The 56,705-nt window shown below is 69.4% G+C and carries 51 protein-coding genes, 2 tRNA genes and 2 pseudogenes (1 of these 55 running past the window's edge); 13 read left to right on the forward strand and 42 right to left on the reverse strand.

Annotation, left to right across the window (positions count from 1 at the left end):
- From BFN33_RS42965 to BFN33_RS42980, 4 genes are all read right to left on the reverse strand, one after another.
- Window positions 1-362, reverse strand: a 362-nt coding sequence (locus BFN33_RS42965) for a hypothetical protein (RefSeq protein WP_141758057.1), incomplete at its 3' end; no start/stop codon positions are given.
- A gap of 263 nt (window positions 363-625) precedes the next feature.
- A complete protein-coding gene (locus BFN33_RS42970) occupies window positions 626-1,390 on the reverse strand; it encodes a TIGR03936 family radical SAM-associated protein (protein ID WP_069765662.1) in 765 nt (254 codons plus the stop codon).
- Window positions 1,391-1,438: 48 nt separating this feature from the next.
- Entirely contained in the window at window positions 1,439-2,629 is a 1,191-nt protein-coding gene (locus tag BFN33_RS42975; RefSeq protein ID WP_069765663.1) for a hypothetical protein, read from the reverse strand.
- 15 nt (window positions 2,630-2,644) lie between these two features.
- Window positions 2,645-3,172, reverse strand: coding sequence for a GNAT family N-acetyltransferase (locus tag BFN33_RS42980; protein ID WP_069765664.1), 528 nt, complete (start codon window positions 3,170-3,172; stop codon window positions 2,645-2,647).
- Between the two features lie 91 nt (window positions 3,173-3,263).
- Here BFN33_RS42980 and BFN33_RS42985 point away from each other — a divergent pair, with 91 nt between their 5' ends.
- Both BFN33_RS42985 and BFN33_RS52850 read left to right on the forward strand, forming a co-directional pair.
- A complete protein-coding gene (locus BFN33_RS42985; protein ID WP_069765754.1) occupies window positions 3,264-3,848 on the forward strand; it encodes a TerD family protein in 585 nt (194 codons plus the stop codon).
- A 135-nt stretch (window positions 3,849-3,983) separates the two neighbouring features.
- The gene (locus BFN33_RS52850) at window positions 3,984-4,223 is read left to right on the forward strand and encodes a hypothetical protein (RefSeq protein ID WP_141758058.1); all 240 of its coding nucleotides are present in this window, start codon (window positions 3,984-3,986) and stop codon (window positions 4,221-4,223) included.
- 191 nt (window positions 4,224-4,414) lie between these two features.
- On the opposite strand, the gene BFN33_RS42990 is transcribed toward BFN33_RS52850, so the two are convergent.
- Complete coding sequence (locus BFN33_RS42990; RefSeq protein WP_069765665.1) at window positions 4,415-5,329, reverse strand: LysR family transcriptional regulator; 915 nt, start codon at window positions 5,327-5,329, stop codon at window positions 4,415-4,417.
- A 409-nt stretch (window positions 5,330-5,738) separates the two neighbouring features.
- Here BFN33_RS42990 and BFN33_RS42995 point away from each other — a divergent pair, with 409 nt between their 5' ends.
- Together BFN33_RS42995 and BFN33_RS43000 are read left to right on the forward strand one after the other, a co-directional pair.
- The gene (locus BFN33_RS42995) at window positions 5,739-6,674 is read left to right on the forward strand and encodes an SDR family oxidoreductase (RefSeq protein ID WP_069765666.1); all 936 of its coding nucleotides are present in this window, start codon (window positions 5,739-5,741) and stop codon (window positions 6,672-6,674) included.
- A gap of 47 nt (window positions 6,675-6,721) precedes the next feature.
- Window positions 6,722-7,381: an NADPH-dependent F420 reductase gene (locus BFN33_RS43000; RefSeq protein ID WP_069765755.1), complete on the forward strand. Its 660-nt coding sequence runs from the start codon at window positions 6,722-6,724 to the stop codon at window positions 7,379-7,381.
- 85 nt (window positions 7,382-7,466) lie between these two features.
- On the opposite strand, the gene BFN33_RS43005 is transcribed toward BFN33_RS43000, so the two are convergent.
- The 11 genes from BFN33_RS43005 to BFN33_RS43055 form a co-directional block, all read right to left on the reverse strand.
- Window positions 7,467-9,446 (reverse strand): TIGR03960 family B12-binding radical SAM protein, encoded by a 1,980-nt coding sequence (locus BFN33_RS43005; RefSeq protein ID WP_069765667.1) that lies wholly within the window; start codon window positions 9,444-9,446, stop codon window positions 7,467-7,469.
- 89 nt (window positions 9,447-9,535) lie between these two features.
- Window positions 9,536-11,035 (reverse strand): CYTH and CHAD domain-containing protein, encoded by a 1,500-nt coding sequence (locus BFN33_RS43010; RefSeq protein ID WP_069765668.1) that lies wholly within the window; start codon window positions 11,033-11,035, stop codon window positions 9,536-9,538.
- 63 nt (window positions 11,036-11,098) lie between these two features.
- Entirely contained in the window at window positions 11,099-12,298 is a 1,200-nt protein-coding gene (gene rodA / locus BFN33_RS43015) for a rod shape-determining protein RodA (RefSeq protein WP_069765669.1), read from the reverse strand.
- Window positions 12,295-14,544, reverse strand: a complete 2,250-nt coding sequence (gene mrdA / locus BFN33_RS43020; protein ID WP_069765670.1) for a penicillin-binding protein 2 — start codon at window positions 14,542-14,544, stop codon at window positions 12,295-12,297. Before mrdA ends, rodA begins: the two co-directional genes overlap by 4 nt.
- A 135-nt stretch (window positions 14,545-14,679) precedes the next feature.
- Window positions 14,680-15,357: a rod shape-determining protein MreD gene (gene mreD / locus BFN33_RS43025; RefSeq protein WP_069765671.1), complete on the reverse strand. Its 678-nt coding sequence runs from the start codon at window positions 15,355-15,357 to the stop codon at window positions 14,680-14,682.
- An 11-nt stretch (window positions 15,358-15,368) separates the two neighbouring features.
- On the reverse strand, window positions 15,369-16,316 hold the full coding sequence (mreC, locus tag BFN33_RS43030) for a rod shape-determining protein MreC (protein WP_069765672.1): 948 nt from the start codon (window positions 16,314-16,316) through the stop codon (window positions 15,369-15,371).
- A gap of 115 nt (window positions 16,317-16,431) precedes the next feature.
- On the reverse strand, window positions 16,432-17,451 hold the full coding sequence (locus BFN33_RS43035; RefSeq protein WP_004931372.1) for a rod shape-determining protein: 1,020 nt from the start codon (window positions 17,449-17,451) through the stop codon (window positions 16,432-16,434).
- A 310-nt stretch (window positions 17,452-17,761) separates the two neighbouring features.
- Window positions 17,762-18,175: a nucleoside-diphosphate kinase gene (ndk, locus tag BFN33_RS43040; protein WP_059205347.1), complete on the reverse strand. Its 414-nt coding sequence runs from the start codon at window positions 18,173-18,175 to the stop codon at window positions 17,762-17,764.
- 64 nt (window positions 18,176-18,239) lie between these two features.
- A complete protein-coding gene (locus BFN33_RS43045; RefSeq protein ID WP_069765673.1) occupies window positions 18,240-18,596 on the reverse strand; it encodes a DUF4233 domain-containing protein in 357 nt (118 codons plus the stop codon).
- 9 nt (window positions 18,597-18,605) lie between these two features.
- On the reverse strand, window positions 18,606-20,090 hold the full coding sequence (locus BFN33_RS43050; protein ID WP_069765674.1) for a folylpolyglutamate synthase/dihydrofolate synthase family protein: 1,485 nt from the start codon (window positions 20,088-20,090) through the stop codon (window positions 18,606-18,608).
- 183 nt (window positions 20,091-20,273) lie between these two features.
- Window positions 20,274-22,898: a valine--tRNA ligase gene (locus BFN33_RS43055; protein ID WP_069765675.1), complete on the reverse strand. Its 2,625-nt coding sequence runs from the start codon at window positions 22,896-22,898 to the stop codon at window positions 20,274-20,276.
- A gap of 136 nt (window positions 22,899-23,034) precedes the next feature.
- Here BFN33_RS43055 and BFN33_RS43060 point away from each other — a divergent pair, with 136 nt between their 5' ends.
- Window positions 23,035-24,036, forward strand: a complete 1,002-nt coding sequence (locus tag BFN33_RS43060) for a hypothetical protein (RefSeq protein ID WP_069765676.1) — start codon at window positions 23,035-23,037, stop codon at window positions 24,034-24,036.
- Window positions 24,037-24,104: 68 nt separating this feature from the next.
- On the opposite strand, the gene clpX is transcribed toward BFN33_RS43060, so the two are convergent.
- From clpX to BFN33_RS43085, 5 genes are all read right to left on the reverse strand, one after another.
- Window positions 24,105-25,388: an ATP-dependent Clp protease ATP-binding subunit ClpX gene (gene clpX, locus BFN33_RS43065; protein WP_069765677.1), complete on the reverse strand. Its 1,284-nt coding sequence runs from the start codon at window positions 25,386-25,388 to the stop codon at window positions 24,105-24,107.
- Window positions 25,389-25,549: 161 nt separating this feature from the next.
- Entirely contained in the window at window positions 25,550-26,230 is a 681-nt protein-coding gene (locus tag BFN33_RS43070; protein ID WP_020136160.1) for an ATP-dependent Clp protease proteolytic subunit, read from the reverse strand.
- Between the two features lie 49 nt (window positions 26,231-26,279).
- A complete protein-coding gene (locus tag BFN33_RS43075) occupies window positions 26,280-26,888 on the reverse strand; it encodes an ATP-dependent Clp protease proteolytic subunit (RefSeq protein ID WP_059205342.1) in 609 nt (202 codons plus the stop codon).
- A gap of 290 nt (window positions 26,889-27,178) precedes the next feature.
- Window positions 27,179-28,576: a trigger factor gene (gene tig, locus BFN33_RS43080; RefSeq protein WP_069765678.1), complete on the reverse strand. Its 1,398-nt coding sequence runs from the start codon at window positions 28,574-28,576 to the stop codon at window positions 27,179-27,181.
- 195 nt (window positions 28,577-28,771) lie between these two features.
- Window positions 28,772-28,848 (reverse strand) — tRNA-Pro (locus BFN33_RS43085).
- A 780-nt stretch (window positions 28,849-29,628) separates the two neighbouring features.
- Here BFN33_RS43085 and BFN33_RS43090 point away from each other — a divergent pair.
- Window positions 29,629-29,702 (forward strand) — tRNA-Gly (locus BFN33_RS43090).
- Between the two features lie 66 nt (window positions 29,703-29,768).
- On the opposite strand, the gene BFN33_RS43095 is transcribed toward BFN33_RS43090, so the two are convergent.
- From BFN33_RS43095 to BFN33_RS43145, 12 genes are all read right to left on the reverse strand, one after another.
- Window positions 29,769-30,938 (reverse strand): site-specific integrase, encoded by a 1,170-nt coding sequence (locus BFN33_RS43095; RefSeq protein ID WP_069765679.1) that lies wholly within the window; start codon window positions 30,936-30,938, stop codon window positions 29,769-29,771.
- Window positions 30,938-31,162 (reverse strand): excisionase family DNA-binding protein, encoded by a 225-nt coding sequence (locus tag BFN33_RS43100; protein ID WP_069765680.1) that lies wholly within the window; start codon window positions 31,160-31,162, stop codon window positions 30,938-30,940. Before BFN33_RS43100 ends, BFN33_RS43095 begins: the two co-directional genes overlap by 1 nt.
- Entirely contained in the window at window positions 31,159-32,580 is a 1,422-nt protein-coding gene (gene repSA, locus BFN33_RS43105; protein WP_069765681.1) for a replication initiator protein RepSA, read from the reverse strand. Before repSA ends, BFN33_RS43100 begins: the two co-directional genes overlap by 4 nt.
- Before the next feature lie 4 nt (window positions 32,581-32,584).
- Window positions 32,585-32,773, reverse strand: coding sequence for a hypothetical protein (locus BFN33_RS43110; protein WP_069765682.1), 189 nt, complete (start codon window positions 32,771-32,773; stop codon window positions 32,585-32,587).
- Complete coding sequence (locus BFN33_RS43115) at window positions 32,766-33,008, reverse strand: hypothetical protein (RefSeq protein WP_141758059.1); 243 nt, start codon at window positions 33,006-33,008, stop codon at window positions 32,766-32,768. The genes BFN33_RS43110 and BFN33_RS43115 overlap by 8 nt, the downstream gene beginning before the upstream one ends.
- A gap of 5 nt (window positions 33,009-33,013) precedes the next feature.
- Entirely contained in the window at window positions 33,014-33,196 is a 183-nt protein-coding gene (locus BFN33_RS43120) for a hypothetical protein (protein WP_069765684.1), read from the reverse strand.
- A gap of 92 nt (window positions 33,197-33,288) precedes the next feature.
- On the reverse strand, window positions 33,289-33,657 hold the full coding sequence (locus BFN33_RS43125; RefSeq protein WP_256123027.1) for a hypothetical protein: 369 nt from the start codon (window positions 33,655-33,657) through the stop codon (window positions 33,289-33,291).
- A gap of 15 nt (window positions 33,658-33,672) precedes the next feature.
- Complete coding sequence (locus BFN33_RS43130; RefSeq protein WP_069765685.1) at window positions 33,673-33,858, reverse strand: mobile element transfer protein; 186 nt, start codon at window positions 33,856-33,858, stop codon at window positions 33,673-33,675.
- A 19-nt stretch (window positions 33,859-33,877) separates the two neighbouring features.
- Entirely contained in the window at window positions 33,878-34,525 is a 648-nt protein-coding gene (locus tag BFN33_RS43135; RefSeq protein ID WP_069765756.1) for a DUF2637 domain-containing protein, read from the reverse strand.
- A 77-nt stretch (window positions 34,526-34,602) separates the two neighbouring features.
- On the reverse strand, window positions 34,603-34,770 hold the full coding sequence (locus BFN33_RS53495) for a hypothetical protein (RefSeq protein ID WP_176742615.1): 168 nt from the start codon (window positions 34,768-34,770) through the stop codon (window positions 34,603-34,605).
- A gap of 83 nt (window positions 34,771-34,853) precedes the next feature.
- Window positions 34,854-36,200: an FtsK/SpoIIIE domain-containing protein gene (locus BFN33_RS43140; RefSeq protein ID WP_069765686.1), complete on the reverse strand. Its 1,347-nt coding sequence runs from the start codon at window positions 36,198-36,200 to the stop codon at window positions 34,854-34,856.
- A 2-nt stretch (window positions 36,201-36,202) separates the two neighbouring features.
- Window positions 36,203-36,532: a hypothetical protein gene (locus BFN33_RS43145; protein ID WP_069765687.1), complete on the reverse strand. Its 330-nt coding sequence runs from the start codon at window positions 36,530-36,532 to the stop codon at window positions 36,203-36,205.
- Between the two features lie 191 nt (window positions 36,533-36,723).
- On the opposite strand from BFN33_RS43145, the gene BFN33_RS43150 reads away from it, so the two are divergent.
- Window positions 36,724-37,044, forward strand: coding sequence for a putative quinol monooxygenase (locus tag BFN33_RS43150; protein ID WP_069765688.1), 321 nt, complete (start codon window positions 36,724-36,726; stop codon window positions 37,042-37,044).
- A complete protein-coding gene (locus BFN33_RS43155; RefSeq protein WP_069765689.1) occupies window positions 37,041-38,276 on the forward strand; it encodes a helix-turn-helix domain-containing protein in 1,236 nt (411 codons plus the stop codon). Before BFN33_RS43150 ends, BFN33_RS43155 begins: the two co-directional genes overlap by 4 nt.
- 987 nt (window positions 38,277-39,263) lie before the next feature.
- Here the strand turns inward: BFN33_RS43155 and BFN33_RS43160 are convergent.
- Complete coding sequence (locus tag BFN33_RS43160) at window positions 39,264-40,349, reverse strand: FUSC family protein (protein ID WP_088245508.1); 1,086 nt, start codon at window positions 40,347-40,349, stop codon at window positions 39,264-39,266.
- Between the two features lie 846 nt (window positions 40,350-41,195).
- Window positions 41,196-41,390 (reverse strand): hypothetical protein, encoded by a 195-nt coding sequence (locus BFN33_RS43165; RefSeq protein WP_020136157.1) that lies wholly within the window; start codon window positions 41,388-41,390, stop codon window positions 41,196-41,198.
- Between the two features lie 364 nt (window positions 41,391-41,754).
- Here BFN33_RS43165 and BFN33_RS43170 point away from each other — a divergent pair, with 364 nt between their 5' ends.
- Complete coding sequence (locus BFN33_RS43170; protein ID WP_069765691.1) at window positions 41,755-42,876, forward strand: acyltransferase family protein; 1,122 nt, start codon at window positions 41,755-41,757, stop codon at window positions 42,874-42,876.
- Here the strand turns inward: BFN33_RS43170 and BFN33_RS43175 are convergent.
- Together BFN33_RS43175 and BFN33_RS43180 are read right to left on the reverse strand one after the other, a co-directional pair.
- Window positions 42,873-43,331 carry an HD domain-containing protein gene (locus tag BFN33_RS43175; RefSeq protein WP_069765692.1) on the reverse strand — a complete coding sequence of 153 codons (459 nt, stop codon included), beginning with the start codon at window positions 43,329-43,331 and terminating at the stop codon, window positions 42,873-42,875. The two genes, BFN33_RS43170 and BFN33_RS43175, sit on opposite strands and share 4 nt — an antisense overlap.
- A gap of 50 nt (window positions 43,332-43,381) precedes the next feature.
- Window positions 43,382-44,563 carry a PP2C family protein-serine/threonine phosphatase gene (locus tag BFN33_RS43180; protein WP_069765693.1) on the reverse strand — a complete coding sequence of 394 codons (1,182 nt, stop codon included), beginning with the start codon at window positions 44,561-44,563 and terminating at the stop codon, window positions 43,382-43,384.
- Window positions 44,564-44,732: 169 nt separating this feature from the next.
- Here BFN33_RS43180 and BFN33_RS43185 point away from each other — a divergent pair, with 169 nt between their 5' ends.
- Window positions 44,733-45,962: a GNAT family N-acetyltransferase gene (locus tag BFN33_RS43185; protein WP_088245509.1), complete on the forward strand. Its 1,230-nt coding sequence runs from the start codon at window positions 44,733-44,735 to the stop codon at window positions 45,960-45,962.
- A gap of 7 nt (window positions 45,963-45,969) precedes the next feature.
- Here the strand turns inward: BFN33_RS43185 and BFN33_RS43190 are convergent, their stop codons facing one another.
- Complete coding sequence (locus BFN33_RS43190) at window positions 45,970-46,779, reverse strand: Fpg/Nei family DNA glycosylase (protein WP_069765695.1); 810 nt, start codon at window positions 46,777-46,779, stop codon at window positions 45,970-45,972.
- Window positions 46,780-46,942: 163 nt separating this feature from the next.
- Window positions 46,943-47,428, reverse strand: coding sequence for a ribose-5-phosphate isomerase (locus BFN33_RS43195; RefSeq protein ID WP_069765696.1), 486 nt, complete (start codon window positions 47,426-47,428; stop codon window positions 46,943-46,945).
- 204 nt (window positions 47,429-47,632) lie between these two features.
- On the opposite strand from BFN33_RS43195, the gene BFN33_RS43200 reads away from it, so the two are divergent.
- Window positions 47,633-49,060 (forward strand): amino acid permease, encoded by a 1,428-nt coding sequence (locus BFN33_RS43200; protein WP_069765697.1) that lies wholly within the window; start codon window positions 47,633-47,635, stop codon window positions 49,058-49,060.
- Here BFN33_RS43200 and BFN33_RS43205 read toward each other — a convergent pair.
- Both BFN33_RS43205 and BFN33_RS43210 read right to left on the reverse strand, forming a co-directional pair.
- Window positions 49,057-50,326, reverse strand: a pseudogene (locus BFN33_RS43205) (RNA-guided endonuclease InsQ/TnpB family protein). The gene BFN33_RS43200 and the pseudogene BFN33_RS43205 sit on opposite strands and share 4 nt — an antisense overlap.
- 2,579 nt (window positions 50,327-52,905) lie before the next feature.
- Window positions 52,906-53,718, reverse strand: a pseudogene (locus BFN33_RS43210) (serine/threonine-protein kinase); the annotation flags it as partial.
- Window positions 53,719-53,957: 239 nt separating this feature from the next.
- Between BFN33_RS43210 and BFN33_RS43215 the strand changes: the two are divergent.
- Window positions 53,958-54,686, forward strand: a complete 729-nt coding sequence (locus BFN33_RS43215; protein ID WP_069765698.1) for an LPXTG cell wall anchor domain-containing protein — start codon at window positions 53,958-53,960, stop codon at window positions 54,684-54,686.
- Between the two features lie 106 nt (window positions 54,687-54,792).
- Here the strand turns inward: BFN33_RS43215 and BFN33_RS43220 are convergent, their stop codons facing one another.
- The gene (locus BFN33_RS43220; protein WP_069765699.1) at window positions 54,793-55,368 is read right to left on the reverse strand and encodes a biotin transporter BioY; all 576 of its coding nucleotides are present in this window, start codon (window positions 55,366-55,368) and stop codon (window positions 54,793-54,795) included.
- A 421-nt stretch (window positions 55,369-55,789) separates the two neighbouring features.
- Here BFN33_RS43220 and BFN33_RS43225 point away from each other — a divergent pair, with 421 nt between their 5' ends.
- Window positions 55,790-56,705 carry the 5' portion of an ROK family transcriptional regulator gene (locus BFN33_RS43225; RefSeq protein ID WP_069765700.1) on the forward strand. It continues 308 nt past the right edge of the window, so only the first 916 of its 1,224 coding nucleotides appear in the window; its start codon is at window positions 55,790-55,792; its stop codon lies beyond the right edge, outside the window.

A 56,705-nucleotide genomic window follows, 5' to 3' on the forward strand; every position in this document is an offset into this window, starting at 1 on the left:
GTCTCGGCGGGAGCCTCGGCGGCCACCGGCACCACGGTCTCGGCAGCCTCGGCCGACGCGGTCGCACCGGCGGGCGCGGACGCCCGGCGCGTCGCACGCCGACGCGGACGCCCGGCGGGCGCGGCGGACTCGGCGCTCTCAGTGGTCTCGACGTTCTCGTCGAGCTTCTCCTCCTCGTCCGTGACGAGGTCCTCAGCCTCCGCGGCCGGTATGGCCGGAGCGACGACCTCCTCGCCGCCCGGGGCGGCGGCGACCGGCGGTCCCGCCGGCCTGGACGCGGCACGGCGCCGACGACGCGGCGGCAGGGTGTCGCTGGGAGTGTTCTGTTCGGAACCCTCGATGGGTTCGGTCGGTTCGAGCATGCGGGCATTTCTCCCGTCAGGCTCCCGGGCGCCGCACCTGGTCCGGCAGGGATGCCGGTGACGTCCGCGGCTCGCGCGATGCGCGGTGCCGCCGTCCGGGGCGCGGGCGCCGCACGGGAGCTCTCTGTGTCCTGTCTCGCCGGTTCCGTACGCCCTTGTTGGGTACGGCCTGGCGAAAGTCTTGTGGTCAGTGCACTGCCCGACCCAGGTGGCTCCCGAGTACGAGGGCTGCGCTACGACGCCCGTCCTTCGCGGGACCTTCCTTACGCCGGCGTCTTCGCGGCGGCAGTCGCTTCGGCCGTTGAACGGGCCTCGACTGCCTCGCGGTCGGGCGCGAGCGGGTCGGTCACCGTGCCGGTCTCTTCATCGAGCAGCCCCTGCGCCAGCCTGGTCACCGCTGCGGGGACCGGCGGCGCCAGGTCGGCCACGGCGCGGAGACCGGACAGGACGTCGTCGGGTCGAACGGCAGGCGTCACGTGCCGAACAACCAGCCGCAGTATCGCACAGGGCTGGTCGGTCGGCCTATCAGCAAGTTCACTGTGCGTTTCAAGTTGTACGACCGCGGGGCGGGCGTCGAAGGTCCGAAGGCCGTTCTTGGTGGTGCGCTGGACCTCGACTGCCTCGGCGGCGTTGAACGCGGCGACCGCGCGCCCGGCCTCTGCCGGGTCCACGCCGTCCAGCCTGAGCTCCCATACGGAAGCGGTGAGCCGGTCGGCGAGTCCCGAGGTCCGGGCCTCGACCGCGTCGACGACATCGAGCCCGGCGGGCATCGACTCGTCGAGGAGAAGCCGGAGCTTCTCCGGGTCGCGCGCCTGTGTGAGCGCGATCTCCAGGTACTCCGCCTCGCTGCCCGTGCCGGTGGGTGCGGCATTGGCGTACGACACCTTCGGATGCGGCGTGAACCCCGCCGAGTACGCCATGGGCACCTCGGCGCGGCGCAGCGCACGCTCGAAGGCGCGCTGGAAGTCACGGTGGCTGGTGAACCGGAGGCGGCCGCGCTTGGTGTAGCGCAGTCGGATGCGCTGCACCGCCGGTGCGGGCGGCGGGCCTTCGGGCTGTCGCTTGCCCAGTGTCGCTCAGTCCTTCGTGAGTGCGGTCGTACTGCTACCAAGAGTACGTGTGTCGGCGCCCGTCGGTTCCCGCAGGGCCACAGCCTCACGCTCACGGGTCTCGCCGACAGCGCGGACATCGCGCACAGCGCCCACCTCGCCCGCGTCGCCGAAGAGCATCCGCCGGAAGTCCGCCCGGGCCTGCCGTACGGATTCGCGGGCGGAGGCGAGCGCTGCCCGGGTGATCCGTCCCACACTGCGCGCGGCCTCGGCGACGGGACGCAGCACCACGTCCCGGATCACGTGCCCGACCGGGGTCAGCACCGTGCGGTACACCCAGCGCACCGGCTCGACGAAGATCCAGCGGAAGAGGGTCCCGAGGAACCGCCCGACCGCGAGGGAGATGTGCCCGGCGATCCGCCAGGCGTGCCCGAGCGCGTCCCACACCTCCCGGCCGGCGACGGCAAGGACCCTTCCCAGGGGCGCGAGGACCCAGCGCCACAGGGCGACCGCGGGCAGGACGAGCAGGATGCGGGCGATCCAGTACAGGGCGACACCGATGCCGGTGACAACGGTGCCCGCCAGCCACGCGAGCCCCCTGGCGCACCAGACGATCGCGCGCCCGATCGGCGTGAAGATCCAGGCGAGCACCGCGCCGACGCCCTTGAGGAGCCACACGATCCCGTGCCCGACCGGAGTGAACATGCGCGCATACAGCCACACCAGCCCGGCCGCGATCCCCCGCAGGACCCACGCGATGCCGCGCCCGATCAGTGTGAGTACCGCGCCGACGCCCTTGAGGAGCCACACGATCCCGTGCCCGACCGGAGTGAGCACGCGCGCGTACAGCCACACCAGCCCGGCCGCGATCCCCCGCGCCAGCCACGCGATGCCCTGCCCGACCGGCGTCAGCACATACCGGTACAGCCACACCAGGGGGATGACGACGAGCACCTTGGCGAGCCATCCGACCGCCTTGGCGAGGGGCACAACCACATAGCGCCACAGGGCCACGCACGGCCAGACGACCAGCGCCCGCCACAGCGGCCGCAGCACGCTGTCCCGCAGGAACCGCCCCACCACGACGAACGCGTCCCACACGATCCGCACGGGCACGACCAGCACGAGCACGACGATGCGTACGGGGATGCGAATCGCGACGGTCAGACATCCCTCGGGCGGGGGTGCCTGCGGCGCGGGCTGCTTCTCCAGGTCCATAACGACGTAGACGCCTCAGTTCCCCGTACGGATCCAGTACCGCAGCTTTACACCGCGCCGGTCCTCGAATTCTCCGCCATTGGCCTCGATCACCTTACGAGACGCGGTGTTGGTGGCGTCACAGGTGACCAGGGCCCGGTCGATGCCGAGTTGACGGCAGACGGGCAGAGCGGCCGCGAGCATGGCGGTCGCGTGTCCCCGTCGCCGGGCACCGGGGCGTACCACGTATCCGATGTGGCCGCCGAGCTCCAGCAGGTGCGGGGTGAGGCGATGCCGTATCGAGAGCCTGCCCAGGAACGTGTCGTCCTCGACGTACCAGAGGTTCGTCATGGGCACCCGGTCCGGCCTGCGCGGCCGTCGCGTCTCCGCACGCAGCATGTCCACATGGGCCGCGAATCCCGCAGGCTCCCGCCACGCCTTCTCGTTCATCCCGCGCTGCCCGCTCTCCAGCACGGCCGGGTCGAGGCTCGCGTCGGTGAACTCACGTATCGCGTCGAGGTAGGAGGCGTGGAACCGGACGTCGGGCAGGGTCAGCTGCGGCATCGCCCCATGATGGCGAGACCACGGGCCGCCGGACCACCTGGTTTCACGGGGCCGCTCCATGGCCCGGCGCGGGCCCGTGCACTATGTCCCCATGATTACGCTTACGAAGGAAGACGGCCCCGCCGACCTGGACGGCGTGACCCATCTGTCCATAGGGGCCTCCTGGGACCCCACCGCGGGCGCCAGCGGCGGGGTGATCGGCAAGCTCCGCCGCAAGTCCGGCACGGACCTCGACCTCATCGCCATCGCCATGCACGACGGCGACCCGGTGCGTCTGGCGGGCCTCGACTCGCTCGACCCGATAGGCAACGGCTCCCTGCTGCACAGCGGCGACAACCAGACCGGCCACGGGGACGGCGACGACGAGACGGTCACCGTCGAGTTCGCGAAGCTCCCGCCGCACATCACCTCGATCGTCTTCGTCGCCGCCGCCTACAAGAAGGGCAGTTCCTTCCAGAAGGCCCGCAACATCAGCTTCAAGGTCTACGACGCCAGCGGCGGCAGCTCCCAGCAGGTCGCCGACATCTGGCCGAGCATGCTCACCACGGACAACGGCTGCGCGGTCGCCAAGGCCGTCCGCGTCGGCAACGCCTGGAAGCTCGAAGTGATCAACACCACCGGCAAGATCAAGCAGGGCGACGAACTGGCCCTCATGCGCTTCGCCGTAAGCAAGTAGGGGGTACCCCGGCAGCGAGATGCTGAGGGGCGGCCACGGCACCGGCCGCACGGCGAATGCCTCGGACGGAGGGTCGCTCACCCACTCAGATGCGCTCGGCGAGCAACCGGTCGTGAGGGTGTGCATGGTGAGTTCATGAACACAACACCTCTCTCCAAGAAGGCCGTTTCCCGCTTTCCGCGAGTATTCGCGGTGACTGTCGCCGTAGGCATCGCCTGTGCGGCGGGGATGGCAACCGCCACCTCCGCCGTCGCCGCGACGCCCGCCACGCACGCCGTCACCAAGGCCGCCCCGGCCGGCGGCCACGGTGGTGGCGACGGCGAGCACTTCCAGTGCGGCAACGGCCTCCTGCCCATCCTCAGCTTCTGCAACTGACGTACAGGCGACGACACTTCCCCGCCGTCAGCCGCATCACCACACAACCGCACATGTGAATCCCGTCCAACGCAGGGCGGTCGGGAAGAGGGAGCGGAACCCTCTTCCCGATCGCCCTGCCGACCTGCCCAGAGGCACGCCATTGCTGTGACCGTGCCCCCTGTTGGCGCTGCTGTTGTCAGTCGAACTGCTCAACTGTGCTGTGAAACGGCATCGCTTGCCTGCTGCCACATTTCGTAGTTCCCGCATTCCGCCGTGATCTCGGCGGTCGTCTGGGCCGCGGTGATGAAGTCGTCGATCACCGGTGAGGCGTGTGATGCCGCTGTCGCGAGGCACACCTGGTCGGGTGTCAGGTCCGGGACGGGCACGTAGACGACGTCCGGATGTGAGTAGAACACGGATGCCGAGCGGGCCAGGAAAGAGATGCCCCGGCCGGCCGCGACATGCTCGAGGGTCTCGTCCACCCCGCGTACCAGGTACCCGGCGTTGGGGTGCGGGCGCCGGGTGGGCTGTGTGTTGGGGTCGGCGTGCCAGAGCAGGGGTTCGCCGGCCAGGTCGGCCTCGGTGAGCTCCTCCTTGCCGGCCAGCCGGTGGCCGGCGGGCAGCACCGCCACCCGCGGCTCGGTGTACAGCGGGAGGACACGCAGGCCCACCTCGTCGAGGGGCAGCCGCACATAGGCGACGTCGATACGGCCGTCGAGGAGCATCGCGGCCTGGTCGTCCCCCTCGACGCGCTGTACGTCCACGACCACGTCCGGGTGCCGGGCCTCGAAGGCCCGCGCCGCCGGGATCACCGGGATGCCGGCCCGGAAACCGACCATCAGCCGCCGGCCACCCCGGGCCGCTACGGACACCCGGCGGCGGGCCGCGTGCGCGGACGCGAGCAGCGGACCGGCATCGGCCAGCAGCTGGCGGCCCGCGTCGGTCAACGCCACGCCGTGACGGTCCCTGGTGAACAGCGAGGCACCGAGATCCTGCTCGAGCGCGCGGATCTGCCGGCTGAGCACCGGCTGCGCGATATGCAGCTCATCGGCGGCGCGGCCGAAGTGCAACCGGTCGGCCACGGCGACGAAGTAGCGCAGTTTACGCAGGTCCATATCCTCCATGGCATCTCCCAATCCGGTGATGCCTCCAGGGTATCACCACGCCCAAAAGAGGTCTTGGACACCCGTTCAGATGGATGGCAGCCTTAATAAGTACCTATTGGGGCCGAATCGAATTCGACAGAAGAATTCGACATCGGAACGAGAAAGCGGAACCCGAAAGCGGGAACATCAACGCCGTCGAGATCATCGACCGTGACCCGGCCAAGGCCAGGAACTGGCCGCCCCGCTCGGCGGCGCCACTGTCGGGGCCGAGGGCAGTTCCGGCACGCAGGAGGTCGCCAAGGCGGCCCCCGCCGACGCAGTTATCGGCTGAGCGCGACCACATCACCACTTCTCGCGCCACTTCACGTCAGTCGATCCACGGCACGAGAAGAAAAGCCTCTCCACCTACCCTTATAAGGAAAGCGAAATGCGCGTTTTCGTCGCCGGCGGGACCGGCCATTCCGGTTCGTACATCATCCCCGAGCTCATCGCCGCCGGGCACGAGGTCACCGGCCTGGCCCGGTCGGACACAGCCGCGGCGGCACTGTCCGCGCTCGGCGCGAAGGTGCGCCGCGGCGACCTCGAGGATCTGGACGGGCTCAAGGAGGCGGCCGCGGACTCCGACGGCGTCATCCACGTCGCGCACAGGCAGGACCTGCTTCCCACCGGCGGGCTCGACGCCGTGGCCGCCGCGGAGGTCCCGATCATGCTCGCGTACGGCGAGGCACTCGAGGGAACCGGAAAGCCGCTGGTCGCAGCGGGGAGCATAGGCTCGCCGGGGAACCTGGGCCGACCGGCCACCGAGGAGGACCCGGCTCTTCCCGGCGGCGATGAGTACAAGGGCACCCTGCGGGTTCGTAACGACGTGGAACGTGCCGTGGTCGGTCTCGCCGAGCGGGGAGTGCGGTCCTCGGTCGTGCGGATTGCCAACATCGCGCACAGCACGACCGATCGTGTCGGCTTCCTCCCCACGCTGATCGCGCTCGCGAAGGAGAAGGGTTTCGTCGGCTACCCCGGAGACGGCGCGAACCTGTGGAACGCCGTGCACATCCGTGATCTCGCCTCCGTGTTCCGCCTGGCGCTGGAGAAGGGGCCGGCCGGCAGGTACTGGCACGCGGTCGGGGACGGTGGCATTCCGCTCCGCGAGATCGCCGAGGCCATCGGCAGCCGTCTGGGCCTGCCCACGGTAAGCATTCCCGTGGACGTACTGATGGTGCCGGGACACTTCGGGTTCCTCGCGAACATCGTCACGCAGAGCTACCCGGCGTCCAACCTCGTCACCCGCCGGGACCTCGGCTGGGAACCCGCCCAGCCCGGCCTGCTCGCCGATTTGGACAACGGCCACTACTTCCCCGCCGGCTGATCCCAGCGACCCAAATCGCAGAGAGGGACGCCGAGAATATGACGACTGTGGGATTCATCGGAAGCGGACAGATCGGCAGTACCGTCGCGCGGCTCGCCATCGAGGCCGGGCACCAGGTCGTGCTCAGCAATTCGCGCGGTCGTGAGACGCTCGCGGACACGGTCGCGGAACTGGGGCCGCGGACGTCCGCGGCGTCGAGCGGGGAGGCCGCGGCAGCCGGTGACATCGTCGTGGTCACGGTGCCCGTCAAGGCGTTCCCCGACCTGCCCGCCGCGTCACTGGCCGGGAAGACGGTCATCGACACCTGCAACTACGGCCCCGAGCGTGACGGGAACATCCCCGAACTCGACAGCAAGTCGCTCACCTCGAGCGAACTGCTGCTCCGGTACCTCCCGGACGCCATGGTCGTAAAAGCGTTCAACAACATCTTCTACAAGCACCTGCTGTCACTCGCCCGCCCGGCGCGGGCGACCGACCGCTCCTACCTGCCGATCGCCGGGGACTCCGCGCCCGCGAAGGCGGCGGTGACCGCGTTCGTCGAATCCATCGGATTCAGCGTCGTGGACGCGGGACCGCTGGCCGACAGCTGGCGGCAGTCGACGGGCACGCCGGTGTGGGGAACCCCGTACGGGCCCTACTCGGACGAGAAGGGCCGGCCGACCGACGAGGACACCATCCGCGCGGCACTGGCCACCGCAACACACTGACCGGCCTTAGGGGACGTCAGCGACCGACTCTTCCTCGCTGCCGTCCCCCAGGGCATCCACCATGCGCCGCGACGCCTCACTCACGTCAGTGGGAGTGCCCACTCGCAGCGGGCGCCGACGCGGCGTTCTTGACCGTCAGAGGCAGCAGCTTCTTCCCGGTCGGTCCGATCTGGATGGCCGTGTCCATCTGCGGGCACACCCCGCAGTCGAAGCAAGGCGTCCACCGGCAGTCCTCGACCTCCGTCTCGTCGAGGGCGTCCTGCCAGTCCTCCCAGAGCCAGTCCTTGTCGAGGCCGGAGTCGAGGTGGTCCCAGGGGAGGACTTCCTCGTACGTCTTCTCGCGGGTCGTGTACCAGTCGACGTCCACGCCGAAGGCGGGCAGCGTCTTGTCGGCGCAAGCCATCCAGCGGTCGTAGGAGAAGTGCTCGCGCCAGCCGTCGAAGCGGCCGCCGTCCTCGTAGACGGCGCGGATCACGGCGCCGATCCGCCTGTCACCCCTCGACAGCAGGCCTTCCACGATGCCGGGCTTGCCGTCGTGGTAGCGGAAGCCGATCGAGCGGCCGTACTTCTTGTCGCCGCGGATCTTGTCGCGGAGCTTCGCCAGGCGGGCGTCCGTCTCCTCCGCCGAGAGCTGCGGGGCCCACTGGAAAGGTGTGTGGGGCTTGGGGACGAAGCCGCCGATCGAGACCGTGCAGCGGATGTCGTTCTGGCCGGAGACCTTGCGGCCCTCGGCGATCACCTTCGTGGCCATGTCAGCGATCTGCAGGACGTCCTCGTCGGTCTCCGTCGGCAGGCCGCACATGAAGTACAGCTTCACCTGTCGCCAGCCGTTGCCGTAGGCGGTGGAGACCGTGCGGATCAGGTCCTCTTCCGAGACCATCTTGTTGATGACCTTGCGCATGCGCTCCGAGCCGCCCTCGGGGGCGAAGGTCAGGCCCGAGCGGCGGCCGTTGCGCGTCAGTTCGTTCGCCAGGTCCACGTTGAAGGCGTCGACTCGGGTGGAGGGGAGGGACAGGCCGATCTTGTCCTCCTCGTACCGGTCCGCCAGGCCCTTGGCGATGTCGCCGATCTCCGAGTGGTCCGCGGACGACAGGGAGAGGAGGCCTACTTCCTCGAAGCCCGTCGCCTTCAGGCCCTTGTCCACCATGTCGCCGATGCCCGTGATCGAGCGCTCGCGGACCGGGCGGGTGATCATGCCCGCCTGGCAGAAGCGGCAGCCCCGGGTGCAGCCGCGGAAGATCTCGACCGACATGCGTTCGTGGACCGTCTCCGCGAGGGGGACGAGGGGCTGCTTGGGGTACGGCCACTCGTCCAGGTCCATGACGGTGTGCTTGGACACGCGCCACGGGACGCCCGACTTGTTGGGGACCACGCGCGCGATACGGCCGTCGGGGAGGTACTCGACGTCGTAGAAGGCGGGGATGTACACCGAGCCCGTCTTCGCGAGGCGGAAGAGGACCTCCTCGCGGCCGCCCGGCCGACCCTCCGCCTTCCAGTCACGGATGATCTTCGTCATGTCGAGCACGGCCTGCTCGCCGTCGCCGATGATCGCCGCGTCGATGAAGTCCGCGATCGGCTCGGGGTTGAAGGCCGCATGGCCGCCGGCCAGCACGATCGGGTCGTCGAGCGTGCGGTCCTTGGACTCCAGCGGGATGCCCGCCAGGTCCAGCGCCGTCAGCATGTTGGTGTAGCCCAGCTCCGTGGAGAAGGACAGGCCGAACACGTCGAAGGCACCCACGGGCCGGTGGCTGTCCACCGTGAACTGCGGGACGTGGTGCTCCCGCATCAGCGCCTCGAGGTCCGGCCACACGCTGTAGGTGCGCTCGGCGAGGACGCCCTCCTGTTCGTTCAGCACCTCGTAGAGGATCATGACGCCCTGGTTGGGCAGCCCGACCTCGTACGCGTCCGGGTACATCAGTGCCCAGCGGACGTCACAGGACTCCCACGGCTTGACGGTGGAGTTGAGCTCTCCGCCGACGTACTGGATGGGCTTCTGCACATGCGGGAGCAGAGCTTCGAGCTGCGGAAACACAGACTCTGCGGCCGCAGCGACTTCGGCAGGCATCTCGCGAACCTTCGGTGGGCTTGGCTGAACTGACAGGGGTGACCATCTAGCGTAACGCGGCCGCGACCACCCCCCGTACGCCCGGAAGGTCAGAGGCCGTCCGCCTCGCCCCTGATCCCGTCCCAGAAGCCGGGCAGTTCGGCCTCCACGGCCGCCGCCCGCTGCTCCTCACGCCCGTAGAGCAGCCCGTAGGTGAAGGCGCTCTCCCCCGCCGCGTGGGCGACCGCGGACAGCTCGAGCAGGGTCTGCCGGGCCATCACGCTGTCCTGGTGCTCCCCCAGCAGGTTCTGGAGCGACTTCATGGACTTGACCATGGTCTTGGCCGGTTTGCCGAGGGCCGGGCGGGCCGCTTCGGCCGCGTAGCGGGTGCGCTTGGTCTTCTTGCGGGCCTCGTGGATCGCGGTGTCCCGGTCGGTTCCGGGCTCCAGCTCCAGCGCCTGTCCGACGAGCCCGGCGACCTTCCGGAAATCCTTCCGCACGGCCTTGGCGATCACCTTGTGGGGTTTCTTCCCGGCCGCCTTCAGCAGCGGCGGGTCGGCGATCAGCGCGTCCACGGTGTCGAGCAGGGCGAGGTAGCGCCGGGAGTCCAGGACGCCGATCAGCCGGGCGCTCGCCCCGCCGGGGCGGTCACCGGCCCAGGTGCTCAGCCGCGAGGCGACCGGCCCGTAGAGCAGCGTCCGCGGCACCTCGTCGAGAGCCGCGGTGAGGCGCTCGGACAGCACCTCGCGGTCCCGCTCCACGCCCAGTTCGCCGGCCAGCCACTTCAGATCGTCGCCGATCGGGTCGGTGACGGTCCGGTCGAGGACCGTGCCGTACGACTTGAAGGTGCTGCGCATCCGGCGGGTGGCGACGCGCATGCTGTGCACGGAGTCCTCGGCGTCCTGGCGGACGGCCGGGTCGAGTTCGAGGATCGCGTCCCGCTGGGCGCGGACGTACGCGAGGACGTGGTCGCCGGCCGTCACCGGGTCCGCCGTGACGGGGCTCTTCTTCTTGGGGGCCGTCTCCGCGAGGGCCCGGGCCAGCTTCGAGGAGGAGGCGGACGGCCGTACGTCCGCCTTGCGCAGCCGCTTCTCGACCTTGTCGAGGAAGGCAGGGTCGCCGTCGTCGGCGAGCTCCACCTCGATCTCGGTCCACTGGGCGTCGCCGACGCCGCCGCTGAGCCGCTCGGCGTGCACGGCGTCCACGCTGACCTCGGCGAGCAAGCGCCCCTGCGCGTCGAGGAGGTGGCGCACATCACGGTCCGAGCGCAGCCGGATCACGGGCAGCAGCTCGACGCCCCTGACCCGGGAGCGGACCAGGGCGGCGAGTTCGTCGGGGAGGGTGTCGGAGAGGGGGGCCCGGATCTCGTCGCGCACGCCCTCGGACACGGGCAACTTCAGGTGCCAGCCCGCGTCGGATCCGCCCGTGCGGCGGCGCAGGGTGATCGAGGACGCCACGAGGCGTTCGTCGGCCGTGTCGTAGTAGGTGGCGTCCAGATGCGCGACGCCCTTGTCGACGACGGCCTCGACCCCGGCGACTCCGGTCAGATCGGGTAGGCCGCTGTCGTCGGACTCGTACTTCCGCTCGATCTCCCGCTTTGTGTCCGCCATGAGTCAAATCTAGTGGTCAGCGGGCGGTTACGGCAGGGGGCCGCCACCACCCGGCCGACCTGCCTAGGCCGACATCGGCCGCTGCACTCTGATCGACTGCAGCAGTCCCACCGCGACCCATGTGGCGAACATCGACGATCCTCCGTACGACACGAACGGCAGGGGCAGACCGGTGACCGGCATGATCCCGAGGGTCATGCCGACGTTCTCGAAGGACTGGAAGGCGAACCACGCCACGATTCCGGCGGCCACGATCGTGCCGTACAGCTCGGTGGTCTCGCGGGCGATCCGGCAGGCCCGCCACAGGATGACCCCGAGCAGGACGATGATCAGGCCCGCGCCGACGAAGCCCAACTCCTCGCCGGCGACGGTGAAGACGAAGTCGGTCTGCTGTTCCGGGACGAACTGGCCGGTGGTCTGCGAACCGTGGAACAGGCCCGCGCCCGTCAGGCCTCCCGAACCGATGGCGATCCGCGCCTGGTTGGTGTTGTAGCCGACGCCCGCCGGGTCGAGGCTCGGGTTGGCGAAGGCGGCGAAGCGGGCGATCTGGTACTCGTCCAGGATGTGCAGCTGCCAGACCGCGATCGCGCCGGCCGCGCCCGCGCCGAGCAGTCCGAAGACCCATCGGTTGGAGGCACCGGAGGCGAGCAGCAGCCCGAGCACGATGATGACCATGACCATGACCGACCCGAGGTCGGGCATGAGCATCACGATGAGCATCGGTACGGCGGCGAGGCCCAGGGCCTGGAGCACGGTGCGGTGGTCGGGGTAGGGCTTGTCGCCCGCGTCGACCCGGGCCGCGAGCAGCATCGCCATGCCCAGGATGATCGTGATCTTCACGAACTCCGAGGGCTGGAGCGAGAAGCCGCCGCCGATCACGATCCAGGAGTGGGCGCCGTTGACCGTGGAGCCCAGCGGGGTGAGCACCAGTAGGAGCAGGAAGAGCGAGGCGCCGTACAGCAGGGGCACGGCGGTGCGCAGGGTGCGGTGGCCGACCCATACCGTGCCGATCATCAGGGCGAACCCTATGCCGGTGTTCATGAGGTGGCGGATCAGGAAGTAGTACGGGTCGCCCTGGTTGATCTCGGTGCGGTTGCGGGTCGCCGAGAAGACCAGGATCGAGCCGATCATGGACAGGGCGAGGGCCGAGAACAGTATCGGCCAGTCCAGCCGGCGGGCGAGCGAGTCGCGGGCCAGCAGCCGGGTCCAGCCCGCGCGCGCGGGGCCGTACCCGGAGACCTGGAAGCTGTTCGCCCCGGTCATGTGAGCATCCTCCGGCTCCCCCTCTTGCGGCGCCGCCTGCGGGTGTCACGGTTCCCGTTGGTCGGCGTGTTCACGGTCGCGGCCTGCTGCGTCCCGTCCGGCTCGGGCGACGCCTCCTGGCTCGCCCGCTGCTCCTTGGCCGGGTCCTTGGCGATCTTCGGGGACTTGATGGTCCCGTCCGTCTGGACCTTGGGCAGGCTCTTCTCAGGGGTGGGCAGCAGCGCGTTCTTCTTGTCGATGGTGCCGTCGGCCGAGACGCCGTACATGGCGTTGTAGATGTGGCGCACGGCCTCACCCGAGGCGCCCGAGCCGGTACCGGCCTGAGCGATCGTCATGACGACCGTGTAGTCCTTGGAGTACGTGGCCAGCCAGGACGTCGTCTGCTTGCCGTAGACCTCGGCGGTGCCGGTCTTGGCGTGCAGCGGGATCTTGTCCTGCGGCCAGCCGCCGAACTTCCAGGCGGCCGTACCGCGGGTGACGACGCCTTCAAGTGCGGTGTCCATGCCCTTGATGGTGGCCTGGTTGACCGGGAGCTTCCCGGTCGCCTTGGGCTTGATCTCCTGGACGGTCCTGCCGTCGGCGCTGATGATCGCCTTGCCGATGCTCGGCTGGTACATGGTGCCGCCGTTGGCGAGCGCCCCGTAGATCCTGGCCTCCTGGATCGGGGTGACGAGGGTGTCGCCCTGACCGATGGAGTAGTTGATGGAGTCACCCTCGCGCATCTTGTTGCCTTCGAGGCAGTTCTCGTACGCGATCTTCTCGACGTAGGTGCCGTCCTTCTTGCCGGTCCTGCACCAGCTGTCCTTGTTGGCCTTCCAGTACGACTCCTTCCACTGGCGGTCGGGGACGCGGCCGGTGACCTCGTTGGGGAGGTCGATGCCGGTCTCCTTGCCGAGGCCGAACTGGTGGGCGGCCTTGTAGAAGTAGTCCTTCGGCTCGCCCTTCTTGGGGTTGATGCCGCCGTCCTTCTTCCACTCCCGGTCGGCGAGGCCGTAGAAGACGGTGTCGCAGGAGACCTCCAGGGCGCGGCCGAGGGAGATGGGACCGAAGCTCTCGCCCTCGAAGTTCTTGAAGACCTGGCCGCCCACGGAGTACGAGCTGGTGCAGGGGTAGCCGCCGTCCCACTCGTAGCCGGCCTCGACCGCGGCGGCCGTGGAGACGACCTTGAACGTCGAACCGGGTGCGGACTGACCCTGTATGGCCCTGTTGAGCAGCGGGTAGTCGGAGCCCTTGCCGGTGAGCTCCTTGTAGTCCTTGGCGGAGATTCCGCCGACCCAGACGTTCGGGTCGTAGGTCGGGGCGGACGCCATCGCCACGATCCGGCCGGTCTTGGCCTCCATCACGACGACGGCGCCCGAGTCGGCCTTGTAGTTCTCGCCGGTGATCTTGTCGAACTGCTTGCGGGCGGTCTTCATCGCCTGATTCAGCTCGTACTCGGCGACCCGCTGGACGCGGGCGTCGATGCTGGTGACGAGGTTGGCGCCGGGCTGGGCCTCGTCGGCCTCGGCCTGGCCGATGACGCGGCCGAGGTTGTCGACCTCGTAGCGGGTGACGCCGGCCTTGCCGCGCAGTTCCTTGTCGTACTGGCGCTCCAGGCCCGAGCGGCCCACCTGGTCGGAGCGCAGGTAGGGCGAGTCGGTGTCCTGGGCCTTGGTGATCTCCTCGTCGGTGACCGGCGAGAGGTAACCGAGGACCTGGGCGGTGTTGGACTTGCCGGGGGCGGCGTAGCGGCGCACGGCCTCGGGTTCGGCGGTGATGCCGGGGAAGTCCTCGGCGCGCTCGCGGATCTGCAGCGCCTGCTTGGGGGTGGCCTCGTCGGTGATGGGGATCGGCTGGTACGGCGAGCCGTTCCAACAGGGCTGGGGCGTCTTCGCGTCGCACAGCCGGACCTTCTGCGTGACCTCCTCGGTGGACATGCCGAGGACCTTGCCCAGCTTGGTGAGGACGGCCTTGCCGTCGTCCTTCATCTTCAGCAGGTCGGTGCGGGAGGCGGAGACCACCAGCCGGGTCTCGTTGTCCGCGAGGGGCACTCCGCGGGCGTCCAGGATGGAGCCGCGCACCGCGGGCTCGACGACCTGCTGGACGTGGTTTCCGGAGGCTTCCTTGGCGTACGCGTCGCCTTCGCGGATCTGGAGATACCAGAGGCGGCCACCGAGGGTGCCGAGAAGGGACAGCACGAGGATCTGGATGACGACGAGCCGGATCTGGACCCGTGGGGTCCGTCCGGTCTCCGGAATGTTAGTCATGGGCGAAGCCCATCCCTTTGAGGGTGGTGGTGGGAGACGGGTGGGCATTGGTCACTGCGGCTGCCGCCCCCTCTCAGTGTGTGTATGTGTCATATACGGCGAACCTGTGAGCGCGGTCCGCCAACTTCCATGGGGTCACAGCCGCTTGACCCCCTTGATGCGGCCCACCCGCGCGGTCCGGGTCCGTGCCTTCGTCTTCAGGCTCCCGAGGCCGCCCCGCTGGCCGCCGATCTTCAGACCGGTGCCCGAGGACAGCCACCCGGAGGAGATGTTCGCCGAGTTGGCACCGGAGCCGGTCTCGGCGAGCGGGTCGTTCTCGGCGCGCCGGGCGAGCGCCATGATGCCGGGGACGACGAAGGGGGCGAGCAGGAGGTCGTACAGGGCGGCCGTGAACAGCAGGCTGGGGAGGCCGACATGGCGGGCGGCGGTGTCGCCGACGAGGGCGCCGACACCGGCGTACAGCAGGGTGGTGCCGATGGCGGCGGCGACCACGACGACCATGGGGCCGGTGGCCGACCTGAGTCTGCCGTTCTCCGGTTTGGCGAGGCCGGCGAGGTAGCCGATGACGCACAGCACCAGGGCGTAGCGGCCGGCCGCGTGGTCGGCGGGTGGCGCGAGGTCGGCGAGGAGGCCGGCGCCGAAGCCGACGAGGGCGCCGCCGACATGGCCGTAGACGAGAGCCAGGCCGAGGACGGTGAGGAGCAGCAGGTCGGGGACGGCGCCCGGGAGGTGGAGGCGGGCGAGGACGCTCACCTGGACGACCAGGGCGACCACGACCAGGGCGGAGGACAGCAGGATCCGGTTGACGCGCATGACTACAGCTCCTACTGCTCTTGCTGGATCTCGCCGTCGACCGGCGCATTGGCGGACGGGGTGACGGTGACCGTCACGGTCGGCGTGGGCGTCGGTTTCGGTTTGGCCGGGAGCACCGTGTCGCGCGGGTCCTTCTTCGGGGCCTGGACGACGACGCCGACGATGTCGAGCTTGGTGAAGCTGACGTACGGCGTGACGTAGAGGGTGCGGGTGAGGTCGCCGCCGGAAGGGTCGACGCGGGAGACCACGCCGACCGGGACGCCGGGGACGAAGGGCTTGTCGGCCTGTGAGCCGAAGGTGACCAGACGGTCGCCCTTCTTGACGTCGGCCTTGCCGTTGAGGAGTTCGACGCGCAGCGGACGGTCGCCCTGGCCGGAGGCGAAGCCGAGCTCGTCGGTGGCCTCCATGCGGGTACCGACGGTGAAGTCGGGGTCGTTGGCGAGGAGCACGGTGGCGGTGTTCGGGCCGACCGTGGTGACGCGGCCGACCAGGCCGTCGCCGTTGAGGACGGTCATGTCGCGCTGGATGCCGTCATTGGCGCCGACGTCGATGGTGATCGTCCAGGAGAAGCCCTGGGCCGCTCCTATGGCGATGACCTCGGCGCCCTTGATGCCGTACTGACCCTCGGCGGAGGTCTTCAGCATCTTGTCGAGCTGCTTGAGACGGCTGGAGTTGCGGTCGTCGCTGCCGAGTCTCGCCTTGAGGGCCGCGTTCTCCTTCACCAGCTCGGCGAGCCGGTCGTGCCGCTCGCCGGAGTCGCGGACGGCCGACACGGCGTTGCCGACCGGATCGACCGCGGTCGACACGCTGTCCTCGATCGGTCCGAACACGGCGGCCGCGGCCTGGCGGGCACCGTCGACCGGTGAGTCCTCCCCGCCGCGGATGTCGACCGTGATCAGCGCGAACGCGACGGCGATCAGCAGCACCAGGAGCAGCCGGCTCTCTCGTGTGTCCCTCACGTGCGGCGGCCGTGCCCTTCTCATTGGAGTTGCGTTTGTGGGAGCTTATGCCTCGATATCAACGATCCGCCGCACGAGAGGAGATCATCTCGTACGGCGGAATCGAAGAGTTACGTCATCTGCGCGGCTGGGCGTCCAGCACCTGCTGAAGCGCCTCGAACTCCTCGACGCACTTCCCGGATCCGAGCGCCACGCTGTCCAGCGGGTCCTCGGCGATGTGGATCGGCATGCCGGTCTCCCGGCGCAGCCGCTCGTCGAGTCCGCGCAGCAGGGCGCCACCGCCGGTGAGGACGATGCCGCGGTCCATGATGTCGCCGGAGAGCTCCGGCGGGCACTTGTCCAGGGTCGTCTTGACGGCGTCGACGATCGCGTTGACGGGCTCCTCGATCGCCTTGCGGACCTCGGCGGCCGAGATGACGACGGTCTTGGGCAGCCCGGAGACGAGGTCCCGGCCGCGGATTTCGGTGTGCTCGTCAGCGTCGAGGTCGTACGCCGAACCGATCGTGATCTTGATCTGCTCGGCCGTCCGCTCACCCAGAAGGAGGGAGTACTCCTTCTTGATGTGCTGGATGATCGCGTTGTCCAGTTCGTCACCCGCGACGCGGATGGACTGGGCGGTGACGATGCCGCCGAGGGAGATGACCGCGACCTCCGTGGTGCCGCCGCCGATGTCCACCACCATGTTGCCCGTGGCCTCGTGGACCGGCAGGCCGGAACCAATGGCGGCCGCCATGGGCTCCTCGATGATGTGCACCTGGCGGGCGCCGGCCTGGGACGACGCCTCGATGACGGCGCGGCGCTCGACGCCGGTGATGCCCGAGGGGACACACACGACGACGCGCGGCCTCGCGAGATACCGCCGCTTGTGGATCTTCAGAATGAAGTAGCGGAGCATCCGCTCGGTGATCTCGAAGTCGGCGATCACGCCGTCCTTCAGCGGCCGCACGGCAACGATGTTGCCGGGGGTCCGCCCGATCATCTTCTTCGCTTCGGCGCCGACCGCGAGGATGCCACCGGTGTTGGTGTTGATCGCGACGACGGACGGCTCGTTGAGTACGATCCCGCGACCCCTGACGTACACCAGCGTGTTGGCGGTCCCGAGGTCGACAGCCATGTCACGGCCGATGAACGACATTGAGTTCCCCATCAGGATTCGTCTGGCCTTCCCGGGAGCTTTCGAGGGCTTTTCAGGTCGGCGAAGTGGGTGCTGTGACGTGAAGGCTTCCATCGTAGACGCGCCTGCACGAACACTGCGCGAGGGTCTTCGCCATTGTCAGCAGATGTAAAGCCGCCCCGCTTGTGGAGACGGTCCATAGGGGGCACTCGTTCCCCCGATCGGCACGCATATGCCAAAGGACGGCCGAAAATGTACGGCCGTCCCAGGTCAGACGGGCGGATGAACTGACAGTTTGTCAGAAAATGCCACTGAACCTACGCACGAAACCCTATGCGCGCCCGGGGAAGAAGATCTTCACCTCGCGCTCGGCGGACTCCTCCGAGTCGGAGGCGTGGATCAGGTTCTCGCGGACGATGACGCCGAAGTCGCCGCGGATGGAGCCGGGCGCGGCGGCGATCGGGTCGGTCGGGCCGGCCAGCGCGCGGACGCCCTCGATGACCCGCTCGCCCTCGACGATCAGCGCGACGACCGGACCGGAGGCCATGAACTCCACCAGCGGCTCGTAGAAGGGCTTGCCCTTGTGCTCGCCGTAGTGCTGCTCCAGCGTGTCCTGGTCCAGGGTGCGCAGCTCCAGCGCGGTGATCTGCCAGCCGGCCTTGCGCTCGATTCGGCTGATGATCTCGCCGGTCAGGCCACGACGGACGGCGTCGGGCTTGAGGAGGACGAGGGTGCGCTGGCTCACGAGGGGCTCCTTGCCTGCTGACATGTGCGGTGGGACGAGATTACAGGGCGTGTCGGTGCGCTCGTCACACAGCGTCAGGTGCGGCTGAGTCGGCCTGGGCGGCGAATCTCGCCTTGGCCTCGTCGATCTTCCGGCCGTAGTGCACGGAGGCCCACCACAGTGCCGCGAAGATCGCGCCCATGAAGAACATGGTCGGGATGACGAACCCGGAGGCGATCAGGGCGATCTGGAGCGCCCAGCCGAGGGCGACGCCGCCGGGCCGGGTCACCACCCCGCACAGCGCGAGGCACAGGAACATGGCGATGCCGCTGACCGTCCACACCGTGGAGGTGGCCAGGTCGGGGTCCTTCATCGCGACCAGTCCGGCGAAGCCGATGACGAACAACTCGCCGATCAGCGTGGAAGCACAGAGCGTGCGCATGCTCGGGACTCAGCCCCTTCCCAGCAGCAGCCGGGCCTCGCCGACCGTGATGACCGACCCGGTGACGAGTACTCCGCCGCCCGCGAACTCGCCGTCCTCCTCGGCCAGCGTGATCGCCTCCTCCAGCGCGTCCGGCAGCCGCGGTTCGACCTGCACGCGGTCCTCGCCGAACACCTCGACGGCGATCGCGGCGAGCTCGTCGGAGTCCATCGCGCGGTGGCTGGAGTTCTGCGTGATCACGACCTCGGCGAAGATCGGCTCGAAGGCCTCGAGCAGCCCCCGTACGTTCTTGTCGCCGCTCGCGCCCACCACGCCGATGAGCCGGCTGAAGTCGAAGGCCTCGCCGACCGCCTCGGCGGTGGCGCGGGCGCCCGCCGGGTTGTGGGCGGCGTCCAGGACGACGGTCGGGGAACGCCGTACGACTTCGAGGCGGCCCGGGGAGGAGACGGCCGCGAAGGCCTTGCGGACGGTGTCGATGTCGAGGCGGTCCTGGCGCTGGGCGCCCACGCCGAAGAACGCCTCCACGGCGGCGAGCGCCACGGCCGCGTTGTGCGCCTGGTAGGGGCCGTGCAGCGGCAGGTACACCTCTTCGTACTCGCCGCCGAGGCCGCGCAGGGTGACCAGTTGGCCGCCCACGGCGACCTGACGCGAGACGATCCCGAACTCCAGGCCCTCGCGCGCGACGGTGGCGTCGACCTCGACGGCCTTCTTCAGCAGCACCTGGGCCGCGTCGACCGGCTGCTGGGCCAGGATGACGGTCGCGTCCTGCTTGATGATCCCGGCCTTCTCGCCGGCGATCGCCGCGTGCGTCTCGCCGAGCCGGTCGGTGTGGTCCAGGTCGATGGAGGTGACCACGGCGACATCGCCGTCGATGACGTTGGTGGCGTCCCACGAGCCGCCCATGCCGACCTCCACGACGGCCACGTCGACGGGCGCGTCCGCGAAGGCGGCGTACGCCATGCCGGTCAGCACCTCGAAGAAGGACAACCGGTACGGCTGCTGCCCGTCGACCATCTCGACGTACGGCTTGATGTCCTCGTACGTCTCGATGAACCGCTCGGCCGGGATCGGGGCGCCGTCCAGGCTGATGCGCTCGGTGATCGACTGGACGTGGGGGCTGGTGTACCGGCCCGTGCGCAGTTCGAAGGCGCTGAGGAGGGCCTCGATCATGCGGGCCGTGGAGGTCTTGCCGTTCGTCCCCGTGATGTGGATCGAGGGGTACGACCGCTGCGGCTCGCCCAGGACGTCCATCAGCGCGGCGATGCGGCTGACCGAGGGCTCCAGCTTGGTCTCGCCCCAGCGGCCGGCGAGCTCCGCCTCGACCGTGCGCAGGGCCTTGTCGACCTCCGGGTCCTCAGGGCGTCCGGGCACGTCGGCCTCCGGCGGGGCGCCCTGGGTGCGCAGGGTGCGGCTGCCGGCCTCGATGACCGCGAGGTCGGGGTCGCGGTCGGTCTCGTTGGCGATGATCTCGTCGAAGGGGTCGCTGTCACTCACGCAGTCAGTCTACGGAGGGCGACCGACAGAATGCCCACGGAGTGGGGTGGCTGGTCTTCGCGGGCGGCTGCGGGAGCATGGGGGCTGGTCGCGCCCACGCGGCGGAGCCGCATATCGATACAGCCCCGCACCCCTGAAAACCACAGGCCCCGGAGTCCAGACGACCCCGGGGCCCGCGGAGCGCTACGCCTGAGGCAAGCCGTCCAGCTGAGCCTTGATCCTCGCGATGTCCTCGTCCGCCTTGGTCAGGCGGCCGCGGATCTTGTCCACCACGTTGTCCGGGGCCTTCGCGAGGAACGCTTCGTTGCCGAGCTTGGCGTTGGCCTGGGCCTTCTCCTTCTCGGCCGCCGCCAGGTCCTTCGCGAGGCGCTTGCGTTCCGCCGCCACGTCGATCGTGCCGGACAGGTCGAGCGCGACCGTGGCGCCCGCGACCGGCAGGGTCGCCGTGGCCGCGAAGCCCTCCGCCTCCGGCTGGAGGCGCAGGAGTTGACGGATGGCGGCCTCGTGGGGCGCGAGGGCGGTGCCGCCGAGCTCCAGCCGGGCGGGGACCTTCTGGCCGTCCTTCAGGCCCTGGTCCTTGCGGAACCGGCGGACCTCGGTGACGACCCGCTGGACCAGCTCGATCTCGAGTTCGGCGTCCTTGTCGCGGAAGCCGCTGTCGGCCGGCCACTCGCCGATGACCAGGGACTCGCCGCCGGTCAGCGTGGTCCACAGGGCGTCCGTCACGAACGGGATGACCGGGTGCAGCAGCCGCAGCGTCACGTCGAGGACCTCACCGAGGACCCGCCCGGAGACCCTGGCCTGCTCGCCGCCCGCGAAGAACGTCGTCTTCGACAGCTCGACGTACCAGTCGAAGACCTCGTCCCACGCGAAGTGGTAGAGCGCGTCGGCGAGTTTGGCGAACTGGTAGTCGTCGTAGTACGCGTCGACCTGGGCGACCGTGGTGTTGAGGCGGGAGAGGATCCAGCGGTCCGTCGCCGACATCTGCGAGGCGTCCGGCAGCGGGCCCTCGACCGTGGCGCCGTTCATGAGCGCGAAACGGGTGGCGTTCCAGATCTTGTTGGTGAAGTTGCGGGACGCCTTGACCCAGTCCTCGCCGATCGGCACGTCCGCGCCCGGGTTGGCGCCGTTGGCGAGGGTGAAGCGCACGGCGTCGGAGCCGTAGGCGTCCATCCAGACCAGCGGGTCCACCGCGTTCGGGTTCGACTTCGACATCTTCTTGCCGAACTCGTCGCGGACCAGGCCGGTCAGCGCGATGGTGTGGAAGGGGACCTGGCCGTCCATGGCGTAGAGGCCGAACATCATCATCCTGGCGACCCAGAAGAAGATGATGTCGTGCCCGGTGAGCAGGACGTCGGTCGGATAGAACTTCCGCAGGTCCTCGGTCTGTTCGGGCCAGCCGAGCGTGGAGAACGGCCACAGGCCGGAGGAGAACCAGGTGTCCAGGACGTCGGAGTCCTGGGTCCAGCCCTCGCCGGTGGGCGGCTCCTCGTCGGGTCCCACGCAGACGACCTCGCCGTCCGGGCCGTACCAGATCGGGATGCGGTGGCCCCACCACAGCTGGCGCGAGATGCACCAGTCGTGCATGTTGTCGACCCAGTCGAAGTAGCGCTTCGACATGTCCTCGGGGTGGATCTTGACGCGGCCGTCGCGGACCGCGTCGCCGGCCGCCTTGGCGAGCGGGCCGACCTTGACCCACCACTGCATGGACAGGCGCGGCTCGACCGTGGTCTTGCAGCGCGAGCAGTGGCCCACGGAGTGCATGTAGGGGCGCTTCTCGGCGACGATGCGCCCCTGCTCCTTGAGGGCGCCGACGACGGTCGAGCGGGCCTCGAAGCGGTCCAGGCCGAGGAAGGGGCCGTGCACGGTGATGACGCCGTGCTCGTCCATGATCGTCAGGGACGGCAGGTCGTGACGGCGGCCGATCTCGAAGTCGTTCGGGTCGTGCGCCGGGGTCACCTTGACCGCGCCCGTGCCGAACGCCGGGTCGACGTGGGTGTCGGCGACGACCGGGATGGTGCGGTCGGTGAGCGGGAGCTTGATCTGCTTGCCGATGAGGTGCTGGTACCGCTCGTCGTCGGGGTGGACGGCGACGGCCGTGTCACCGAGCATCGTCTCCGCGCGCGTGGTCGCGACGACGAGGCTGTCCTCGCCCTCGCCGTAGCGGATGGAGACCAACTCGCCAGCGTCCTCCTGGTATTCCACCTCGATGTCGGAGATGGCCGTCAGACAGCGCGGGCACCAGTTGATGATGCGCTCGGCGCGGTAGATCAGCTCGTCCTCGTAGAGCCGCTTGAAGATGGTGAGGACGGCCTTGGAGAGGCCCTCGTCCATCGTGAAGCGCTCGCGGCTCCAGTCGACGCCGTCACCGAGGCGACGCATCTGGCCGAGGATCCGGCCGCCGTACTCCTCCTTCCACTGCCAGACGCGGTCGACGAACTCCTCGCGCCCCAGGTCGTGCCGGGACTTGCCCTCCTCGGCGAGCTGCTGCTCGACCTTGTTCTGGGTGGCGATACCGGCGTGGTCCATGCCCGGCAGCCACAGGGCCTCGTAGCCCTGCATGCGCTTGCGGCGCGTCAGGGCGTCCATGAGCGTGTGCTGGAAGGCGTGGCCCAGGTGGAGGGAGCCGGTGACGTTCGGCGGCGGGATGACGATGGTGTACGGGGGCTTGTCGCTCTTCGCGTCGGCGGTGAAGTAACCCTTCTCCACCCAGCGCTCGTACAGCGTCCCCTCTACCTCGGCCGGCGTGTACTGGGTCGGCAGTTCGGTGATGGGCGCTGTGGGCTGCTGCTGAGCGTTCTCGGTCACGGGCCCAGTTTAGGGGTGTCGCGGGCGTGTCCCGAAACGTGTTTGCTCTGTAACGGTGGGGGCCCCGATGCCGTGTGCCGCCTGTCCCTGAGCCAGGATGTCGGGAACACATAAACATCTGGAGGGGAACCCAGAGATGAGTCACAACCAGCCGGGCCCGTACGGGCAGCCCCAGCAGCCCGGTCAGCCGCAGCAGCCCGGGCCGTACGGCCAGCCGGGCCCCTACGGCCAGCCGCCGCAGGCGCCCCAGCCCGGCTACGGCTACCCCCAGCAGCCCCCGCCGCCCCAGCAGCCCGCGCAGCAGCCGGGTTACGGCTATCCGCAGCAGGGCGGGGTGCCGCCGCAGACCCCGCCGTACGGCCAGCCGCAGGCTCCCTACGGCCAGCAGGCCCCGTACGGCCAGCAGCCGCCGTACGGCCAGGCCCCCTACGGCGTCCCGCAGCCCCCGCCGCCGGGCGGCGGCAACGGCAAGAAGGTCGGCATCATCATCGGCGCGGTGGCGGTCGTGGCCGCGATCGCGGTGGGGGCGTATCTCGTGATCGGCGGGGGCGGCAACGGCGGCGGCGGTTCGGACATCGCGGACGACGGGGCGCACACGCTGACCACGCCGGCCACGGTCCTCACCGACTACAAGAAGTCCGCGAGCGCCGACGGCGACGGCTTCAGCTCGGACGACGTCAAGGACGCCGAGAAGCACGGCGTGAAGAACGCCAAGGACGTGAACGCCACCTACCAGTCCGGTGACGCGACCAATTACCTGGCCATGAAGATGGTCAACTTCATGGGCGTCTACGGCGACATCGACGACCCCGAGAAGGTCGTCGACGCCATGTTCGGCGAGATGAAGAAGAGCGCCGAGAAGGACTCCGAGGGGGAGGCCGTCGGCAGCCCGAAGGCGTACACGCCTGCCGGTCTCGACGGCGCGGTCCTCAAGTGCCAGGAGACGAAGGTCTCCGACAGCTCCGGCTCCGGTCCGAGCTCGATCAGCATGCCGGTGTGCATCTGGGGCGACCACAGCACGCTGGGTGTGGTCATCCCGATCGACATGGCGGACGCCATGGCCGGAAAGACGGCGGACCTGTCGGGCGCGGCCGACATGACGGCCAAGCTCCGCAAGGAAGTTCGCGTCAAGGCCTGACGGTCAGGACTCGACATGCGAAGGGGCCCCGGTCGGTTGACCGGGGCCCCTTCGCATGTCCTGTGTCGTTACGCCGTCTTCTGCTCGCCGGGGCCGCGCCCGCGGGCGTCCCTCGGGATCAGGGTCGGGTTCACGTTGGAGTGGACGACGTCCGCCGTGATGACGACGCGGGCCACGTCCTTGCGGGACGGGATCTCGTACATGACGCCCTGGAGGACCTCTTCCATGATGGCGCGCAGGCCTCGCGCGCCGGTCTGGCGGAGGATGGCCTGGTCGGCGATGGCTTCCAGTGCCTCGCGCTCGAAGTCCAGCTCCACTCCGTCGAGTTCGAAGAGGCGCTGGTACTGCTTGACGAGCGCGTTGCGCGGCTCGACCAGGATCTGGAGGAGGGCTTCCCGGTCCAGGTTGTGCACGCTCGTGATGACCGGGAGACGGCCGATGAACTCGGGGATCATGCCGAACTTGACCAGGTCCTCGGGCATGACGTCCTCGAACTGGTCCTTGGCCTCGAGCTCGCGCTTGGAGCGGATCGTCGCGCCGAAGCCGATGCCCTTGGCGCCCGCGCGGGACTCGATGAGCTTCTCCAGGCCCGCGAAGGCACCGCCCACGATGAACAGGACGTTCGTCGTGTCGATCTGGATGAACTCCTGGTGCGGGTGCTTGCGTCCGCCCTGCGGCGGCACGGAGGCCGTGGTGCCCTCGAGGATCTTCAGGAGCGCCTGCTGCACGCCCTCGCCGCTCACGTCCCGCGTGATCGACGGGTTTTCACTCTTGCGCGCGACCTTGTCGATCTCGTCGATGTAGATGATCCCGGTCTCGGCCTTCTTGACGTCGTAGTCGGCCGCCTGGATCAGCTTCAGCAGGATGTTCTCGACGTCCTCGCCGACGTATCCCGCCTCGGTGAGCGCTGTCGCGTCGGCGATCGCGAACGGGACGTTCAGCATGCGGGCCAGCGTCTGCGCGAGGAGTGTCTTGCCGGAGCCCGTGGGGCCCAGCAGGAGGATGTTGGACTTCGCCAACTCGATCGCGTCGTCTCGGCTGCCGCCGCCGTTCTCGCCAGCCTGGACGCGCTTGTAGTGGTTGTACACCGCCACGGAGAGGGCCTTCTTGGCCGACTCCTGGCCCACCACGTAGCCCTCCAGGAACTCGTAGATCTCGCGGGGCTTGGGGAGTTCCTCCCAGCGCACCTCGCTCGTCTCCGCGAGTTCCTCCTCGATGATCTCGTTGCAGAGATCGATGCACTCGTCGCAGATGTACACACCAGGCCCTGCGATGAGCTTCTTGACCTGCTTCTGGCTCTTGCCGCAGAACGAGCACTTGAGCAGATCGCCGCCGTCACCGATGCGTGCCACGGTGTGCTTCCCCTTCGCCTGGGAGACGCCTAGGTCCAGCGGCTCCTGGTGCTGCCTTATGTCCGACGGTACCTTGCCGGGCCCCCCGTTCGGGCCCCCCTTGGCAGGGTTCACTTTGACGTGCACTGTGCCAAGGGGCGGCATATCCTACGGGGTCCGCGTCATCGGACGGCGGCGTTGTTCATCTTCCGGGTGGAGATGATCTGATCGATCAGGCCGTACGCCAGGGCGTCGTCGGCCGTGAGGATCTTGTCGCGCTCGATGTCCTCGCGGATCTTCTCGATCGGCGTGGTGGAGTGCTTGGCCAGCAGGTCTTCCAGCTGCGCGCGCATCCGGAGGATCTCGTTGGCGGCGATCTCCAGGTCGGAGACCTGGCCGCGGCCGGTCTCGCTGTAGGGCTGGTGGATCAGCACGCGCGCGTTGGGCAGCGCCATGCGCTTGCCGGGCGTACCGGCGGCCAGCAGGATCGCGGCGGCGGAGGCCGCCTGCCCCATGCAGACCGTCTGGATGTCCGGCTTCACGAACTGCATCGTGTCGTAGATCGCGGTCAGCGCGGTGAAGGAGCCACCGGGGCTGTTGATGTAGACGGAGATGTCCCGGTCGGGGTCCATCGACTCCAGGCACAGCAGCTGCGCCATGACGTCGTTGGCGGAGGCATCGTCGATCTGCACGCCGAGGAAGATCACGCGCTCCTCGAAGAGCTTCGCGTACGGGTCGTACTCGCGGATGCCCTGCGAGGTGCGCTCGACGAAGCGGGGGATCACATAGCGGGACTCGGCGCGCGGGCCGGTGTACTCGGCCTCGGTGCGGGCGTAGAGGCCGCTGCCGGGGAAGTCGTTCACTGTCTGTCTCCTAGGGGCTTAGGCGGTCGGCTGAGGGGCTCTACGGGGCTCAGGCCCCGGTGCCGCCGCCGCCCGGGATACCGGCAGCCGTGGCGATGACATCGTCGATGAGGCCGTACTCCTTGGCCTCCTCGGGGTCGAACCAGCGGTCCCGGTCCGAGTCACGGGTGACCTGCTCCACGGTCTGACCCGTGTGCTGGGCCGTGAGCTCGGCCATGCGCTTCTTGGTGTGCAGCAGCCGCTCGGCGTGGATCTTGATGTCCGAGGCCGAGCCGGCCAGGCCGGCGGAGGGCTGGTGGATCAGGATCTCGGCGTTCGGGAGGGCGAAACGCTTGCCCGGGGTGCCCGCGCTGAGCAGGAACTGGCCCATCGAGGCGGCGAGGCCCATCGCGATCGTCATCACGTCGTTCTTGATGAACTGCATGGTGTCGTAGATCGCCATGCCGGCCGTGATCGAGCCGCCGGGGCTGTTGATGTAGAGGTTGATGTCCTTGTCGGGGTCCGCAGCGGCAAGGAGCAGCAACTGTGCGGTGATCTTGTTAGCGATGTCGTCGTCGACCGGCTGGCCGAGGAAGATGATCCGCTCGTTGAGCAGCCGGTTGTAGACCTGGTCGCCGAGGCCACCACCGATGGAAGGCTCGCCGGCGGCGGAGGGCATCAGATTCGTCACGTATCCACCTGCTCGTCTTACGACGGCGCCGGGCCGTCTCACGTTTCCCTGCGTGTTCCGTGCGGGGCTGGGGCAGTCGGGGACTTCCCTGCCCTCGTAGTTATGGACCCTAACGCGCTGGTCCCTTCGGAGAATCCCGGTAAGCGGGGTGTTCGCCGGGGGCGTAGCGCCCCCGGGCCCGCCCGCCGTCCCGTACGCCGTCCCCGTACGACGGGACGGGCCCCCGGGGAACACAAGTCCCCGGGGGCCCGTCCTGCGACCTGCAAGGTGCCGTGGGCTCAGCCCTCGGTCTTCTCCTCGGCCTCGGCCGGGGCGTCCTCGGAGGCGGCCTCGACGGTCTCGACGGTCTCGGCCGTCTCGTCCTCGTCGTCCTCCAGGTCGACGACCTCGCCGTTGGTGTCCTTGACCGTGGCGGCCTCGACCACGACGGCCAGGGCCTTGCCGCGGGCGACCTCGCCGACGAGGAGCGGGACCTGACCGCCCTCGACGACCGCCTGGGCGAACTGGTCGGGGGACATGCCGGAGGAGGCGGCGCGGCGCATGAGGTGCTCGGTGAGCTCCTCCTGGTTGACGTTCAGCTTCTCGCGCTTGACGAGCTCGTCCAGCACGAACTGGGTCTTGATGCCCTTGACCGCGGCGTCCTTGGTCTCGGTGTCGAACTCCTCGGCCGTCTTGCCCTGGATCTCGAGGTACTTCTCGAGGTCGAGGCCCATCTGGCCGAGCTGGTGGTGCTCCAGGTTGTGCTTGCGGGTGTTGATCTCGTCCTCGAGCAGCTTCTCGGGGACGGGCACCTCGACGAGCTCCAGGAGCTTCTCCAGGACGCGCTCCTGGGCCTGGGTGGCCTGGTCGTACTGCTTCATGTTCTCGAGGCGCTTGCGGCTGTCCGCACGGAGCTCCTCGAGGGTGTCGAACTCGGAGGCGAGCTGCGCGAACTCGTCGTCCAGCTCGGGCAGTTCGCGGGCGGCGACCTGGGTGACCTTGACGGTGACCTCGGCCTCCTTGCCGGCCGCGGAGCCGCCCTTGAGCTCGGAGGTGAAGGTGGCCTCGCCACCGGCCTCCAGGCCCTTCACGGCGTCGTCGATGCCGTCCAGCAGCTCGCCGGAGCCGATGGTGTAGGAGACGCCGCTCGCGACGCCGTCCTCCAGCACCTCGCCCTCGACCTTGGCCTCCAGGTCGATGGTGATGACGTCGCCGTCCTCGGCGGCGCGCTCGACCGGGGAGGTCGAGGCGAAGCGCTCACGCAGCTCGGTCACGGCCTTGTCGACGTCCTCGTCGCTGACCTCGACCGCGTCGACCTCGACCTCGATGCCGGAGTAGTCCGGGATCTCGATGGCCGGGCGGACGTCGACCTCGGCGGTGAAGTTCAGCGTCTCGCCGTCCTTCAGCTCGGTGATGTCGACCTCGGGCTGGCCGAGGACGTCGATCTCGGCCTCGTTGACCGCATCGGTGTAGAACTTCGGAAGCGCGTCGTTGACGGCCTCCTCCAGCACCGCACCGCGGCCGAACCGCTGGTCGATGACGCGCGCCGGGATCTTGCCCTTCCGGAAGCCCTTCACCGTGACCTGCTGGTTGATCTTCTTGTACGCCGCGTCGAGGCTGTCCTTGAGCTCCTCGAAGGGCACCTCGATGCTGAGCCGAACCCGAGTCGGGTTCAGGGTCTCCACGGCGCTCTTCACGGTTCGGTCTCCTTGGGGGCTGACTTCTTGGTTTCTGCCGGAGCCAGAGCGGCTCCGGCGGATTCGCCGCCCGGAGGACTTCCAGTGGAGATCCAGAGGATGAGGCACACGGGCGTGCAGCTTGCATAGTAACGGCAGCGGCGACACGCCCCAAAGGCGATCACTGTGTACGGCCGCGCGAGGTGATCGCGCAGGTGGTCGGGGTGGCGGGATTTGAACCCACGGCCTTCCGCTCCCAAAGCGGACGCGCTACCAAGCTGCGCCACACCCCGTCTGGTGCGACACGTAGGGTACATGCCCGCAGGCAGCGGGGTTGTCGCATTTCGCGAGCCCCGCTCGGAACAGGCCCACGCGCGGCTACGACGAACACCCCGCCGGGGGTGTCGAAACCAGCCCGGCCGGGCCCGGCGCCGCCCACCTGAACCGCCCCGACCTCGGGGCCGAGCCGTGCGGGACCCGCCCGAGGGAAGCGGACCGGATGGCGAGGCCAGAAGCCGGGTGCACTCCGTCGGCGGCCGCACCGCGAGGGGGCGGCGCGCCGGGGCAGCCCCCGACATCCGGACGGGCGCGATGACGGACCTCGCGACTCGCAGACCGTGCGCGCACGCTACGGCGAGGGGCCGCGGCCAGGGACGCACCGGGCGGCACCGGCGGATACGGACCCAACTCCCGGCGAGGCCCGCGTCCCCGTGCCAGGACCGACCCGGCACGGCGCCACGGCGCGCCGTATCACCCGGCGGGTCCCTCGTGGGGCGGCACGCTCGCGCTCGGCGGCATGCCGGAGCCGGGAGCCGGCCCGGAACCGGCCCGGGAACTCTCGGGCGCGCCGATGCGAGAGCCGGGGCTGCGCGGCCGGTCGCGGAGGGGGCGACAGTGAAGGTCGCCGGGCTGTGAGGGGCGCGTCGGCTCCGCGCGTCTCGGCGTGCTGGTGGCGGCAGTCCCGCTCAGGAGCCGTGCCGTCGGGCGCACGGGCGGAAGGGGTGTGCGACGAGCGGTGACGACCCGGTACGATGCTTCCGTGCCGTCGGTCACCCGACCGCGGCGCGCGCTGTGCGGGCGTAGCTCAATGGTAGAGCCCTAGTCTTCCAAACTAGCTACGCGGGTTCGATTCCCGTCGCCCGCTCCATACGACTCAGGGCCAGGTCAGAGGATCAATCCTCCGCCTGGCCCTGATCGTTTCCGGGGGTTCCGATCAGCTCTCCGTGTCCCCCGCGTGCCCCTTGGGCTTTCGATCTTGCTTCTTCTTGGCCTTCCGCGCCTTCTTCAGTCCCTTGTCGACGAGCCCGCTCACGGCGTCGGCGATCAGCCGGTCACGGTCGGCGCTCGCGTGCTGGTAGATCAGCGCAGCGCGGGCGGTGCTGTGGCCCATGCGCGCCATCAGCTCCCGCGTGCTGGCCCCGGTCGACGCGGCGAGGGTGTTGCCCGTGTGCCGAAGGTCATGGAAGTGCAGGCCCTTGATCCCGGCATCCGAACACGCCTTGCGCCACAGCCGGTTGAAGTGGTTGCGGCGCGGAGTTGCACCCTTGGGTCCGATGAACACCCGGCCGTCCGCGCCGTGTTCGGCGTACCGGTCCAGGTGTGCGCGGATCTCCGGGACGATCGCGGCCGGAATGGCCACGGTGCGCTTGCCCGCCGCGCTCTTGGGTGCCTTGATCTCCCGCTGGCCGTTGTTCAGTTCGGCGACGGCACGGCGGACGCGAACGGCTCCGTGGTCGAGATCGATGTCCCGGCGGTGCAGTCCGACCAGCTCGCCCCAGCGCAGACCGAGGAAGCCGGCCATCAGCACGAGCGCGCGGTAGCGGGGCTGGATCGCGACGGCCAGGTCGTAGATCTCCTGCACGGTCGCGGTCGGCCGCTCCGGGGTGTGCACGGTGCTCGCCCCCTTGATCGTGCACGGGTTGCGACGGATCAGCAGGTCTCCCACAGCCGTGCCCAGGATGGCGCGCATCAGGGCGTACGCCTTGGCAACGGTGGTCGGACCGGTGCCGCCGGCGAGCTTGTCGGCACGCCACCGACGCACCAGCGGGGGCGAGATCTCGGCGACGTTGACCGTCCCGAAGGTGGGCGCGAGGTGATGCCGCAAGAGCGACCCGTAGAGCTGACGCGTGGTCGTGGTCAGCTCCCGTTCCCTGATCCAGGCAGCGGCGTACTCGCCGAACGGAACCTTCCCGGCGTCCGGATCGTGCCAGTCACCACGGCGCATTTCCGTCTGTTTGTCGGCCAACCAGTCGTCAGCGTCCCGCTTGGTTGCGAAGGTCTCCGGGGCGGGCCTCAGCAGCCCGTCAGGGCCGACGTAGCGGGCCTGGTAGCGACCGGACGGGAGCTTGCGGACACGGCCGAAGTGTCGTCGCTTACTGGCCATCAGGCAGCCACCCCCCGGAGTGCAGCGCCACGGCGACGCGGCTGCACGGTGTTGGCCTCAATGAACGCCTCTACGACGCTCTCCTTGATCCGGACGTAGCGGCCGACCTTGACGAAGGCGATCCGGCGCTCTTCGATCAGGCGACGCGGGAAGCGCTCCCCGCTCTCCTCCCAGGTGCCGAGCCGTACGGCGACCTCCGCCACGTCCAAGAGACGATCAGTCATGCGGCGATTCCTTCCAGTTCGAGCAAGGCGGGTAGTTCTTCGCGGGCGGTTTCGCGGTTGCGTTGGATGTCGCGGCGGGTGTTGGCGGCGAGCCAGGATTCGCCGGGGGTGTGGCCGTGGCCGGCGTAGGTCCAGTGGGCGAGCGTGAGCGTGGTTGCCTCTTCGTCGTCGGGGTCGGGCAGGCCGAGGGCGTCGCGCTGTTGGGCGGCGCGGTAGTCGGCGCGGACCTGTCGGAGGGCGCCCAACGTGGTCGAGTAGCGGCGGGACTTGGTCGAGAAGTGGCCGCGGAAACCGAGCATGTGAGCCCAGTCCAGGAGCTTGCGCTCGGGGTAGAGCGGGTGGAGGTCTAAGCAGGCTTCGATCAGCCGGCGGGGGTGGTCGGGCACGCCGAGCAGCACCAGGGCCTCTTTGTTGCCTATGCGGCGGTCGACGGTGCCGGTGGTCTCGGCTGCTTTGGTGGCGTACTTGGCGACGTAGGAGGCAACAGCAGCTTCGGTGATCTCCTCGCCGTGGCCGAAGGCACCGATCGGCTGCACGTCGAGCTGAGTTCCCCACCTCAGCGTGCGGGCCGGTTGCGTGATCGCCGGCTGGTTCGGGTCCGGCTGGTGCCGGGCGGGGGGCACGTCGACCGTGACGCGGTCAGCGGCAGCCCGGATCGCGTCGGTGAGCAGGTCGAGGGTGGCCCAGGCCGGGGGTGGATCGTCGGGCCCGTCCGGTCCGTCGAAGCGGATCACCGCGTGGAAGTGCACGGCGCCGCGCTTTTGGTATTCGGCGACCTTGCCGAAGGAGACCCGGGACTGTTCCCGTGCGTCCTTCTGCGTGAGCCCGGCCCGCTTGGCGATCTCGCGGCGCAGATAGATCGTGAAGTAGCGCCACAGCTCGGAGGCGTGGTTGTTCCACAGCACCGCGCCCGCGTAGTCGTACGACGCGGGGTCGAGCGGGGTGCCAAGCTCCGGTGCGTCCTCGCCGTGCCGGGTGCCGCAGCGGCAGGGCCGATCGCCGGGGCGGTTGTGGACAGGCCCGAACGAGGGCGCGGTGAGCGTGGCGAAGACGCGGGGGTGATCCCGGATCGTGGGCGGGGTGCCCTTGGCGGGATCGCCGACGAGTCCGGCGCGGATGAGGTGGTAGGTGTCGCCGGCGTAGGTCCAGGCGCACGAGGGGCAGCGGGAGGCCCGTCGGTTGCCACACGCGACCCGGAGACGCCCGCCGGGTTCGGTGTCGGTCGAGTAGGTGTGCAGGACCTGTCCGGAGACCGCGTCGCGGGTGACCGTCGAGCCCTGAAGGTGAATCGGGTCCGAGCAGCCGCCCGTACGGCGGATCTGGTCTTGGATGCGGTCGAAGCCGTCAGACCCGGCCAGCCTCAGCACGTCGGCGAGGGTGGCCGGGTCCAGGCCCGCCATGGTGGCGGTGTCGGTCACGTGGTCACCTCCTGCTGTGGGCGGAGCCGTGGTTGGCGGTGTAGCCGTCGACCAGCGCCTTGACCTCGTCGTCTCCCGTGGCGGTGGCGGAAGCGCCGCAGTGGCACACGGCCGATGCGGTGGCGGGCTCGGATGGAGAGGGCTTGCTGACGTGCAGGCCAGGGCTGTCCGGGCTCGGGGTGAGGTCAGCCACGGTCGGTCACCTCCGCCGCGTCGGTGGCCAGGGCGTCCAGCGCGCCGGCAGCTTCGATGGCCGCAGCGGCGAGGCTGCGCAGGGCTTCAGAGGTGCCGAGACGCGCGATCAGCGCAAGTTCGACGAAGTCGCCGCCGATGCGGAGGCTGACGAAGGGGTTGATGCGGTCGGCGAACGGCGTGACGCGGAAGCGGGTCTCCGGCTCAATGTGCGCCGAAGTGGTGATGGTCTGCACGGCGGTCACCTCCCGGCCCGAGCAAGGCCGGCGGGGGCCGCGGTGTGGCCGGTGCCCTGGCAGACCGGGCAGAGGACGCGCAGGGTCACGCGGGAGCCGTCGAGGCGGCGGGTGCCGGTCGTGATCGAGACGACGGGGAAGCCGTCGCAGTGGTGGCAAACCGGGCGGTTCGTGAGGCGGACAGGCATGATGGACGGAGCCCTTTCGGATCAATGGTCTGGAAGAGGTCGAGCCGTCCGGGGCGGCGGATACTTGGCGGTAGAGGCCGCCCCGGGGGGTGCTACGTGCGGTAGCGGTGCTTCGAGCGGACCGGCCGGGAAACCGGCTTGCGCGGCGCGCGGGAGCGCCGCCGGGTGCCCGCGCGGGATAACTCCCGTTTCTTCGCGCGGTTGATCGTGTAGCTCAGGCCCCCGGTCGCGGACAGGACCGCGACGGCCGCACCGGCGACGATCTGAACTACGAACGCGATCACCAGCAGGACGACCACGGCGGACGTGGCGACGACCAGGGTGAGGACGATCGGGCCCGTGTAGGAGCGGGGGGCTTCCTGCACGATCACGACCTTGCGCAGGTCGGAGCCGGGCGGGATCTGCCGGTAGAGGTCGGCGGGGATGTGGCCGGCGCGGAGCTGGTCCTCGGGTAACTGCATCGATCGGCCCTCCCGTCAGCCGGTGCAGCGGTGCGTGCGGGCGGCGAGTTCGGCGGCCGAGCGGTCGCGGTGCTCGGTGGAGAAGCCGCAGTCCGGGGCGGTGCAAGCGGCGGTGTGGCGGGTCTGGCCGCGTCCGTTGTTGAACGTGCCGACCCGGACGGGGCCGATGCGGATCACGTCGTAGAAGCGGTTCGGTCGCACGGTGGAACCTCCTTGTCAGTCAGGCGAGTTGGGCGACGATCGCGCCAGCGAGGTCTTCAGGGATGCCGAGCCGGGTCCGCAGAGTGGCGGTGTCGATCTCGGCACCGGTGCGGGTGCGGTGCTCCGTGGCGACCTTCCGGGCGTGATCCACCAACGCCGGGGGCACTGCCGGGGCCGGAGCTTCCGGGAGGGCCGGAACGGGTTCCGGGGTGGTGATCTCGGGGGGCGGAGCGGGTGTCTCGGGACGGTCGAGGTCGATCACCGGCGCAGAGCGGGAGACCGGCTCGGGAGCCAACTCCGGAGCAGAGGCCGCGGGTTGGTGGGCGAGCAGGGTGCCGCCGAGGAAGGCCAGGGCAGGCCAGCCAGCGACGAGGATGCGCAGCCAGGCCGGGACGTGATCGAGGTCGAGGAGCCCGGCCGTGGCGATGTTCGCGCCGAGCGAGGCGACCAGGGCGACCAGGAACCAGAACCAGGCCAGCTTCGAGCGCTCGGTACGCAGCCGGCGCCACACGGCGACCAGGAGCAGATCGACGGAGACGGGGTAGGCCCAGGCCTTCCATCCGCTCTGTCCGGCAGCGGCGGCGAGGTCGTGCAGGTGGGCGAAGGACAACGCACCGGCGATCACGGCCTGAATGAGTACGGCGTCCACGTGGATCTTGCGGGGCACGGTCTTCACCTCCTTCGCGGGGATCAGGCCGGGGGCGGGGCGGGGAATCGGTTCTCCGGCCGCCCGGCCCCGGCAGTTCAGTCGTCGGCGGGGATCTCGCAGGCACCCAGGCAGGCCAGGCAGATCCCGGTCTGTGCTCCGGCCACCCGCTGTTTGCGGCCGACGCGGACGGTGCGGGAGACCTCACCGGTGCCCTTGCAGGTCGGACAGGGCTTGGTCTTCGGCTTGGTGGTCTTGCGTGCCATGAGCGATCTCCAGTCGGGTTTTCGGCATGGCGCGGGTAGGGACCTGGCGCGAAGCGGTCACGCCGACCGTGGAACGAGGGGAGCTACTCGCCGGCGGGCTGCGCCGGGACCAGCGGCGGGACTGCGGGCATCGGCGGGAAGAAGAGCTGTCCGACCGGGCGGAACGGGGCCAGGAACGGCAGTTCCGGGGTGAGATGAGCGAACTCGCGGCAGGTCGCGACCGCTTCGTCGGGAGTGGTCTCCGGGGTGCGGATGCGGGACCAGCCACCCGAGGTGTCACCGGCCACCGCGACGCCGGGACGGTCCGGGGCGATCGTGGTCACCGCGACCACTGCGTCCGGGGCGATGTCGCCCAGGCCCATTTCGGCGGTCTGCTTGTCGTTGACTCGGTGCACCACGCGGCCGGTGAGCTGGGCGCGCAGGGCGGTCGCACCACGGCCGAGGTCGGAGCCGAAGCGCTGCCCGCACACTTCGAGGTAGATGCCGACCGCACGCGCCATCTGGCCCAGGCGGACCAGTTGCATGACCGTCTTGTCGCGGGCCGGTTCATCCTTCTTCGAGGTGACGAAGAACAATTCCGCGATCTCGTCGACCAGGACCACCAGCGGCACCGGTCGCACGCTTTCGGGCAGTTCCCACAGGTCGGAGACGCCGTAGAGGGCGAGCAGGTCGAAGCGCTCTTCCATCTCGGTGATCAGAGTGTCGATCAGGCGTCCAGCGTCGTCCGGGCTGGTCACCAGCGCCGACAGGCGCGAGGCGTACCGGTTCTGCTCGACACCGCGCTTGCAGTCGATGCCGATCAGACCGACCGGCAACTGTGCCAGGCCCTTGATCAGGTTGCGCTGATACATCGACTTGCCGGACTGGTTCGCGCCCAGCGTCAGGGCATGCGGCACCTTGCGGTAGTCCCGCTCGAAGAGCGTGCCGTCCTCCCGCATCGCAACCGGAACCACCAGGTCACGAGGCTGCGCCTTACGCGGAAGCCGGACGCGGTTGAGGACGTCCCAGCCGGTCATGCGCAGCTCGACATAGCCCGGCTTGGTCTCCATCACGTTCACCGACCGCACCCCGAACGCGTGCCGCAGCCGCTCGGACGACGCGGCGAGGTCAGCAGGCTCCAGGCCTGCAGGCAGACGCAGGGTGATGCGCAGGCCGGTCGAGGTCGGGCGGACGCGGCGGATCTTCGGCGGCACCGGCCGCACCTCGCTACGGGCCACGTTGCGCTTGACGAAGGCCCGGAACCCGGACGGCTGCACGGTCAGCCCGCACACGTCCATCGTCGAGTTGTAGTTCCAGGTGAACCGGCCCCACGTGACCGGCATCCCGACCAGCGACCAGTACAAGCGCGGCGCACGGTGCTTGGCCACACCGAGAGAACCGGCGCCGGCCGCAGCTCCGGCCAGCTCGAAGTAGGTGGCGAGGTCGGTCATGGTCAGGCCGCCGAGGTGATCGCGACCGCGCGGAACGAGATGCCGTGCATCTTCTTGCCGTTGAACTCGTTCTCCCAGTCCTTGGCCTTCAGGCCGACCACCCGCACCGGCATACCCGGCGCGAGCCCCTCCGGGAGACCCGTCTCCGGCACGGCCACCTTGTACAGGTTGCCCTCGCCCTCGTCCGTGACCAGCAGACCCACCACGTACAGCGGCTTCTCCGTGGCCACGTCGATCGCGATCTCACCGGTCTTCCTGTTGGCCAGCTTCGGTTCCGGCGCCGTCGCCACGAACACGAGAGCGGTCGAAGTGTCGATCTTGAAGGACGGCATACTTGGCTTTCCCCTTTGGGGTAGGCCCCGGGCTGCGTTGTGATCTTGGCGGATGGCACGCAGTCCGGGGCTGCTTGTTCTTCCGACACGATCGAAGCTACTCGCAGAAAAACTGCGAGTCAACAGAAAACCTGCGACTAGTAGTAGTTCTTCAACTCTGCGAGACTGGGTGCGACGTCAAGGAGGAAGATATGAACCAGTTCGGTCTGTTTGTTCGTTTCACCTTGCGCGATGGCGCAGGCGAGGCGTTCGACGCACTGATGGAGGAGACGACCGCGGGCATCCGAGCGCATGAGCCCGGCACGCTGGTCTATGCGTGCCACAAGGTCGAGGGCACACGCGATGAGCGGATCTTCTTCGAGATTTACGCCGACCACGACGCATTCGAGGAGCACGAGCGCCAGCCCCACACACGGCACTTCCTGGCGGAGCGCGCCAAGTACGTCGCGAAGACCGAGGTGGATCGTCTTCAGCCGTACGCCGGCAAGTACCCCAGTGGGGTCGAGAAGTGACGAGTGCCGACACCAAGCCCTTCGGCCAGAGGGTCAAGGAGCTGCGCCGCGAGGCAGGCATGTCGCAGAGCGACCTTGCCGCAGCCATGGGGCGCTCGGAGAGTTGGGTGTCCCAGGTTGAACGAGGCGTACAACCCGTCGAACGCTTGTCGGTGCTCCAGGCCCTTGCCGATGCGCTCAAGGTGTCCGTGCGAGAGGTACGTCCCGAGGCTGCTCCCGCCGAGGAGGCCGAGCCCGAGGAACAGCCGCCAAGCAACGACCTTGACGGGCTGCGCGTAGCTCTCACTGGGCACCCGGCTCTCAGCAGCTTGTTCGAGCAGCCGCCAGCCGAGCCGGCGCCGTCTCTTGCCGACTTCCGGAGGAGCGTAGAGGAAGCGTGGACACTGACCCACGCGTCGAGCTACGCAGCGTTGAGCGATCACCTCGCCCGACTGCTACCGAGCATCGAGGACGCCGTACGTCGCGCGCCGGCAGGTGAACGGGCGGAGCTTCACGCTCTACGCGCCAAGGCATACCAGGCCGCCGCGTCGAGCTTCACACGGCAGGACCAGGCGGATGCCGCCTGGATCGCAGCAGACCGTGCGCTACAGGCGGCCGAACTCGCGGGGCAGCCGCTGGAAGTGGTCGCAAGCCTCTTCCGCATGGCCCACGCGTTCATGCGGCAGCAGCATATGGAGCAGGCCGAACAAGCGGCGAGTTCGGCCGTGGCCGTCTTGGACCCCAGGGTGGCGGCACCGGCATGCCCGCCTGAAGAGCTGTCGCTCGTAGGCGCCATGAACTTGGTTCTCGCAGTGATCAACGCGCGGGAGGGCAACCGAGCTCGCACTCATGAACACATCGACCGGGCACGCGAGATCGCGGCAATGTTGGGCGAGGATCGGAACGACTTCGACACGGAGTTCGGGCCGACGAACGTCGAGATCCACGCCATGAGCACGGCAGTTGAGTTGGGGGACGCCGGCCTTGCCCTGGAGGTAGCCCAGCGGGTCGACGCATCTGGGCTTTCGCCTGAGCGGCAGGCCCGTTTCCTGCTTGACGTGGCGCGAGCACACGCGCAGCGGCGACACGTCGGTGAGGCCACAGCCGCGCTCTTGGAGGCCGAGGCCCTTACGCCCGAGCAGATTCACGATCACCACCTGGCCCGTGAGGTCATGCGTGACCTGATCCAGCTCTCAGGCGCTCGTATCCCTGAAGCCCTGCGCGATCTGGCCGAGCGGAGCGCGGTCGGCTAGTTGATGTTGTTACAGGTTTCTCTACCTCATCAAGCCCCGCCGTTCCGGCGGGGGAAGGGTGATCCCGCCGCCGCTGCCCACGAGGTCCAACGAAGCCCCCAGCCGTCGCGCACTTGGGATAACAGGACTCGACAGCACCCCCAAGGAACCTCAGCTCCCCCATGCTTCACGGCCCCTCAGGGCTTGAGCCTCCATCCCCCGGTCACCGGTCCTCCGGCGACGTTGGTCCAGGGTGGGGGCTCTTGGCCGTTCGGCCATCCGGTCGCTGTGTCCCCTCCGGCTTTCCGGCCGCCACTGCGTTGATCACACACCACCGGCCCGCACTGCGGGCCGGCGCGCGGCTCGGGGCTCGGAGCTGCGCTCATGCCTTCGGCCCGCGCCGCCCCGGCCCCGGCCCCGCGCCACCTGACGATGCCCCGGGATGATCACGCTTTTCGCTCTGGCCCGCCAAGGGCCGACGCACCGGACCGAGCCAGATCCCAACCATCGTCCACAGCCACCAGGACCGACAGGAGGAAGACGGCACGTGCCCACAGGTCTTCCCGCATGATCCGCTACGGACCAACAGACGCTTTGACTCCAAAAGCAGGTGCGCGACGGCTGGGGGCTTCGTTGGACCCCGCGGGCAGCAAGGGGGATCTAGGTCAGAACGATGCCTCCGGCGGGGGATCGGCCGGCACCGGGATGGAGGGGGCGCCGTTCGCGGCTGCGGGTTCGTAGTGGCGTGCGCGGGGTGCTCCCATCCCGTCTGCCGTCGACCCAGGCAGAGCCGAGCAGACGCGGCCCATGGCGTCCAGGTCGTTCGTACAGTGGCGCGCTCCACCTGGACGCCAGGGACCACGCCCGCTCCACGGTGTGTGGGTCGACGGCGGACGGGATGGAAGCTGGGGAGAGTGGTGGGCGGAGGAGGTAACTCAGGTGCGCGGCCTGGACTGAAGCATGGTCTGACCAGCAGGAGAGAGAGTGCCGTCCCGGAGCGGAACACGTTCAGGCTGGTTGTGGCGGTGCTTTGGCGGTGTGCTTGGCGAGCTGGCCTGCAAGCAGCATGACGAGCAGAGCGATCCCCACACCGCAGATGGTCCACAGCACCCGGTAGCCCTCGGCGGCGTAGTCGGAGGGCTGCGGAAGGTCCACCAGGATGAGGGTTCCCATGGCGAGGGCCGCGGAGTACAGCGCGTAGTTCCAGACTTGAATCGCCACCCCGTGCATGTACAGGACGAGTGCGACCACTTCGAGTCCGTGTTCGACCGCGAAGAGCCTGAGTCCGTGCTCACTGGCGGGCACCAGCAGCAGCAGCGCAGCCGCGACGGCGCCGATCAGCGCGCCGGCAAGGCGCTGCGCGGATACGAGCGTGGCCTGCTCCAGGCTCGGCTTCAGCGCGATCATGGCAGCGATCGTCATCCAGTAGCCGTGCGACAGGTTGAGTCCGAACGCAAGCGCCACGGTGCCGGCCATGACCAGAGCGCGGACCACCGCGAACATGATCATCGTCCGGGTCAGCTTTCGTCGGGAGGGCTCGCCAGGGAGCTCCGCGACCGACTGGGGCTGGTCCTGACGCCCGCGGATCAGCCACGCGATGAACGTCATCACGATCCAGAGTGCCGCCCCTCCGGTCCAGGCGAGCACCTGAGCCCAGGTGTAGCTGGTGATGCGGGCGTTCTGATGAAGGCCGAACCCGAGCGCGAGGGCGACGACGAACCAAACGTTGAGAAACATGGCGGCGACGAAACCGTGCACTCCGAACGCGATCCCCAGGCTGGCCACCAGCGTGACCGCGAAAGTCGCGAGCACCAGCCAGCCCCAGGCCTCACCCCCGATTCCGAACCCCAGCGCGGTCAATCCTGCGCCGATCAGCGCAAAGACGACGATGTGTGACGCGCGGTGCCCGTAGCTACCTCCCGGGTCGGTCAGCCAGCTAAAGAGCAGGCCGAACAACGCGCTGAGAAGATATTGCTCATGCCCGATCGCCCAGAAAACGATCATCGGCACCAGCGCGATGTCCAGGAACAGCACCCCGCGCGGCCAGTCGAGCCCAGAGGGGTTGAGCTCGAATACCTTCGACAGCCAGCCCATGACCTTTCCCCTGTGAACGGGCTGTCCTTCTCGTCCGCTCGCACTGGCCATGGTCTGTCCTCGCTCGCCCTAGTCGCCGGAAATGCCGCTCTAGTTCCGCATTCTCCTGATTTCACCGAGCTCATCACGAAGCGACCCGCAGGTCCCGGCCAAAGACGGCACGTCCACCAATCACACGGCGGAACGGAGCCATCCCGCCGGCGGTTCACATCGAAGCGCGCAGCACCAACACAACAACCCCAGACGGCTGCGTAAGCGCCGACTAGGCTGCCCAGGACAGGAACGGGCATCAGCGACCTGCAAGAGCGGCAGAACGCCACACGTGCCCCCCGCGTGCCCGACCGGGCGGCTATCGGCGGGGACCCCCGGGGAACATCGGTGAGCATCCCGAGAACTCGCAGGTGAGCGTCTCACCAGCTCAGCCCAGATCCGCATACGCGATCTTCCAAACTAGCTACGCGGGTTCGATTCCCGTCGCCCGCTCCATACGACTCAGGGCCAGGTCGGAGGATCAATCCTCCGCCTGGCCCTGCGTCGTTTCTTCTTTCACCGACCGCGGGTTCCCACCTGGAACCTCGTCAGCGCAAAGAGTGATCAGTCATCACCGGAATGGCCCACACCGGGTGGAACAGGTTGTCGTCCGCGATTCCGGACGCGCGCCGCCACTTTCTGTCCAGACGGTCACCGACGTGCGACGCCGGCCACGCTCCACTGACAGGATCACCGCGATCCTTCGGCGCCGCGACCGCAACCCGGCATGGGACCCCTACCGCACGAAGGCCTCCGGCCCGGGCCCCCGAGAGGAGCGGGCAGGAGGCCTTTTGCCGTGTTCGTCCGGTGGTCCGGCTAGAACTGGATCGAGTTGATGGTGTCCGCTATCGAGTCCAGGAAGCGTTGGATGTCGTCGGCCATGCCGGTGGAGGCGAGGAAGAAGCCGAAGAGCACCGCGACTATGGCGGGGCCGGCCTTGATGGATCCTCCCCGCATCAACACCACCAGGATGATCCCCAACAGCAGCACCACTGACAGCGAAATGGCCACAACTGATCACACCCTCGGTCGGTCCCGCTCTCCCGGCCCGGGGACGCGACCCCGCGACCCCCGCCAGAACCATCGTGCCACCAACGCGGCCCGCATATGCGGCCGGTGAGGCAACGTTTGGCCATGCCGATACACGCTTCCCACCCCCTGGCCGGTTCCTTTCGGTACTCACCCACCGCGTGCGCACATCCCGTTCGCAGGGAATTCGAATGGTCGACACAGGCGCGCGAAGGTTGTCACTATGAGGCATTTCAGGTGGATTAATCAGACAACTCGGGCCTGTTGAAGTCGACTCAGAAGTGAACAACCGGCCACGAGACGACCGGTTTTACGGAAACACACAGCCGAGGCTAGGGTGCCTCAGATGTTTCCAGCCGCCGCCGACGCAGTCCCCCGTCCGCGCTCGCCGCAGGACCCGCCGCCCGCCAAGCAGCGCGACGCCTTCTTCGACAACGCCAAGTACCTGGCGATCGTCCTGGTGGCCGTCGCGCACTCCTGGGAGCCGCTCAAGGGCGACAGCCGGATCCTGGAGGGCGTGTACACGGTCGTGTACTCGTTCCACATGCCGGCGTTCATCGTCATCTCCGGCTTCTTCTCCCGCAGTTTCGACATGCGCCCGGACCGGCTGCGGCGGCTGATCACCGGTGTCGTCGTGCCGTACGTCCTCTTCGAGACGGCGTACTCCCTCTTCAAGCGCTACGCCGACCACGATCCGGGCATGGACATCAGCCTCCTGGACCCGTGGTTCCTGACCTGGTTCCTGGTGGCGCTGTTCATCTGGCGGCTGACCACGCCGATCTGGCAGTTGGTGCGGTGGCCGCTGCCGCTCGCGCTCGGCATCGCGATGCTGGCGTCCGTGACCCCGGACATCGGTGACGACCTGGACCTCCAGCGGGTGCTGCAGTTCCTGCCGTACTTCGTGCTCGGCCTGGTCATGAAGCCCGAGCACTTCCGCAGGGTGCGGCGCCGCTCGATGCGGATCGCGGCGGTCCCGGTGTTCGCGACGGCCCTCGCCGTCGGCTGGTGGGCGGTGCCGCGCATGAACACCGAGTGGTTCTACCACCGCAACGCCGCCCAGGAGATGGGCGCGCCCTGGTGGACGGGGCCGGTCATGGTGCTGGCCATGTTCGGCAGTTCGCTGCTGCTGACGGCCTGTTTCTTCGCCTGGGTGCCGGGTCGGCGGATGTGGTTCACCGCGCTCGGCGCGGGCACGCTGTACGGCTATCTGCTGCACGGCTTCCTCATCAAGGGCGCGGGTTTCGCGGGCTGGTTCGACCACGCCTGGCTGCACGGGCCGCTCGGCGAGCTCTTCGTGAGCGCCCTGGCGGCGATCGCCGTCACCCTGCTGTGCACCTCGCCGGTGCGCCGGGTCTTCCGGTTCGCGATGGAGCCCGACATGAACTGGGCGTTCAGGAAGGACACCGGCGACGTGCCCCGGGTCCGTGAAAGGACGATGACGGCTCCTCGCGAGAAGGTCGACGCCTAGACAGAATCCCGGCTCAGACCGAGAAGCGCGCGCATTCCCGCGTACTTCTCGGTCAGTCGTTTTCTCGTCACCTCGTCCAGGACCGCCAGGCGCGCCGGGTCCGCGTTGTGCGCCAGGTCGGACTCCTTCACCAGTAGCGCGCCCGGCGTCGCCAGAATGCGCTGGGCGTACGCCTCGGGTGGCTCCCCGGCCCGCTTGGTGACGGCGAGCACGATGTCCTTCGTACGGCGGCTCAGCGCGGCCTGGTCGAGCCATTGCGCGGAGAGCGCGTCGTCCTCGACGGAGTCGTGCAGCCAGGCCGCCGCGATCTGCTCGTCGTCGCCGCCACGCGCGCGTACGCCCTCGGCGACGGCCCGCAGGTGTTCGGCGTAGGGCCGACCCGCCTTGTCCCTCTGGCCCTCGTGCGCGGCGCGGGCAAGGGCCTCGACTTCGGCCAGGGTCAACTCGTCGGTCATGCCTCCAGTGTCGTCCACGGCTCCAGCCGTGTTCCCACCCGGAGTCCTGGTCAGCGCGGAACGGCCTGGGCCGTAGGGCCTTCCCGGCAGATCAGCAGCAGCGCGCGGTCGTCGTTGACGTCCTTCGCGACCGCCTCGATCAGGTGCCACGCGGCACCGTGGAAGCCGCCCGCCACATAACGGTCGGCCTCGCCCGTCAGGCGGTCGATGCCCTCCACTATGTCCCGGTCGGACGTCTCGACCAGTCCGTCGGTGAAGAGCATCAGCACGTCACCGGGCCGGAGCGAGCCCTTCACCGGGTCGAACTGGGCGCCGTCGTAGACCCCGAGGAGCGGGCCCTCCGCGGCCTTCTCCTCCCACCGGCCGCTGCCCGCGCTGAGCTGCAGCCCCGGCGGATGGCCGGCCGAGTAGAGCTCGTAGTCGCCGGAGTCGAGGTCCAGGACCAGGTGGATCGAGGTCGCGAAACCCTCGTCCCAGTCCTGGCGGAGCAGGTAGCCGTTCGCGGCGGGCAGGAAGGCGTGCGGGGGCAGCGAACCCAGCAGGCCGCCGAACGCCCCCGACAGCAGCAGCGCACGCGAGCCCGCGTCCATGCCCTTCCCGGAGACGTCCGTCAGGACGACCTCCATCGTCCGGCCGCCGTTGGTACGGGCCGCGACGACGAAGTCACCGGAGAACGACTGCCCGCCCGCGGGACGCAGCGCCATCTCCCGGTGCCAGCCCTGCGGCAGCAGCGGCAGCTTGCTCTGCACCCGGATGCGCTCCCGCAGGTCGAACAGCATGGTGCCGCCGCGCCGCCAGGGCACACCGACCCGGCTGCGGAACTGGGCGATCAGCAGGCCGAAGAAGCCGCAGGCGGCCACGACCAGGACCACGCCCGGGGTGACCCGGGACGGCCCCTCGGTGTACGGCCCCAGTTGCACCGACTCCACGATCAGGGCCGTCGCCGCCGCCGCGTACAGGCCGAGCAGGCTCGCCGGGCGCAGCAGCAGTCCGCCGGCGACGATCGGCAGGACCAGCGCGGCCGGTGAGCACCACACCGAGTTCATCAAAGTAATGGCCGCGATCACCGGGACGGTCATCAGCAGACCGGCCAGCGCGACCCAGTCCGAGCCGTCGCCGCGGAAGTAGTCCACGGCACTTCTGCGCAGGCCGACGCGGACCCGGTGCCACTGCATCCTCAACCGGGCCGTGAACGTCTCGGCTTCCGCGCGCCGCTCTCGTCCTGCTGCCATTAGTTCGGGACCTTATCCGTCGAACCCCCTGCTTGGCACAGGAGGTACGACTTGTCCCCCGTGCGAGGTTCAACTTCACAGTCTCCGGCGGGCCGTACGCGCCCCGGTCCGCGACGGGTACCGGGGAAATTCCCTCGCTCGTCCCGCAATGCCCTGGTAGGCATGGTTCATGGGGACTGACTTGCGGGTGCTTCGGCAGGACGAATGGGACGAGTGGTACGGCAACCTGATCCGCGCCTTCGGCGGGGTCCCGGAGTCGGCCGACGAACGGGAGCTGTGGCGTGAGCTCACCGAGCGCGACCGCTCCATCGGCGCCTGGGACGGCGAGCGGTGCGTGGGCACGGCGGGGGCGTTCGGCTTCCGGATGACCGTGCCGGGCGGCGCCTCCGTGCCCACCGCCGGCGTCACCATGGTGGGCGTGGCCGGCACGCACCGGCGGCGCGGGGTGCTGACCTCGATGATGCGGCGCCAGCTGGACGACGTACGGTCCTGGGGCGAGCCGCTGGCCGTGCTCACGGCCTCCGAGCCGGTGATCTACGGCCGGTTCGGGTACGGCGCCGCCACCTACCACGTCAACGCCGACATCGACACGACCCGGGTGCGGCTGTCCGTGCCGCCCGGCACCGACGACGTACGGCTGCGGTACGCGGCGCCCGCCGACGTGCTCGACGCGTGCGAGGCGGTGTACGCCCGGCTCGTGCCGGGGCGGCCCGGGATGATCGCCCGGGTCCCCGGCTGGGAGCGGCTGTGGCTGCTCGACCCGGAGAGCGACCGGGGCGGCGCCTCACCGCTGCAGTGCGTGGTCGCGGAGCGGGACGGGGAGGTCGTGGGGTTCGTGCGGTACCGGGTCAAGGCGGACTGGGAGCCGGCCGGGCCCAAGGGCACGGTGATGGTCTCCGACCTGGAGGCGCTGGATCCGGCCACGCACGGCGCGCTGTGGCGGTTCCTGTTCGACCTCGACCTCACCTCGCGGATCGACGTGCGGCGGCGGCCTGTTGACGAGGCCTGGCAGTACCTCGTCTCCGACGTCCGACGCTGTTCGCTGCTGGTGCGGGACTCGCTGCATGTGCGGCTGGTGGACGTCGGGGCCGCGCTGGAGGCGCGGACGTATCAGACGCCGGTGGACGTCGTGTTGGAGGTCGAGGACTCCTTCTGCCCCTGGAACTCCGGGCGTTGGCGGCTCAGCGGGGACGCGAAGGGCGCGTCGTGCGACCGTACGACGGACCCGGCCGATCTCGCCCTGTCCGTAAAGGAGTTGGCGGCGGCCTATCTCGGCGGCGTGAGCCTCGCCTCGCTGGCGGGGGCCGGGCTGGTGCGGGAGCTACGGCAGGGTGCGCTGGCCGAGGCAGCGGTTGGCTTCGGGTCGGCGGTGGCGCCCTGGCTGCCGCACGGGTTCTAGGCCCCGCTCAGGGTCTCTGGCAGGCCGGGCACCAGAAGAGGTTGCGGGCGGCGAGATCGGCGGTGCGGATCTCGCCGCCACAGATGTGGCAGGGCAGGTCGGCCCTGCGGTACACGTAGACCTCGCCGCCGTGGTCGTCGACGCGCGGCGGGCGGCCCATCGCCTCCGGGGTGTGCTCGGGGCGGACGGTGTCGATGCGGTTGTTCCGCACGCCCTCGCGCATGAGCTCGACGAGGTCTGCCCAGATCGCGTCCCACTCGGCGGGGGTGACGTCCTTGCCCGCGCGGTACGGGTCGACGCGGTGCCGGAAGAGGACCTCCGCCCGGTAGACGTTGCCCACGCCCGCGATGACCTTCTGGTCCATCAGGAGGGCGGCGATCGTCGTACGGCTGCGGGAGATGCGCCGGTACGCGTCCCGCGGGTCGGCGTCCTCGCGGAGGGGGTCCGGGCCGAGGCGGTCGTGTATCGACCGTTTCTCGGTGGGGGTGATCAGGGCGCAGGTCGTGGGGCCGCGGAGGTCGACGTACGCCGTGGTGTTCGCGAGGCGGAGACGGACCGTGTCGGTGGGCGGGGGTGCGGGCGCCGCGCCGAAGGTGACCTTGCCGAAGAGGCCGAGATGGATGTGGACCCAGTCGGTGTCGCGGAAGCCGAGGAAGAGGTGTTTGCCGTGGGCCTCGGTGTGGGTGAGTTCGGCGCCGGTGAGGAGGGCGGTGGCGTCCGAGAACTTGCCCTGGGGGCTGGTGACGCGGGGTTTCGTGCCGGCGAAGGCTTCGGCGTAGTCCTGTGCCAGGCGGTGGATGGTGTGCCCCTCAGGCACGGTGGCTCCTTCTTCGGCTGCGGGTGGGCGGCGGCCCGGAGGTTTTTCGCCCCCGCCGCCCCTACCCGTCCCGTCCTCCAGGGGCTGCCGCCCCTTCGACCCGCTCCCAAGGGGCTCCGCCCCCTGGACCCCCGCTCCTCAAACGCCGGAGGGGCTGGTTTTGCTACTGCTGGGGGTGGTGTGCCGGGATCGGGGGCAGGTCGCCCGTCGTCTCGTAGTCGGACAGCATGTCGATGCGGCGCTGGTGGCGCTCGTCGCCCGAGAACGGCGTCGCGAGGAAGGTCTCGACGAACTTCGTCGCCTCCTCCGTGGTGTGCATGCGAGCGCCCACCGCGATGACGTTGGCGTTGTTGTGCTGGCGGCCCAGCGACGCGGTCTCCTCGCTCCAGGCGAGGGACGCCCGGACGCCCTTGACCTTGTTCGCCGCGATCTGCTCACCGTTGCCGGAGCCGCCGATCACGACGCCGAGGGCCTCGGGGTCGGCGGCCGTGCGCTCGGCGGCGCGGAGGCAGAACGGCGGGTAGTCGTCCTGGGCGTCGTAGATGTGGGGGCCGCAGTCGACCGGATCGTGACCGGCCGCCTTGAGCCAGTCGACGAGGTGGTTCTTGAGTTCGAAGCCCGCATGGTCGGAGCCGAGATACACGCGCATGGGATGAGTGTGACACGGCTGTTTCGGGGCAGCAGCCCCGGGTGTCGGCCAGGAAAATCGTGAACCCGACAATGGAACCTCAAGCAAACCTCAAGTAACAATCTGGATTCAAAGGTTCACGAACTTCTTCGCCTCCGATTCACTGGACCGACCCGTACACCGCTCGTACGGGATCCCCACACCCGGCACGAAGGAATTCCCCGTATGACTGGTCTCCAGGCCGGACTCAAGAACCGTCACCTCTCGATGATCGCCATCGGCGGTGTCATCGGAGCGGGCCTTTTCGTGGGCTCCAGCTCCGGTATCGCCACCGCCGGACCGGGCATCCTGCTGTCGTACGCGCTCGTCGGCACGCTGGTCGTCCTCGTGATGCGGATGCTCGGTGAGATGTCCGCCGCGAATCCGAACTCCGGCTCGTTCTCGGCACACGCCGACCGGGCGCTCGGGCGCTGGGCCGGTTTCTCCATCGGCTGGCTGTACTGGTTCTTCTGGGTCGTCGTGCTCGCCGTCGAGGCGACCGCCGGTGCCAAGATCCTCGAAGGGTGGATACCCGCCGTACCGCAGTGGGGATGGGCGCTGATCGTGATGGTGGTGCTGACCGCCACCAACCTCGTCTCCGTCGGGTCCTACGGCGAGTTCGAGTTCTGGTTCGCCGGCATCAAGGTCGTGGCGATCGGGGCGTTCATCGTCATCGGTCTGCTCGCCGTGTTCGGCGTCCTGCCCGGCGTCGACGCCGACCAGGCGGGGCTCTCCAACCTGACCGACCACAGCGGCTTCCTGCCCAACGGGCCCGGCGCCATCCTCACCGGTGTCCTGCTCGTCGTCTTCTCCTTCATGGGCAGCGAGATCGCGACGCTCGCCGCCGGTGAGTCGGAGGACCCGCAGCGGGCCGTGACCAAGTCGACCAACAGCATCATCTGGCGTATCGCGGTCTTCTACCTGGGATCCATCTTCGTCGTCGTCACGCTGATCCCGTGGGACTCCAAGTCCATCCAGGACAACGGTTCCTACGTCGCCGCGCTCGACTCCCTCGGGATCGCGCACGCCGGTCAGATCATGAACTTCATCGTGCTGACCTCGGTGCTGTCGTGTCTCAACTCCGGTCTCTACACGGCCTCCCGGATGGCCTTCTCGCTCGGCGAGCGGGGCGACGCGCCCAAGGCGTTCGCGCGGGTCAACGGCCGGGGTGTGCCGATGGCCGCGATCCTCGCGTCGGTGGTGTTCGGCTTCGTCGCCGTCTTCTTCAACTACCTCTCCCCCGACAAGATCTTCCTCTTCCTCGTCAACTCCTCCGGTGCCGTGGCCCTGTTCGTGTGGCTGGTCATCTGCTTCTCGCAGCTGCGGATGCGGAAGATCATCCAGGCCGAGGAGCCGGAGAAGCTGGTCGTGAAGATGTGGCTGTACCCGTATCTGACCTGGGCGACGGCCGCGTTGATCGTGTTCGTGCTCGGGTACATGCTGACCGACACGGAGCACGACGGGCGGGAGACCGTGCTGCTGTCGCTGCTCGTCGCTGCGGTGGTGCTGGTCATCGCCGTAGTCAAGGAGAAGGTCGGGCGCGGGCGGGCGACCGCCGCCTCGGCCGGTGGGGTGACGGACAAGGTCTCCGTCGGGTCAACTACGCAGCGCTAAAGCGCCGGGCTTGCACAACGGGCGTCACTGGCGGTGATGCTGCGTTTGCGTCCAGTCCCGCCCCGGAGTGTCCGGGGCGGGGCAGGGGCCGTTGACTGGGCCCCGCGTCGCCACAACTCCCACGCTCTGGCGCGGATGTTGCGGGAGCTGTTGCGGTCTGCGTGATCAACGAATCCGCAGTTCCGGCACGCGAACCAGGCTTGCGAGACCCGGTTCGCCTGGTCGATGTGGCCGCATTCGGCGCAGGTGCGGGAGGTGTACGCCGGATCGACGTGCACCACCGGCACCCCCGCCCGGCGGGCCTTGTACGCGATGAACTGCCCCAGCTGGTGGAAAGACCAGCTGGAGTGAGTGGCCCTCCCCCACTGCCTAAAGGGCGTGGGAGGTACCCCCAGGCTTGCGAAGCCGTACCCGCTCGCGGATGCCCGTCAGATCTTCCAGGGCGATTCCGCGACCGGTGCGTTCTGCCTCGGCCACCACATGTTTCGCGATCTTGTGGTTGATGTCCTTCGCTCGTCGTGCTTCCTTGCGCCGCCGCTTCCTCAGCCGGCGCTTGGCGGACGGGGTGTTCTTCCTCTGCAGCTTCTTACGCAGGCCGCGCTCACGGGCGCGGATCCGGTTGAGCTCGCGCCCGGCCATGATCTCGCCGTCCGAGGTCGTGGCGATGTTCACGATGCCCAGGTCGATCCCGAGAAAGTCCACCGGCTCGGTGTTCAAGGGTGCTTCGGGCACCTCGCAGGTGGCGTTCAGGAACCACATGCCGTCCCGCTCCAGCAGGTCGGACTCACCCCTGCGGTACAGAGCCAGGGTGGCCAGCTGCTCCGCAGAGACGGTGAACGCCACACTCTTGACCCGCCCGCCGGTGGTCCAGATCGATACCGTGCGGCCGGGGATTTGCCAGGACAGCATGCGGTCGTCGTAGGGCTGCGCGCCCTGCGGGCGGAAGACGACCGGCTTCTCGGCCGCCCGGCGGTAGCGCTTGGAGCCGGGCCTGCCGAGGTTTCCGGCCCTCAGGTTCCCCTTCAAGGTGGCGTACGCATCACAGGTCTTCTTGATGACGTGCTGGGCTGCCTGCGCGCCCAGCCCCCAGCGCGACTTGACGGTGTCATAGGTGTGTCGGCGCAGGGCGAAGTTCTTGAACTCACCGCGCGCGAAGGCCACCTCGCTCACCCAGGAGGCGGCCTCGTTGCAGGCGTGCAGGGTCGCCTCCAGTGCCGCCGCCTGCTCGGGCGTCGGCAGCAACTTGACCTGCACCACCAGCTTCACAAGCACCGAACGTACACACCCGCACGACAGCCCACCGCACGTTCGAAGTTGATCACCCGAACGAGTGATACACGGTCGCATGCCGCACCAGAGACCCGGCCGCTCCGCGGCTGGTCAGACATCATTGCGCTGCGGCGCCTTGCCCAGGATGCGATTCCTACGCCCGGGGTTCCTCGCGCGAAACAAGCTGAACAGGCCTGGGACCGGGGCCCCGTGGTGTATGCCGCGGGGCCCTTCTCGTGTGCATTGTGCGTTCACAGCACGGTGAAGCTGTCCTTCACCTTCTCGTACGTCTTCAGGGCCTGCGTCTCGGTGTCCGGCTGGTACCAGGTGTTGATCTGGTACGACTTGTCGCCCACGTTGAAGCCGAGCAGCCGGGCGTGCCAGGGGATGCCGCCGAGGGTGAAGGTGTACTCCCACACGACGGCGGGGTGATCCCGGAACGTCGTCTCCTCCAGGCGGATCTTGGCGTAGTCCTGGCCCTGGTGGGCGTTCTGCTCGGAGGTCCGCCAGGTCTCCATCAAGTCCCCCCGGGCGAGGGAGGACTTGGCCGCGAGCTCCTGCTTTCCGTCCGGCGAGGTGTAGTGGACCTCCGCCCCGGTCTTCACGTCCCGCCGCCAGCCGGTGGGGGTCGCCCACGCGAACCCGCCGGCCTCCTCGTGTGCGCCGGGCGGGAGCGAACGGGGGCGGGAGGTGCCCGCGACGGTGGAGGACGGGGTGCCGGCCGGGGTGGAGGCGCCGGATTCCGGGGCGGAGACGGAGGCGGCGCCCGAGGCGGACGGGGAGCCGCCCGCCTTGTCGTCACCGGGCGAGCCGGAGCTGGTGGCGAGGATGATCGCGACCACGGCGACACCTGCGGCGACCGTGCTTCCGGCGGCAACCAGGGCGGTTCGGCGGCGGCCGCGGTGGGGGGTGCCGGGGCGGGCGGGGCCGGGGGGTTCGCCCGAGGGCATGCGGTGGGGGTGGGGGCCGAGGATCAGGGCGGGGGCGTGGTCCTGACCGTCGGTGGAGCTGGGGTCGGTACGGAGGTTGGCAGCGGGGCTGTCGGTGTGGGAGGTGCCGGTGCCTGCCGTGGTGCCCGTGGCTCCCGGCCCGGACGCAGGGCCGGGAGCGGGGTGTGGGTCGGGTACGGCCTGCTCGCCTCGGATCAGGGAGACTCCGGGGCGGGAACGGCGGTGGGCGGCGGGTACCGGGCCGACCCGGGTGGGGGCGGAGGCCGCGCGCGTGGGAGTGTCCCGGGTCGGTGCGTCCGGCATCGGATAGTGCTCCGTGGGGACGCCCGCCAAGAGGGAGTCCTGCGTGGGAGCGCCGGCGAGGGGCGTACTGGCCGTGGTGGCACCCGCACGCAGTGCGGCTCCCACCGCGCTCCCGGACGGCGTCTCCGACCTCACCTCCGAACGCTCCTCGGAGGCGGCCTCGCTGGAAGCACTGGCGACACGGTCGGGCGAGAACGGCTCGGCGGGGATGAGGGGTTCGGGCTCCGCTGCCACGGCCTCGGCGAACGCCGGGAAACCGTCCGACGGCGTGCCGGAATCCCCGTCACCGGCCACACCCGCGAGGACGAACCCCGGCGGCACGGCGTCCGACGGCTCCACAACGGCAGGCTCACGCACCGATTCACCTACGGCCGCCCCGGCCACGTCGGCAACGGGCTGAGCCCCCTTGACCTCGTCGTCACCCACGTCCGAGGAGACACGCTCGCCCACCGGCTCACCGGCAACGTCGGCAACCTCGGCAACGGGCTGAACCCCGTCCGACGGCGTGCCCGTGCCCTCGTCAACATCCGCGCCCGAGAAGGCGTGCCCGACCGGTACGGCATCCGACGGCTCCACCACAGCAGGCTCGTCTACGGCCGCCCCGGGTCCCGTCTCCGGCTCCGGTACCCGCGGATCCCGCACCGCCCGAGCTCGCTCCGCGACCGGCGTCGTCTCCGACGTCTGCGCCCCGTCATCCCGCCCGGGCCCCGCCACCTGAGCAGAGTCCGCCTGTCCTACAGCCGGCGCCCGCGCAGAATCCCCTCGGCCGACGCCCCACGCACCCGCAGAGTCCACCCCACCCGCATCCGGGGCCCCCGCAGAACGGCCCGCACCCGGCACTCCCCCCGAATCCCCTCGGCCCGTACCCGGCGCGCCCGCAGAGTCCACCCCACGCGCACTCGGCGGCCCCGCAGAGTCCACCCGGCCCGCACCCGGCACTCCCGCCGAATCCCCTCGGCCCGTACCCGGCGCCCGCGCAGAGTCCACCCTCCCGGGGACTCCCGACCGAGGCTCCCGGTCCCCATATTCTTCTCCTGCCGGCCGCCCCCGCTCGGCCCCGGCCCCGTCACCCCGTCCCGGCCCCGCCGCCTGCGCAGAATCCACCGGTCCTAAAGCCGACTCCCGCGCGGAGTCCTCTCGGTCCGCAGCCGATGCCCGCGCAGGGTCCACCCCACCCGCACCCGACACCCGCGCAGACTCCCCTTGGGCCGGGTCCCCCTGCCGACGCTCGCCCTCGCCCCCGGCCTCGCGCCCGTGCCCCTCCGCCCCCCGCTGCTCGCCCGCCTCGTCGGTGTCTCCGCCCGGCCCCCGCCGCTCACCCGGTTCCGCCGGGCCGGCGTCGTCCCCCGGACCCATCCTCAACGTCGGTGTGGGCGCCGGGAACGCCACCGTCTGAAGGGCCGACTCCACGTCGTCCAGGTCCGGGCGTATCGAGGGGTCCTTCTCCAGCAGGGCCGCCAGGATGTCGGTCAACGGGCCCGCCACGGCGGGGAGTTCGGGCTCCTCGTAGAGGACGGCGTGCAGCGTGGCCAGGGTGGTGTCGCGGGAGAACGGGGAGCGGCCGCCCAGGGCCGCGCACATCGTCGCTCCCAGGGACCAGATGTCCGACGGCGGTCCCTGGGGGCGGCCGGAGACCCGTTCGGGGGCCATGTAGTCGGGGGAACCGACGAGCATGCCGACCATGGTGAGCGCCTTGGCGTCCTGCATGGCGGCGATGCCGAAGTCCGTCAGCACGATCCGGTGCCCGGCGCGATCGGCGGACTCCACCAGGACGTTGCCGGGTTTGATGTCCCGGTGCAGGACGCCCCGCGCGTGGACCTGGCGGAGCGCCTGCACCAACCCCAGGCCGAGGAGCGCCGTTTCGCGCGGGCCCAGCGGGCCGTCTTCGACCGTCATCCGTTCCAGGGAGCGGCCGTTGACCAACTCCATGACGATCCACAGTCGTTCGCCCTCGTCCACCACGTCGTAGACCCGTACGACGTTCGGGTGGTCGATCCGGGCCGTGGCCCTGGCCTCGCGCAGGGTCCGTTCACGGCGGGTGCGGGTGTCCTCCGCGTCGAGGCCGTCGATCCGCATCTCCTTGACCGCGACCTGCCGGTCGAGCATCTCGTCGGCGGCTCGCCACACCCGCCCCATTCCCCCCTGGCCGATACTTTCGACCAGGCGATAGCGTCCTGTCACCAGGAGCCCTGGAACTCCGCCACGCCTCGCATTTCCCGTGTCTCCCGTATTCCCCGGCAATCCGCTGCACCCCCTCAACGATGCCCCGACTGGAACACAATGGTCACACTTCGCGCCGTACCAGCATAGTGCGGAGAAATCTTGTGGTACCTCTTCAAGTACTGCGAATTCAGGCGCAGCCAAGGGGGACGAACATGAGTTCTCGTCGTATGACGACCATTGCCGGATCGCTGGTCACGGCAGCTTTCTCGACGGTGATGATCTTTTCCGTCACCGCGAGCGCGGACGAGGGACCCGCAAGCAGTAAGGGGGGAAAGGCCGTTGACGAGGCACCGGCGGGCGTGAAGCTGACGACGACACTGCCCGGGACGATCTCCGTCGACAACAGCTCGCAGAAGACCGACCTCACGGCCACCGTGAAGAACGACGGGAGCAAGGACAGCGGAAAGATCAGGCTTTTGGTCGTCGGTTTCGACGGCATGACTGTCAAAAACGTTCAAGGCTGCTCTCCGATGGAAGAAAAGGATCTGCCGGAGGGCTCGAACAGTGGTTTCGTCTGCCCCGTCGACAATCTCGCGGCCGGTAAGTCGAAGTCGTACGCCGTCGACGCGACATTCGATCTCAAGAAGACCGGAAAGATCTGTCTGCCGGTGCAGACCGGCGACGGAAAGAAGACGTTCTGGCAGCAGGGACCGGTTCCCTTCGGTACGACGAACCCGTCGCCGAACGCCCCGGCCACCCCGCTACTGCTGGGCACCGACAACAAGCCGGTGGCACCCGGCGGCGACACGGCGGGCGAGCTGCCCAAGACCGGTGTCGGGCGGGACCTGCTGCCGCTCGGGGCCGCGGGCGCCTCGCTGATGGCGGCGGGCGTGGCCGGGCTGTGGTGGTCGCAGCGGCGGCCGCGGCACACCGCCTGCTGACCCGGAGCGCATAACCAATGGAGGCATGACCTGACAGAACTGTCAGGTCATGCCTCCACGATGTCCGGCATGAACTCCTCGGCCGACGACGAAGTCGGCAGGTGCGTCAGCGCTTGACGAGCTTCCAGGCGGTGGGGAGCACGCCCATCGCCAGAGCGGCCTTGAGTGCGTCACCGAGCAGGAACGGGGTGAGGCCGGCCGCGATCGCGGCGGAGGCCGACAGGTCGGCGGCGTAGGCGAGGTAGGGGACGCCGACGGCGTAGATGATCGCCTCGCCGACCAGCATCGTGCCCGCCGTGCGCAGCAGTGAGCGGTCGGCACCGCGGCGGGCCAGGGCGCCGACGGCGGCGGAGGCGAGGATCATGCCGAGGATGTAGCCGAAGGAGACGGAGATCCCGGAGGTGCCCTGGGCGAACCACGGCAGACCCGCGAGGCCCGCCAGCGCGTACAGGGCGAGGGAGGCGACGCCGCGGCGGGCGCCGAGGGTCGTGCCGACGAGCAGCGCGGCGAAGGTCTGGCCGGTCACCGGCACCGGGGAGCCCGGCACGGGGACGGAGAGCTGCGCGGCGAGGCCGGTGAGCGCGGCGCCGCCCACCACGAGCGCGACGTCCCGGACGCGGGAGGCGGGGATCAGGTCGGCGAGGACCTGGCCGGTGCGAACGGGGGCGACGGCGGTGCTCATGGGGACTCCGCGAGGGTGTGAACGGCGAGGGACATCGTGACGCTATCCCGGCGTCCTCCGGCCGATCACCGTCAACGGTCGACAAAGCCTGGAACGGGAGCTTGGTGGGCTCCCGACAAAGAGTGTCGGTTACACCGGATGCGGCGTGACCCCTGTCACTGAGGTGAGGTGGCCGGGGCTACAGCGGCTCTGTTCACCCCGCTGTGGGGAATCGCCAAACGAATCCTAGTGGCCTGGTCGGATTCACCCTTCCTGACCTACTCTTCACTCATGGTCGCCCAGTCCCGGTACTTCTCCTCGCGTCGCCACGTCGATCTGCGACGTGTGGGCACGGCCGTCTGTCGCCGTCCGGCGTGAGGCGGGCTCCGGCGCGCCTCATCCTCCGAGACGTGTCGGCCCCCGTTCCCGAGGACGGTCTTCCATGCCCCGTACCGAGGCATCCCCTGTCACCCCGACCCCCATGTCCCGGCGCCGGACCAGCGCCAGCGTGGTCCTGCGATCCGTGCTGGAGCACGGCCCGGTGGCCCGCAGCACCATCTCCCGGCTGACCGGGCTGTCCCCGGCCTCCGTCACCGACCACTGCGCCCGCTTCAGCGAGCTCGGCCTGATCCGCGAGTCGGCCGCGCCCCGGCGGTCGAACGGCGTGGGGCGCCCGCACGTCCCCGTCGACCTGGACGACTCACGGTTCGTGGTCGGCGGCGTGCACGTGGCGGTGCCGTACACCACGGTCGCGCTGCTCGATCTGCGCGGCCGGGTGCTGGCGCGCCGCGAGCTGAAGCACGAACACACCGACCCCGAGCCGGTGTTGGCGCGGGCCGCGGAGGCGCTCGGGGCCCAGCTGGACGCCGCCCGCGGCTGCCGGCCGCTCGGCGTCGGCGTGGCCGTCGGCGGCTGGGTGGACCGGGACTCCGGGACCGTCGTCGAGCACCCCCTGCTGGGCTGGCACGAGGTGCCGGTACGGGAGGTGCTGGGCGCCCGCACCGGGCTGCCGGTCCATGTGGACGGACACGCGCGGGCGTTGGTCAACGCCGAGCGGCTGTTCGGGCGGGCGCGCGGCAGCCGGAGCGTGCTGCATCTGTTCGTCGGCAACGTGGTGGACGCGGCGTTCGCCACCAACGACGAGGTGCACCACGGGCCGCGCTCGCAGGCGGGCGCCATCGCCCATCTGCCGGTGCCGGGCGGCACCGAGCCCTGCGACTGCGGCCGGACCGGCTGCCTCCAGGCCGAGTTGAGCGAGCGGACGCTGTGCCGGCGGGCCCGGCGGGCGGGGGTCATCGAGGGCAACAACCCGATGCATGTGGTCGCGGCGGCGGCCGCCGGGGTTCCGGAGGCGGAAC

Origin of the sequence: Streptomyces sp. LUP47B, assembly GCF_001746295.1 — a bacterium.
Taxonomy (GTDB): domain Bacteria; phylum Actinomycetota; class Actinomycetes; order Streptomycetales; family Streptomycetaceae; genus Streptomyces.

What these genes read in the sequence shown, in the direction of transcription:
- BFN33_RS42975 (WP_069765663.1), bottom strand. Translation starts at nt 2,629, where the DNA reads ATGGACCTGGAGAAGCAGCCCGCGCCGCAGGCACCCCCGCCCGAGGGA.
- BFN33_RS42980 (WP_069765664.1), bottom strand. Translation starts at nt 3,172, where the DNA reads ATGCCGCAGCTGACCCTGCCCGACGTCCGGTTCCACGCCTCCTACCTC.
- BFN33_RS42985 (WP_069765754.1), top strand. Translation starts at nt 3,264, where the DNA reads ATGATTACGCTTACGAAGGAAGACGGCCCCGCCGACCTGGACGGCGTG.
- BFN33_RS52850 (WP_141758058.1), top strand. Translation starts at nt 3,984, where the DNA reads ATGAACACAACACCTCTCTCCAAGAAGGCCGTTTCCCGCTTTCCGCGA.
- BFN33_RS42990 (WP_069765665.1), bottom strand. Translation starts at nt 5,329, where the DNA reads ATGGAGGATATGGACCTGCGTAAACTGCGCTACTTCGTCGCCGTGGCC.
- BFN33_RS42995 (WP_069765666.1), top strand. Translation starts at nt 5,739, where the DNA reads ATGCGCGTTTTCGTCGCCGGCGGGACCGGCCATTCCGGTTCGTACATC.
- BFN33_RS43005 (WP_069765667.1), bottom strand. Translation starts at nt 9,446, where the DNA reads ATGCCTGCCGAAGTCGCTGCGGCCGCAGAGTCTGTGTTTCCGCAGCTC.
- BFN33_RS43010 (WP_069765668.1), bottom strand. Translation starts at nt 11,035, where the DNA reads ATGGCGGACACAAAGCGGGAGATCGAGCGGAAGTACGAGTCCGACGAC.
- rodA (WP_069765669.1), bottom strand. Translation starts at nt 12,298, where the DNA reads ATGACCGGGGCGAACAGCTTCCAGGTCTCCGGGTACGGCCCCGCGCGC.
- mrdA (WP_069765670.1), bottom strand. Translation starts at nt 14,544, where the DNA reads ATGACTAACATTCCGGAGACCGGACGGACCCCACGGGTCCAGATCCGG.
- mreD (WP_069765671.1), bottom strand. Translation starts at nt 15,357, where the DNA reads ATGCGCGTCAACCGGATCCTGCTGTCCTCCGCCCTGGTCGTGGTCGCC.
- BFN33_RS43035 (WP_004931372.1), bottom strand. Translation starts at nt 17,451, where the DNA reads ATGTCGTTCATCGGCCGTGACATGGCTGTCGACCTCGGGACCGCCAAC.
- BFN33_RS43045 (WP_069765673.1), bottom strand. Translation starts at nt 18,596, where the DNA reads ATGCGCACGCTCTGTGCTTCCACGCTGATCGGCGAGTTGTTCGTCATC.
- BFN33_RS43060 (WP_069765676.1), top strand. Translation starts at nt 23,035, where the DNA reads ATGAGTCACAACCAGCCGGGCCCGTACGGGCAGCCCCAGCAGCCCGGT.
- BFN33_RS43075 (WP_059205342.1), bottom strand. Translation starts at nt 26,888, where the DNA reads ATGCCCTCCGCCGCCGGCGAGCCTTCCATCGGTGGTGGCCTCGGCGAC.
- BFN33_RS43095 (WP_069765679.1), bottom strand. Translation starts at nt 30,938, where the DNA reads ATGGCCAGTAAGCGACGACACTTCGGCCGTGTCCGCAAGCTCCCGTCC.
- BFN33_RS43100 (WP_069765680.1), bottom strand. Translation starts at nt 31,162, where the DNA reads ATGACTGATCGTCTCTTGGACGTGGCGGAGGTCGCCGTACGGCTCGGC.
- BFN33_RS43120 (WP_069765684.1), bottom strand. Translation starts at nt 33,196, where the DNA reads ATGCCTGTCCGCCTCACGAACCGCCCGGTTTGCCACCACTGCGACGGC.
- BFN33_RS43125 (WP_256123027.1), bottom strand. Translation starts at nt 33,657, where the DNA reads ATGCAGTTACCCGAGGACCAGCTCCGCGCCGGCCACATCCCCGCCGAC.
- BFN33_RS53495 (WP_176742615.1), bottom strand. Translation starts at nt 34,770, where the DNA reads ATGGCACGCAAGACCACCAAGCCGAAGACCAAGCCCTGTCCGACCTGC.
- BFN33_RS43140 (WP_069765686.1), bottom strand. Translation starts at nt 36,200, where the DNA reads ATGACCGACCTCGCCACCTACTTCGAGCTGGCCGGAGCTGCGGCCGGC.
- BFN33_RS43145 (WP_069765687.1), bottom strand. Translation starts at nt 36,532, where the DNA reads ATGCCGTCCTTCAAGATCGACACTTCGACCGCTCTCGTGTTCGTGGCG.
- BFN33_RS43150 (WP_069765688.1), top strand. Translation starts at nt 36,724, where the DNA reads ATGAACCAGTTCGGTCTGTTTGTTCGTTTCACCTTGCGCGATGGCGCA.
- BFN33_RS43160 (WP_088245508.1), bottom strand. Translation starts at nt 40,349, where the DNA reads ATGGGCTGGCTGTCGAAGGTATTCGAGCTCAACCCCTCTGGGCTCGAC.
- BFN33_RS43170 (WP_069765691.1), top strand. Translation starts at nt 41,755, where the DNA reads ATGTTTCCAGCCGCCGCCGACGCAGTCCCCCGTCCGCGCTCGCCGCAG.
- BFN33_RS43175 (WP_069765692.1), bottom strand. Translation starts at nt 43,331, where the DNA reads ATGACCGACGAGTTGACCCTGGCCGAAGTCGAGGCCCTTGCCCGCGCC.
- BFN33_RS43180 (WP_069765693.1), bottom strand. Translation starts at nt 44,563, where the DNA reads ATGGCAGCAGGACGAGAGCGGCGCGCGGAAGCCGAGACGTTCACGGCC.
- BFN33_RS43185 (WP_088245509.1), top strand. Translation starts at nt 44,733, where the DNA reads ATGGGGACTGACTTGCGGGTGCTTCGGCAGGACGAATGGGACGAGTGG.
- BFN33_RS43195 (WP_069765696.1), bottom strand. Translation starts at nt 47,428, where the DNA reads ATGCGCGTGTATCTCGGCTCCGACCATGCGGGCTTCGAACTCAAGAAC.
- BFN33_RS43200 (WP_069765697.1), top strand. Translation starts at nt 47,633, where the DNA reads ATGACTGGTCTCCAGGCCGGACTCAAGAACCGTCACCTCTCGATGATC.
- BFN33_RS43215 (WP_069765698.1), top strand. Translation starts at nt 53,958, where the DNA reads ATGAGTTCTCGTCGTATGACGACCATTGCCGGATCGCTGGTCACGGCA.
- BFN33_RS43220 (WP_069765699.1), bottom strand. Translation starts at nt 55,368, where the DNA reads ATGAGCACCGCCGTCGCCCCCGTTCGCACCGGCCAGGTCCTCGCCGAC.